General features: G+C 61.6%; 47 protein-coding genes and 3 pseudogenes (1 of these 50 running past the window's edge). 30 read left to right on the top strand and 20 right to left on the bottom strand.

Annotated features, from left to right (window positions below):
• Positions 1–60, top strand: the end of a protein-coding gene (locus HWY30_RS30575; RefSeq protein WP_090812171.1) for a hypothetical protein. 288 nt of this gene lie to the left of the window's left edge; the window shows 60 of its 348 coding nt (coding positions 289–348); its start codon lies beyond the left edge, outside the window; the stop codon is at positions 58–60.
• A gap of 58 nt (positions 61–118) precedes the next feature.
• Entirely contained in the window at positions 119–397 is a 279-nt protein-coding gene (locus tag HWY30_RS30570) for a hypothetical protein (protein WP_143037332.1), read from the top strand.
• Between the two features lie 1,196 nt (positions 398–1,593).
• On the opposite strand, the gene HWY30_RS30565 is transcribed toward HWY30_RS30570, so the two are convergent.
• Entirely contained in the window at positions 1,594–3,942 is a 2,349-nt protein-coding gene (locus HWY30_RS30565) for a hybrid sensor histidine kinase/response regulator (RefSeq protein WP_090812589.1), read from the bottom strand.
• A gap of 688 nt (positions 3,943–4,630) precedes the next feature.
• Here HWY30_RS30565 and HWY30_RS30560 point away from each other — a divergent pair.
• The 4 genes from HWY30_RS30560 to HWY30_RS30545 all read left to right on the top strand — a co-directional run bounded on the left by HWY30_RS30560 (position 4,631) and on the right by HWY30_RS30545 (position 8,750).
• The gene (locus tag HWY30_RS30560; RefSeq protein ID WP_090812173.1) at positions 4,631–5,782 is read left to right on the top strand and encodes an acyl-CoA dehydrogenase family protein; all 1,152 of its coding nucleotides are present in this window, start codon (positions 4,631–4,633) and stop codon (positions 5,780–5,782) included.
• An 8-nt stretch (positions 5,783–5,790) separates the two neighbouring features.
• Positions 5,791–7,365 carry an acyl CoA:acetate/3-ketoacid CoA transferase gene (locus HWY30_RS30555; protein WP_090812174.1) on the top strand — a complete coding sequence of 525 codons (1,575 nt, stop codon included), beginning with the start codon at positions 5,791–5,793 and terminating at the stop codon, positions 7,363–7,365.
• Positions 7,362–7,814 carry a MaoC family dehydratase gene (locus tag HWY30_RS30550; RefSeq protein ID WP_090812175.1) on the top strand — a complete coding sequence of 151 codons (453 nt, stop codon included), beginning with the start codon at positions 7,362–7,364 and terminating at the stop codon, positions 7,812–7,814. Before HWY30_RS30555 ends, HWY30_RS30550 begins: the two co-directional genes overlap by 4 nt.
• A 90-nt stretch (positions 7,815–7,904) precedes the next feature.
• On the top strand, positions 7,905–8,750 hold the full coding sequence (locus HWY30_RS30545; protein WP_208524334.1) for an ABC transporter substrate-binding protein: 846 nt from the start codon (positions 7,905–7,907) through the stop codon (positions 8,748–8,750).
• A gap of 48 nt (positions 8,751–8,798) precedes the next feature.
• Here the strand turns inward: HWY30_RS30545 and HWY30_RS30540 are convergent, their stop codons facing one another.
• The 6 genes from HWY30_RS30540 to HWY30_RS30515 all read right to left on the bottom strand — a co-directional run bounded on the left by HWY30_RS30540 (position 8,799) and on the right by HWY30_RS30515 (position 13,565).
• Complete coding sequence (locus HWY30_RS30540; RefSeq protein ID WP_090812590.1) at positions 8,799–9,119, bottom strand: DUF4286 family protein; 321 nt, start codon at positions 9,117–9,119, stop codon at positions 8,799–8,801.
• Between the two features lie 10 nt (positions 9,120–9,129).
• Positions 9,130–9,567, bottom strand: a complete 438-nt coding sequence (locus HWY30_RS30535) for a MaoC family dehydratase (RefSeq protein ID WP_090812177.1) — start codon at positions 9,565–9,567, stop codon at positions 9,130–9,132.
• A gap of 12 nt (positions 9,568–9,579) precedes the next feature.
• Positions 9,580–9,999 carry a MaoC/PaaZ C-terminal domain-containing protein gene (locus tag HWY30_RS30530; protein ID WP_090812178.1) on the bottom strand — a complete coding sequence of 140 codons (420 nt, stop codon included), beginning with the start codon at positions 9,997–9,999 and terminating at the stop codon, positions 9,580–9,582.
• A 22-nt stretch (positions 10,000–10,021) separates the two neighbouring features.
• Positions 10,022–11,185, bottom strand: a complete 1,164-nt coding sequence (locus HWY30_RS30525) for an acyl-CoA dehydrogenase family protein (protein ID WP_090812179.1) — start codon at positions 11,183–11,185, stop codon at positions 10,022–10,024.
• 13 nt (positions 11,186–11,198) lie between these two features.
• Positions 11,199–12,416: a CaiB/BaiF CoA transferase family protein gene (locus HWY30_RS30520; RefSeq protein ID WP_090812180.1), complete on the bottom strand. Its 1,218-nt coding sequence runs from the start codon at positions 12,414–12,416 to the stop codon at positions 11,199–11,201.
• Positions 12,417–12,599: 183 nt separating this feature from the next.
• The gene (locus HWY30_RS30515; RefSeq protein ID WP_167368828.1) at positions 12,600–13,565 is read right to left on the bottom strand and encodes a LysR family transcriptional regulator; all 966 of its coding nucleotides are present in this window, start codon (positions 13,563–13,565) and stop codon (positions 12,600–12,602) included.
• A 303-nt stretch (positions 13,566–13,868) separates the two neighbouring features.
• Here HWY30_RS30515 and HWY30_RS30510 point away from each other — a divergent pair, with 303 nt between their 5' ends.
• The 8 genes from HWY30_RS30510 to HWY30_RS30475 all read left to right on the top strand — a co-directional run bounded on the left by HWY30_RS30510 (position 13,869) and on the right by HWY30_RS30475 (position 19,698).
• Positions 13,869–14,717, top strand: coding sequence for an ABC transporter substrate-binding protein (locus HWY30_RS30510; protein ID WP_090812182.1), 849 nt, complete (start codon positions 13,869–13,871; stop codon positions 14,715–14,717).
• Positions 14,718–14,733: 16 nt separating this feature from the next.
• Positions 14,734–15,411, top strand: a complete 678-nt coding sequence (locus HWY30_RS30505; protein ID WP_090812183.1) for an amino acid ABC transporter permease — start codon at positions 14,734–14,736, stop codon at positions 15,409–15,411.
• Between the two features lie 24 nt (positions 15,412–15,435).
• A complete protein-coding gene (locus HWY30_RS30500; protein ID WP_090812184.1) occupies positions 15,436–16,371 on the top strand; it encodes a dihydrodipicolinate synthase family protein in 936 nt (311 codons plus the stop codon).
• A complete protein-coding gene (locus HWY30_RS30495; protein WP_090812185.1) occupies positions 16,368–17,159 on the top strand; it encodes an amino acid ABC transporter ATP-binding protein in 792 nt (263 codons plus the stop codon). Before HWY30_RS30500 ends, HWY30_RS30495 begins: the two co-directional genes overlap by 4 nt.
• Complete coding sequence (locus HWY30_RS30490; RefSeq protein WP_090812186.1) at positions 17,132–17,710, top strand: hypothetical protein; 579 nt, start codon at positions 17,132–17,134, stop codon at positions 17,708–17,710. Before HWY30_RS30495 ends, HWY30_RS30490 begins: the two co-directional genes overlap by 28 nt.
• Positions 17,711–17,737: 27 nt before the next feature.
• Entirely contained in the window at positions 17,738–18,133 is a 396-nt protein-coding gene (locus tag HWY30_RS30485) for a hypothetical protein (RefSeq protein ID WP_090812187.1), read from the top strand.
• A 225-nt stretch (positions 18,134–18,358) separates the two neighbouring features.
• Complete coding sequence (locus HWY30_RS30480) at positions 18,359–18,772, top strand: hypothetical protein (RefSeq protein WP_090812188.1); 414 nt, start codon at positions 18,359–18,361, stop codon at positions 18,770–18,772.
• A 674-nt stretch (positions 18,773–19,446) separates the two neighbouring features.
• A complete protein-coding gene (locus HWY30_RS30475) occupies positions 19,447–19,698 on the top strand; it encodes a hypothetical protein (RefSeq protein ID WP_090812189.1) in 252 nt (83 codons plus the stop codon).
• Positions 19,699–20,750: 1,052 nt separating this feature from the next.
• Here the strand turns inward: HWY30_RS30475 and HWY30_RS30470 are convergent.
• From HWY30_RS30470 to HWY30_RS30460, 3 genes are all read right to left on the bottom strand, one after another.
• Positions 20,751–22,040 (bottom strand): MFS transporter, encoded by a 1,290-nt coding sequence (locus tag HWY30_RS30470; protein WP_090812190.1) that lies wholly within the window; start codon positions 22,038–22,040, stop codon positions 20,751–20,753.
• 53 nt (positions 22,041–22,093) lie between these two features.
• On the bottom strand, positions 22,094–23,239 hold the full coding sequence (locus HWY30_RS30465; protein ID WP_090812191.1) for a mandelate racemase/muconate lactonizing enzyme family protein: 1,146 nt from the start codon (positions 23,237–23,239) through the stop codon (positions 22,094–22,096).
• Between the two features lie 936 nt (positions 23,240–24,175).
• A complete protein-coding gene (locus HWY30_RS30460; protein ID WP_208524333.1) occupies positions 24,176–24,487 on the bottom strand; it encodes a DUF3303 family protein in 312 nt (103 codons plus the stop codon).
• 146 nt (positions 24,488–24,633) lie between these two features.
• On the opposite strand from HWY30_RS30460, the gene HWY30_RS43115 reads away from it, so the two are divergent.
• A protein-coding gene (locus HWY30_RS43115) for an IS5 family transposase (RefSeq protein WP_425199412.1) occupies positions 24,634–25,610 on the top strand; the annotation gives its coding sequence in 2 pieces (ribosomal slippage) (positions 24,634–25,150 and positions 25,150–25,610; 978 coding nt in all).
• Between the two features lie 414 nt (positions 25,611–26,024).
• On the opposite strand, the gene HWY30_RS30450 is transcribed toward HWY30_RS43115, so the two are convergent.
• Positions 26,025–26,462: a VOC family protein gene (locus tag HWY30_RS30450; protein ID WP_176078972.1), complete on the bottom strand. Its 438-nt coding sequence runs from the start codon at positions 26,460–26,462 to the stop codon at positions 26,025–26,027.
• Between the two features lie 98 nt (positions 26,463–26,560).
• Positions 26,561–26,863 (bottom strand): dihydrofolate reductase family protein, encoded by a 303-nt coding sequence (locus tag HWY30_RS41120; protein WP_208524332.1) that lies wholly within the window; start codon positions 26,861–26,863, stop codon positions 26,561–26,563.
• A 590-nt stretch (positions 26,864–27,453) separates the two neighbouring features.
• Between HWY30_RS41120 and HWY30_RS30440 the strand changes: the two genes are divergently transcribed.
• Positions 27,454–28,167 carry an IS6 family transposase gene (locus HWY30_RS30440; protein WP_090812194.1) on the top strand — a complete coding sequence of 238 codons (714 nt, stop codon included), beginning with the start codon at positions 27,454–27,456 and terminating at the stop codon, positions 28,165–28,167.
• A gap of 79 nt (positions 28,168–28,246) precedes the next feature.
• Here the strand turns inward: HWY30_RS30440 and HWY30_RS30435 are convergent, their stop codons facing one another.
• On the bottom strand, positions 28,247–28,519 hold the full coding sequence (locus HWY30_RS30435) for a hypothetical protein (RefSeq protein ID WP_090812195.1): 273 nt from the start codon (positions 28,517–28,519) through the stop codon (positions 28,247–28,249).
• A 381-nt stretch (positions 28,520–28,900) separates the two neighbouring features.
• On the opposite strand from HWY30_RS30435, the gene HWY30_RS30430 reads away from it, so the two are divergent.
• From HWY30_RS30430 to HWY30_RS30415, 4 genes and pseudogenes are all read left to right on the top strand, one after another.
• Complete coding sequence (locus tag HWY30_RS30430; RefSeq protein ID WP_090812591.1) at positions 28,901–29,122, top strand: hypothetical protein; 222 nt, start codon at positions 28,901–28,903, stop codon at positions 29,120–29,122.
• A 378-nt stretch (positions 29,123–29,500) separates the two neighbouring features.
• Positions 29,501–29,793 (top strand): annotated as a pseudogene (locus HWY30_RS30425) (OB-fold nucleic acid binding domain-containing protein); the annotation flags it as partial.
• A 238-nt stretch (positions 29,794–30,031) separates the two neighbouring features.
• Entirely contained in the window at positions 30,032–31,153 is a 1,122-nt protein-coding gene (locus tag HWY30_RS30420; RefSeq protein WP_090812196.1) for a BamA/TamA family outer membrane protein, read from the top strand.
• A gap of 336 nt (positions 31,154–31,489) precedes the next feature.
• A complete protein-coding gene (locus HWY30_RS30415; protein WP_244145069.1) occupies positions 31,490–33,988 on the top strand; it encodes a mechanosensitive ion channel family protein in 2,499 nt (832 codons plus the stop codon).
• A gap of 173 nt (positions 33,989–34,161) precedes the next feature.
• On the opposite strand, the gene HWY30_RS30410 is transcribed toward HWY30_RS30415, so the two are convergent.
• From HWY30_RS30410 to HWY30_RS30395, 4 genes are all read right to left on the bottom strand, one after another.
• On the bottom strand, positions 34,162–34,302 hold the full coding sequence (locus HWY30_RS30410; protein WP_143037333.1) for a diguanylate cyclase: 141 nt from the start codon (positions 34,300–34,302) through the stop codon (positions 34,162–34,164).
• A 4-nt stretch (positions 34,303–34,306) separates the two neighbouring features.
• The gene (locus tag HWY30_RS30405) at positions 34,307–34,639 is read right to left on the bottom strand and encodes a GGDEF domain-containing protein (protein WP_090812198.1); all 333 of its coding nucleotides are present in this window, start codon (positions 34,637–34,639) and stop codon (positions 34,307–34,309) included.
• A 37-nt stretch (positions 34,640–34,676) separates the two neighbouring features.
• Positions 34,677–35,702, bottom strand: coding sequence for an IS630 family transposase (locus tag HWY30_RS30400; RefSeq protein WP_090812199.1), 1,026 nt, complete (start codon positions 35,700–35,702; stop codon positions 34,677–34,679).
• 381 nt (positions 35,703–36,083) lie between these two features.
• Positions 36,084–37,001, bottom strand: coding sequence for a LysR family transcriptional regulator (locus HWY30_RS30395; protein WP_090812200.1), 918 nt, complete (start codon positions 36,999–37,001; stop codon positions 36,084–36,086).
• A gap of 152 nt (positions 37,002–37,153) precedes the next feature.
• Between HWY30_RS30395 and HWY30_RS30390 the strand changes: the two genes are divergently transcribed.
• Together HWY30_RS30390 and HWY30_RS30385 are read left to right on the top strand one after the other, a co-directional pair.
• Positions 37,154–37,918 (top strand): SDR family NAD(P)-dependent oxidoreductase, encoded by a 765-nt coding sequence (locus HWY30_RS30390; protein ID WP_090812201.1) that lies wholly within the window; start codon positions 37,154–37,156, stop codon positions 37,916–37,918.
• 127 nt (positions 37,919–38,045) lie between these two features.
• The gene (locus HWY30_RS30385) at positions 38,046–38,318 is read left to right on the top strand and encodes a pirin family protein (protein WP_090812202.1); all 273 of its coding nucleotides are present in this window, start codon (positions 38,046–38,048) and stop codon (positions 38,316–38,318) included.
• A gap of 147 nt (positions 38,319–38,465) precedes the next feature.
• Here the strand turns inward: HWY30_RS30385 and HWY30_RS30380 are convergent, their stop codons facing one another.
• The gene (locus HWY30_RS30380) at positions 38,466–40,085 is read right to left on the bottom strand and encodes a methyl-accepting chemotaxis protein (protein ID WP_090812203.1); all 1,620 of its coding nucleotides are present in this window, start codon (positions 40,083–40,085) and stop codon (positions 38,466–38,468) included.
• A 323-nt stretch (positions 40,086–40,408) separates the two neighbouring features.
• On the opposite strand from HWY30_RS30380, the gene HWY30_RS30375 reads away from it, so the two are divergent.
• The 3 genes from HWY30_RS30375 to HWY30_RS30365 all read left to right on the top strand — a co-directional run bounded on the left by HWY30_RS30375 (position 40,409) and on the right by HWY30_RS30365 (position 43,086).
• Positions 40,409–40,783, top strand: a complete 375-nt coding sequence (locus HWY30_RS30375) for a hypothetical protein (RefSeq protein ID WP_090812592.1) — start codon at positions 40,409–40,411, stop codon at positions 40,781–40,783.
• 221 nt (positions 40,784–41,004) lie between these two features.
• Positions 41,005–41,403 carry a GFA family protein gene (locus tag HWY30_RS30370; protein ID WP_090812593.1) on the top strand — a complete coding sequence of 133 codons (399 nt, stop codon included), beginning with the start codon at positions 41,005–41,007 and terminating at the stop codon, positions 41,401–41,403.
• A gap of 246 nt (positions 41,404–41,649) precedes the next feature.
• Positions 41,650–43,086 carry an IS1182 family transposase gene (locus HWY30_RS30365; protein ID WP_090812204.1) on the top strand — a complete coding sequence of 479 codons (1,437 nt, stop codon included), beginning with the start codon at positions 41,650–41,652 and terminating at the stop codon, positions 43,084–43,086.
• 214 nt (positions 43,087–43,300) lie between these two features.
• On the opposite strand, the gene HWY30_RS30360 is transcribed toward HWY30_RS30365, so the two are convergent.
• Positions 43,301–43,492, bottom strand: coding sequence for a hypothetical protein (locus HWY30_RS30360; protein ID WP_090812205.1), 192 nt, complete (start codon positions 43,490–43,492; stop codon positions 43,301–43,303).
• A gap of 134 nt (positions 43,493–43,626) precedes the next feature.
• On the opposite strand from HWY30_RS30360, the gene HWY30_RS30355 reads away from it, so the two are divergent.
• Positions 43,627–45,447: an ABC transporter transmembrane domain-containing protein gene (locus HWY30_RS30355; protein WP_090812206.1), complete on the top strand. Its 1,821-nt coding sequence runs from the start codon at positions 43,627–43,629 to the stop codon at positions 45,445–45,447.
• Positions 45,448–45,771: 324 nt separating this feature from the next.
• Here the strand turns inward: HWY30_RS30355 and HWY30_RS30350 are convergent, their stop codons facing one another.
• The gene (locus tag HWY30_RS30350) at positions 45,772–51,195 is read right to left on the bottom strand and encodes an AAA family ATPase (protein WP_090812594.1); all 5,424 of its coding nucleotides are present in this window, start codon (positions 51,193–51,195) and stop codon (positions 45,772–45,774) included.
• Between the two features lie 744 nt (positions 51,196–51,939).
• Here HWY30_RS30350 and HWY30_RS41955 point away from each other — a divergent pair.
• The 4 genes and pseudogenes from HWY30_RS41955 to HWY30_RS30335 all read left to right on the top strand — a co-directional run.
• Positions 51,940–52,140, top strand: a pseudogene (locus HWY30_RS41955) (hypothetical protein); the annotation flags it as partial.
• Positions 52,141–52,401: 261 nt separating this feature from the next.
• Positions 52,402–56,025, top strand: coding sequence for an AAA family ATPase (locus HWY30_RS30345; RefSeq protein ID WP_090812207.1), 3,624 nt, complete (start codon positions 52,402–52,404; stop codon positions 56,023–56,025).
• Positions 56,026–56,081: 56 nt separating this feature from the next.
• Complete coding sequence (locus tag HWY30_RS30340) at positions 56,082–56,339, top strand: DUF4242 domain-containing protein (RefSeq protein WP_026226125.1); 258 nt, start codon at positions 56,082–56,084, stop codon at positions 56,337–56,339.
• Positions 56,340–57,150: 811 nt separating this feature from the next.
• Positions 57,151–57,671, top strand: a pseudogene (locus HWY30_RS30335) (sensor domain-containing diguanylate cyclase); the annotation flags it as partial.

The raw sequence follows: 57,671 nt of genomic DNA, 5'->3' as shown, positions 1-57,671 counted from the left end.
AACGCGGCCACCGCCTCGCGACCGCCCGCGCGCGATCCGCGTCAGACGTCGCTGTTCTGAAAGGGCGCCGAACTCGACGACCGTCATCGAATGGGGTGCCACGCAGGTGCGCGAGTTCATGAGCACGATCGAGGCCATGACGCAAAAAATCTACGGCGGGCTTCTGCGCGATGCCGCGCACGGTCGCGTGCCGCTGGCGGCGAGGCACGTCGACGATCAGACTGGGGACGCCGTCCGCAACTTGTCGGAAGACAATTGGTTGCCGGGATTCGACGCTAGTCGGGAGGATCACCCTGGCTCCACACTCCCCATGCGGATGACCCCTGTTTCAAGCTTCATCCTGTCTTCACGAAAAGAGGCTCTTTTGCCCGTCTGTTTGCGTAAAAGCGGGTTCTAGCATGAGCGTATTCTTTCACACGTCACGAAACAACAGGCGTGATCGGGGTAGCGAGGAGAAGAGCGCGGCCCCGCGGCTTCGATATTGCCGCGGGGAATGCGTCGACTATTCGCCCAGCCACGAAACCGAGCAACCTCGTTGGTGCACGGTAGCGGACCTTTCCATGCTTCATCGGTTACGCAAACAAACGCACCCGGGTAAGGGTGGCAAAGCCGGTGACGGAAGACCGCCGGATGGCCGTAACTCTTTGTCAGCAGCGTGTGCACGTCCTCTCACGGACGGTCCCCGGCAACAGGGGTGCGCACGCCGATTGACAACGGTTCTGGTCTCTCAGATCTCTCGAAGTGCGCGCCACCTCCCGGCTAGTCGGTCGAACAACAAGTAATCGAGGAGCGACCATCAACCAGATGTTAAGTCAGCACTGCAGATGATGCTACGGAGTCGCTGGCAAATTTCGATCCGGCGAGTGGCATCCAACGCGTTGGCGCCTCACTACCTCGCGCAGCGGAAGCTACGGTTCATTCGATACCCACGAGAGCGCACTGCGCTTTTCATTAGCCGTGTTGATCGCATTGATTGCAGCGGACGACGTTTCTATCCCATTCTGTGCGGTGTGCAGCTTATGACACCTGGCCAGGTGATGACATCGGCTTCGCAACGGATAGGCCAGCTCGCATCTACCTGGGGGACCAGTTCGGCCGGCAAGTGGACACGTCCGTTAGAAGCGCACTCCAGCGTGCTGCCGGTGTTGGATGCCGAGGGTCTGTCGCGCGTGGTCTCAGCTCTGCGGCAAGGCAAACGTTGGCGAACTGCATCCCGACGATGTAGCCGCATGGCGCGAGGCTGAGGATGAGTGTCCCGTTTCCGCGCGCTGTCGAGTCGCTATGATAAGGCGTCGGTGCCGAGGACACCGACGTCGTGTTGTCGGCCATTCCCGACATTCAGGTATCGCATCTGTCAGGCAGCTACGAGTCGCTTTGCCGACGTTCGCACTTCGGCGGCGGCCAGCGTCTGCTGCCACTGCAACCGAATGCGTACTTGCGACCCGGTCCGGTCACTCAGGACGAGTTTTCGTCCGTCGGGTTTCGGATCGATCTGAGACGGTCGCTAATGATGCAACCGCCTTTTATGCACGCAATGTCTTGGACAGGACGTTAATCTCGCGTGAATTGTCGGCAGTACATCGGTGAGCGTGTCTAAAGTTGGGAATTGTCTAGCACTCTGCCCAGTTCCTCCAGGGTATAGGGTTTGCGTAACGCCTTCCAGCGGAACGTCAGCGCCGGGACATCAGGCATCTCGTTGCCCGAGGCAAAGATAACGCGCAGCCCTGGCTGTAACTGAACCGCTGTTTCGGCGAGTTCGATTCCCGACATGCCAGGAATGGTGAGATCGGCGAGCATTACGTCGAACGCCTTGTCCCTGAGCCAACGCAGCGCCTCTTCCGGCGAGCCAGTCGCATCCGGAGCGTGTCCGAGCATTTTTACCAATTCGCTCGTGGCTTCCAGTAACGCAGGATCGTCGTCGACCAGAAGAACCCGGAGACATGTCGTGCCAGCATTTGCTGCTGACAGCGTTGCGTCCTGGTTTCCACGGGTCGCGCAGGTAGCGCCGAGTATCTGGCGGATCTTGTAGGCGAGCTGTTCCCGGCTGTATGGCTTGCTCAACAGTTCAACGCCCGGGTCCAGCCGTCCACCGTGAATAACCGCGTTCTGCGTATAGCCGGAAGTAAACAGCACCTTCAGACGCGGCAGAAGCTGCACCGCCTGCGCGGCCATGTCGGGACTGCGCAGGGACCCGGGCATCACGACGTCCGTAAAAAGCAGGTCAATATGGATGCCACTTCGAATCACGGTCAACGCCTGCTCTGCGCCGTCTGCCTTCAGCACGCTGTAGCCAAGCCCCGTCAGCGTATCGACAACGGTAGATTGCACTTTCAGATCGTCTTCCACTACGAGGATGGTCTCCGTTCCGCCCAGCAACCTGACGCTCGGTCTCGCAGGAGGCTCGATTGCCGTTTCGGTGGACCGCGGCAGGTAGATCTTGACGGTCGTGCCGTGCCCGACCTCGCTATAAATGCGGGTATGTCCGCCGCTCTGCTTGACGAAACCATAGGCCATGCTTAAACCCAGCCCGGTTCCCATCCCTTCAGGTTTCGTCGTGAAGAATGGGTCGAACGCCCGCTCAAGCACATCCGGCGGCATGCCAGTGCCAGTGTCGGTGATGGCTAGCATGACGTACTGGCCTACCGGCACATCGGGCAAGCCGGCAACATACTGATCGTCGAGCATCGCATTGGCCAGTTCCATGGTCAGCTTTCCGCCATCGGGCATCGCATCGCGCGCGTTGATTGCCAGATTGAGGATGACGTTCTCCAGCTGATGAATGTCCACGATCGTGTTCCATAGCCCGCCAGCAACGACCGTCTCCACCTCAATGGTCTCTCCAAGTGCGCGCCGCAACAGATCATCCATGCCCCGTATCGCGGGAGCCAGGTTGATCACAACCGGTCGCAAGGGCTGCCGACGTCCAAAGGCGAGCAGTTGGGACGCTAGTTTTGCGCCGCGCTCTACCGCGTCGATCGCCTTGTCGAGCCGCTCCCGGGTCCATCCGTCGCTGGCATGATGGTTCTCCAGCAGCTCCAGGTTACCGCGCAATACCTGCAATACATTGTTGAAATCGTGCGCGACGCCGCCCGTCAGCTTACCGATGGCTTCCATCTTTTGCGACTGGAACAATGCGGTCCTGGTCTCTTCGAGCACCCGGTTCGCTTCCATCCGTTCCGTGATGTCACGGGTGATCTTCGCAAATCCAGCAAGCGTTCCATCTTCGTCGCGGATTGCGTCGATCACGACATGCGCCCAGAAACGGCTGCCATCTTTCCTGACCCGCCATCCTTCCGCTTCAAATCGCCCTTCCCTTGCAGCAGCGGTCAGCCCGCGCTGCGGCAGTCCTGTCGCGGCGTCTTCCGGCGTGTAAAAGCGCGAAAAATGCGAACCGATGATTTCTTCTGCAGCGTAGCCCTTGATTCGCCGTGCGCCGGAGTTCCAGTTTGTGACGACACCTTCCGGCGACAGCATAAAGACTGCATAGTCAGTCACACCGTTAACCAGCATGCGGAAGCGTCGCTCGCTTTCCAGCACTGCGTCGTGTGCGGCCTTTTTCTCCGTGATATCGCGCACGATGTTCACATAACCGGCAAATTGCCCATCTTCCGTATGCAATGCGGTAATCACGTCGCTGGCCCAGAACGTTGTGCCATCCTTACGGATTCGCCACCCTTCGGTATCGCGGCGTCCTGTGCGTCGGGCGATTTCGAGGCCAGCCGCGGGCGCCCTTTGTTGTCGGTCATCCTCTCTGTAGAGGGTGTCCAGCATTTGGCCGATGATCTCGGCGGGCTGGTATCCGTGGATAGCTATGCCGCCGGGATTCCACGTCAGAATCCGGCCGTCCGCCGAAATCGCATAAATTGAATAGTCAGAGACAGATGCAACCCACTTGTCCGTCCAGTTCTGGATCGTATCGCCTGGTTGCTGTTTGTTCGACATATTGGACTCCCGGTTTGACAGACTTTGACAGCTGACATGGCCGACCAACATATTACCTCGTCATTCGATGCGATCAGGGTAGGCGGCCGGCACGCTCTTGTCGTTCCTGGCTCGACCGAACGATCAAGGTCTTTTACTGCGGCTCAAGCCGACGGCCAGCTCAACGTAGACGACGCTCCCGCAGGCGGGCGAGATCGGAGAATCGTGGCGAAGGGAAGAAAGCGTTGAAGATGCGTTGCCCGCCTCTGCTGCGATGGTCGGTTGACCGCAGCGAAACGGTAACCGGCCATTCGGCGGTTTCCCGCGGGTGTCTCGTTATGGCCGGTTTGACCCGTTCGACAATGACATCACAAAGCTGACGCTGGCGTTGACCGATGGGTTTGAACGGTGACTTACGGAGACGTCGGCGAGCGAGTACAGTCGGCCAATTCCAGCCGTTCGCGGTCACTGAGAAGTGTCGTTCAGACGACGGCGTTACCGCTAGCAGCGGCCCTTGGCAGTCCCACGGCGCGACGGATTGCAACGGAGGCGCCAGGAGACGAAACAAGTTCGGATTCGCATTATTTCAAGTCTATAAGAGCAGTGAATACTCAACGTCACGTTTGCGATAACCGTCGTTTTTTGCTCCACCCATACTGCTATCGAATGCTCGTCATCACGACGAGGTCGCAAAGCAACGACGGGACCCATGCAACTATTTCTTTCCGAAGAGCAGACTTCGCTGCGCGATACCACGCGCCGTTTCGCCGAGCGCGAAGTGCTGAAACGCGCCGCCGCGATCGATCGAGAAGACCGCTTCGATCGCACCTTGTATCGGCAAATGGCCGAACTCGGCCTGTTCGGCATCAGCCTGCCCGAAGCGGGCGGCGGCGCGGGTCTCGATACCGTGTCCGTCTGCATCGCAATGGAAGAGCTGGCGCGCTGCTCCGGCAGCATCGGCAACGCGTTCGCCATTCCCGTGGAAGCGGCGCTCTTCCTGTATCAGCACGGCAGCGAGGCTCAGAAGGAACGCATCGCGGGATTGCTTGACGGCAGCATCGTCGCGGCGACCGCCGTGTCGGAACCCGACCACGGTTCCGATGTCGCCAGTCTCAAGACGACCGCGCGTCGCACGGCGGACGGCTACGTGCTCAACGGGGTCAAGGCGTGGGTCACGCTCGGCGGCGCCGCGGATTTCGTCCTGGTGTTCGCGCGCACGCCGATCGAAAAAGGCCAGGACGGGCATCATGCGATCAGTTGCTTTCTCGTCGATATGAACCTGCCCGGCATCAGGCGCGGTAAGTCTGAGGAACTGCTCGGCATGCACGGTCTGGAAGACTGCCAGATCGCGTTCGATAACGTGAAGCTCGCAGCCGATGCGCTCGTCGGCGTAGAACATCGCGCGTTCAAAATGGCGATGGCGAACTTCAACTTCAGCCGCCTGCTGATGTCCGCGATGGCGCTCGGCATGGCGCAGGCCGCGTTCGAAGACGCGCAGGCGTACGCATCGACGCGGCGTCAGTTCGGCAGCCCGATCGCATCGTTTCAGGCGATCCAGTTCATGCTCGCCGATATGTCTACGGATATTGCGGCGTCGCGTCTCCTGATCCATCACGCGGCGCGCGTGCATGACGCGGGCTTGGCCATCGCGAAGGAAGCGGCGCACGCGAAGCTCTTCACCACCGACATGGCCATGCGCCACGTCTCCAACGCGCTGCAAATCCACGGCGGCAACGGCTACTCGCGCGAATATCGCGTCGAGCGTCTGTTCCGCGACGTGCGCCTCGCGCAGATTTTCGAAGGCACGAATCAGATCCAGCGCCTCATCATCGCGCGGCAGATCGAGAAAGAACGGACATAAGGCGCATTATGATCAAGTGCATAACGGCAAAGGAAGCCGCCGCGCTGATCCGCGACGGCGACATGCTGATGACGGGCGGCAACGGCGGATCGGGCGTGCCCGAAGCGATCTTCGAAGCGATCGAGGCGCGTCATCTGTCGGGCGACGGTCCGCGCGATCTCACGCTCTTTCATGTGACGGGCGTCGGCGCGGTGCACGAGAAAGGCTTGTGCCGGCTGGCGTATCCGGAGCTGGTCAGGCGCGTGATCGGCGGCAACTATGGCATGCAGATGCCGTTCATGCGGCTGATCCGCGCGAACCGCATCGAGGCGTACAACTTTCCGCAAGGCGTGATGGCGCAGATGTGCCGCGCGATGGCGGGCCGTCAGCCGGGTCTCGTGTCGCACGTCGGCCTGCGTACGTATGTCGATCCGCGCCAGGACGGTGGACGCATGAATGATTGCACGACGGAACCGCTCGTCGACCTGCTGCATGTCGCGGGCGGCGAGTATCTGTTCTATCGCGCGCCGGGCGTGCCGAATGTCGCGATCATTCGCGGCACCTCTGCGGATGAAGACGGCTACGTCAGCATGGAGCACGAAGCCACGACGCGCGAAGACCTGTCGATCGCGCAGGCGGTGCATAACGCGGGCGGCATCGTCATCTGTCAGGTGAAGCGCATCGTGCAGCGCGGCAGCGTCAATCCGCACATGATCAAGATCCCCGGCTTCCTGATTGATTACTTCGTCGTCGAGCCGGAGCAGCTGCAGACCTACACGACGCGTTACGACCCCGCGCGAAGTGGTGAGACGCGTCTGCCGGCATCGCGCATCGTGCCTGATGCACTAACCGCGCGACGCGTGATCGCGCGGCGTGCCGCCTTCGAGCTGCGGCTGAACGATGTCGTGAATCTCGGCGTCGGCGTCTCCGCGATGATCCCCAACGTCGCCGCCGAAGAAGGCATCTCCGACATGATGACGCTGACGGTCGAATCGGGTGTCGTCGGCGGAGTGCCGGGCCATACGCGTGAGTTCGGCACGGCGGTGAATCCGCGCATGATCCTTGACCAGGCCTATCAGTTCGATTTCTACGATGGCGGCGGCCTCACGTGCGCGTTCCTGTCGTTTGCACAGGTCGATGCGCGCGGCAATGTCAACGTCACACGCTTCGGCGAGCGCGCGGACGGCTCGGGCGGTTTCATCGACATCACGCAGAACAGCAAGCGGCTTGTGTTCAACGGCTCCCTGACGGGCGGCGAGCTTGATATCGACGTGAGCGATGGCGAGCTGCAAATTCGCCGCGACGGCGCCTTCGACAAGTTCTTGCCGCGCGTCGATCAGGTCAGCTTCTCCGGCGAACTCGCGCGCGAACGCGGCCAGCACGTCAAGTTCGTGACGGACCGCGCGGTCTTCGATCTCGAAGCGGACGGACTCGTGCTGAAGGAAATCGCGCCGGGTGCGCGGCTGAAGGAAGACGTGCTCGATCGCATCGCGTTCGATGTGCGCGTGAGCGAAGACCTCAAACGGATGGACGCACGCATCTTCCGTCCCGGCCCTATGAATCTGCGCGACACGCTGATCGCACGCGAGGCATCGCCACGATGAAAACCGATCTCTATTTCGAAGACGTCGTGATTGACGAAGTGATGACCAGCCCCGCGCGCACCATCACGCCCGACGATATCGCGGCGTTCTGCGCGCTGACCGAGGATTTTCACCCGCTGCACACGGACGCAGAGTATGCGAAAAGCCGCGGCTTCTCCGGGCTGATCGCGCACGGGCTTTATGGCCTTGCGTTGATGGAAGGGCTCAAGACATCGATGAAGCTCTACGAGAACACGTCGATCGCGTCGCTCGGCTGGGACGCGGTGCGCTTCAGGCAACCGGTACTCGCGGGCGACACGGTGCGCGTGAGCTTCAACGTCATCGACAAGCGGCTCAGTTCGAAGCCGGGGCGCGGCGTGCTGACCGAAGCCGTGCGGCTCCTCAATCAGTGCGATGAAGTCGTGATCGATGCACGGCACGCCGCGCTGGTTCTCTCGCGCCATGCGTAAGCACGCGCGCCCCGACGCCTTCTCCCGCGCGCGACACGAAGACACGCGCGGAATGACGCATTCAAACGATCGCAAACAGGGATACGAAAAATGATCAGGCAACTCTTACTAGGCACGGCCATGCTAGGCGTGCTTTCGTGTTCGATGAACACGGCGAACGCGGCATCGGCCGCCTGCACGCCGAAGCTCGCGGCGTCGCATCTCGTCGCCTCGGGCAAGTTTCAGATGGCGATCAATCCGACCTTGCCACCGCAGCAATACGTCGACGACAAAGGCCAGCTTCAGGGCCTGAACGTCGAACTCGGCCGCGCGATTGCGGAGAAGCTCTGTCTCGAACCGGTGTTCGTGCGCATGGACATGCCGCCGATGATTCCCGGCCTGCGCACCGGCCAGTTCGATGCGATTAACACCGGTCTGTTCTGGACCGAAGAGCGTTCCAAGATGCTGTACATGGTGCCATACGGACAACAGGCGCTAAGCATCTACACGCTGCCCGGCAGCACGTTCCAGCCAAAGAGTTTCGCGGACCTGTCGGGACATTCTGTGGGCGTGGAATTGTCGACGTATCAGGAGCGCAAGGCGCGCGAGGTCAACGCGAAGCTCGTCGCGGACGGCAAGAAGAGCATCGATTTCCGCACCTTCACGACCGTCACCGATACATCGGCGGCACTGCGCGCGCGTCAGCTCGAAGCGGGCATCAATATCGACGAGACGGCGACATCGCTCGCGGATCGCGGTATTGTGAAAATCTGGACCCATGGACTCGAAGGCACCGACATCACGTTCGCGATGCGCGACAAGGCGACCGCCGAAGCCGTCGCGCGGGCGCTTGCGGAACTCAAAAGCGATGGCACCTACGACAAGCTCTTCAGCAAGTTTCACATGACGCCCTTGAAGGCCGCGAGCTTCGGGATTCGCGGGCCGGGTCCGCAATAAAGCTGCATGAGTCAGGGCCGTTCTCGAAAGCGAACGGCCCTTTCTGCTTTAGATCGGCGCGAGACGCAGGCGCATGAAATTGCTCACGTGCGCTTCGAACTCCATGAAGCCCTTCACCGCGAGAAACTCGGGCGTTTCGTACGCCCAGTCGCCCGCGATCGTATAGACGGCGGCATAACGCGGACCATCGTCGATGGCGATGTAGCGCGCGCCCGTCAGCCAGCCGGGACAGCCGAGAATCGCCGGAAGATGCACGTCGACGTACCAGCGGTTGAACGCTTCGTCGTGCTCGGGCGCCACATCGATGCGCACGATATGAATGAACGGCCCGCTTGAATTCACGGGCAAACGGTCGGCGGAAAATTTCATCGAGTTCATCTCAAGCGGCGACGGGTTTCGGGCGCGGAAATTTCAGCGTCGCTTCGGCCTTCAGCACTTCGTTGCCTTCTTCGTTTGTGGCGCTCGCTTTCCAGACGGCGGTGCGCGTGTCGGGCTGCATTGCATCGATCCAGATGCGAAAGCGCAGCGTATCGCCGTAAAAGACCGGACCCGTGAACCAGAAGCGGTCTTCGATCGACACGCCCAGCGTGCCGACCAGTTCCGCCGTCAGCACGCTCGTGCAGATGCCCGCCACCAGAATGCCCGGCGCGAGCCGCTGGCCGAAGCGCGTCTTGCCCGCATAACCTTCGTCGACGTGAACCGGCCCGAAGTCGCCCGTCGCGGCGATGTACATGGCGCCATCGGCTTCGGTGATGGTCTTGCAGATGCTCACTTCGTCGCCGACGGAAAGCGAATCGAATGGCTTGATGTCGTACATGGCGCGCTCCGCTCAGACCAATGCAGCCGATGCCACCAGCGGCACCATGGTCGCGTGGCCGCGAATGGCGCGTGCGCCGCCGTCGAGCGTGCAGGTCACGTCGAAGCGGATCGCCTGCGGATCGGCTTCGGTGACGGTCGCGGACGCCTCGATCGTGCTGCCGACCGCAACGGGTGCATCGAAGCGCATGTCGAGCGCGCCGATGCGCCACGCCGGTCCCGCCAGCCGGTTCAATGCCGAGGTCGCGAGTGACAGCACGGCCAGTTCGAAGCTCAGCATGTTGGGAAAGCCTGCCGCGCGCGCGGCGGCGGCATCGACATGAAGCGGCGCGAGATTGCCGCTGATGCCGGTAAACATCGCCTGCTCCGCGACGGTCATGGTCTTGCGAAACGATAGGCTGGCGCCGCGTTCGGGAATGGTCTCGGTCTGCATGAAAAGGTCCTAAAATAATGGCTTAAAGCGTGAGGCCGCGCTTGATGACGCTGCGCGCGATGAGCATGCGATGAATCTCCGACGTGCCGTCGTAGATGCGCGTGACACGGCTGTCGCGATAGATGCGTTCGAGCGGCATTTCCTTCGTGTAGCCCATGCCGCCGAATACCTGAATGCCGCGATCCGCAACCCGTCCGATCATCTCCGATGCATAGAGCTTGACCATCGAAAGCTTGTCGCGCACGTCGTGGCCCTGATCGAGTTCCCACGCGGTGTTCATCACCATCATGCGGGTCGCGAAGATTTCAGTTGCGCTGTCGGCGATCATCTGCTGCACCATCTGGAAGTCGCCGATGGGCTGACCAAACTGCCTCCGCTCCGCAGCGTGATTGCGCATGAGTTCGAGCACGCGCTGCGCCATGCCGCACGCGCGCGCGCCGATATGCGCGAGACGGATCGACGACACGCTCTCCATGATGAGCTTGAACCCGCCGCCGATTTCGCCCAGCACGTTCGCGCGCGGAATGCGGCAGTTCTCGAACACGAGTTCGGCGTGACCATAGCCGCGATGCCCCATCATCGGCTGCTTGCCGGTGACTTCGAAGCCCGGCGTGCCCTTGTCCACGAGAAGCAGCGTGATGCCGCCGCGCGCGCGTTTCTCCTTGTCGGTGACGGCCATCACGATCACGTAATCGGCGATATCGCCGTCGCTGATGAAATGCTTGCGCCCGTCGATCACCCACTCGTCGCCGTCGAGCCGTGCGGTGGTGGAAATCGCCGCCGCGTCCGATCCCGCGCCGGGCTCGGTGATCGCCATCGCGCAGATCTTTTCGCCGCGCACCGTGGGCAGCAGATACTTGTCGCGCTGATCGCCCTGGCAGGCCATCAGCATCGGATACACCTGTCCGAAGATGCGGCGGATCAACGCGTCCGACGTCCTGCCCAACTCTTCCTCGACCAGGCACATATCGACGTTCGACAGACCGCCGCCGCCGACTTCGTCGGGCATGTTCATCGCGAAGAGGCCGAGTGTCTGCGCCTTGTGGCGCACGATGCGCAGCTTCTCGGGGGGCACGATCCCGGTCGCCTCGGTTTCGGCTTCGAGCGGCTGCACTTCGTTGGTCACGAACTTGCGCACCGTATCGACGAGTAACTGCGTTTCGGAGGGAATGGAGAAATCGATCATGACGTGCGTGCTTTTAGTGAGCGGTTGAAGAGGGCGTGTCGTCGACGGAACGCACGACGCCTTTCGCCTTGAAGGAGTCGATCTGTTCGCGCGTATAGCCGAGTTCGTCGAGGATTTCGTCGGTCTGCGCGCCTAGTGCCTGCGGCACGCGCGCGACGCCCGGCGCCTGTCCGTCGTAACGCGCGGGATGCATGACGAACGTGACCGCTTCGCCCGTCCCGCTCTCGGCGTTCTGGAACGTGCCGAGATGTTGAAGCTGCGGATCGGCCTGAAGGTCGTCATAGTCCTGAACGGGCGCGTGCCACACGTCGCTGTCGCGCAGGATGTCGAGCCATTCGGCAGTCGTCTTCTGCGCGATGCGGCGCGCAACCGCACGCGTGATCTCCTCTCGATGCGAGAAGCCCATGTCGTTCGTGAACGCATCCAGCGCGGGATCGTCGAGTACGCGTTTGAGCGCGTCGGGCGTTGCCATCGAAATGGCCATGTGACCGTCGGCGGTCGCGTGGATGCCGTACGCGCCCTGGCTGAACCAGCTCGCGAGTCCTTCCGCGCCGCGCGGCGAATCGCTGCGCGCGCCGTTGAGCCACGCGGTCAGCGATTCCGTTTGCAGATCGATCGCCGCCTGCAACAGACTCACTTCGACGAGACGCCCATCGCCCGTGCGTTCGCGGTTGAACAGCGCGGCGAGAATGCTCATCACATAGATCGTGGCCGCGTGTTGATCGACGATGACCGGGCCGACCGGCGTGGGTGGACCATCGGCGCGGCCAGTCCGCGCAGCCAGTCCCGACAGCGCCTGTAGCAGCAGATCCTGCCCAGGGCGTGCGGCATACGGACCCGAGCCGCCGTAGCCGCTCGCGCTCGCATAGATCACGCGCGGATTCGCGTCGCGCACTTGCTCGTAGCCCAGACCGAGCCGCGCCATCGCGCCGGGGCGGAAGTTCTCCATTACCACATCGGCGCGCGCGACGAGTTGACGCGCAAGCGCGCGTCCCGCTTCGCTTTTCATGTCGATGGACAGGCTGCGCTTGTTGCGTCCCGTCGTCAGGTGATTGACGCTTTGTCCGCCGACGAAGCGATTCGCGACCGCCCAATTGCGATGAAACGCGCCATCGATCGGCTCCACGGCGATGACGTCCGCTCCGAGATCGGCAAGCATCTGCGCGGCCATCGGTCCCGCATGAAAGTGATTGAAGCTGATGACGCGAACGCCGTCGAGAAGTTTGAGCATGGCTATTCCGAAGGAAATGAACCGTTGCATCGGAGTCCTTTGAGCAGGCATCCGATGCAACGATCGAGGTCACATTCAGAATAACAATCGAGAAACGTTCGCTGCGCGCGCGGCGCTATTAAATGGATGCGACCGACTATAAGCCGGTCTCATTGTCTTGATCTACGATGCTTCGCGTGGCCGCTAAGACGCTTCGCGCGTCCCTTGACGCACCGCGGTGAACGCGGCGGCCGCGCGTTGCGCCTTGACGGCCTCGCGCGCATGATCGACGAAGCTCTGCGTGAGACGCTGACGCGGGCGGTCCTTCGGCGTCAGCGCGCAAAGCGTGACGGGCATGCTCGTCTTCAGCGGACGCACGACGACGCTGCCGGGCGGCTGCGCGAGCGCCGACAGTTCATCGACGACGGCAACGCCCAGCCCTTCGCTGACGAGCCTGCACGCGATGTTGGCAAAGCGCACTTCGATCTCGGGCACGAAGTAGTCGCCCGCCGCCTCGAAGGCGCGCTCGACGATCAGCCCGAGCGGACTGCGCGCGGGCGGGCCGATCACCCGCCGGCCCTTGAGGTCGGATGGCGCGACGACATCGAGCATGTCGATGGCATCGCCGGGCGGCGCGGCGCACATCACCGAGAATTCGGCCAACAACTCGCTGACGAGGCTCGGGCGTGTGGGCGGCATCATCGAGAGGCCGACATCGGCCATGCCGGAGTCGAGGCTTTCGAGCAGCGCGTCCATGCGCATGGTTTCGAGGTGAATCTTCACGCGCGGATGATCGGCGCAAAAGCGCGCGAGCACTTTGGGCACGAGCCATTCGGACAGTTCCGCCGTGGCGAAAATGCGGATCACGCCCGCGCGGCCAGTACGCAAATCCCACGCTTTCTGCTGAATGGCCTGATGCACGAGGAAGAGCGGTTCGGCGTCGTCGAACAGCATCTTCGCTTCGGACGTGGGAATGAGCCGGTTGCTGATGCGATCGAACAGCGCGAAGCCCAGCTTGGCTTCGGCCAAGCGGATGGCGTTGCTGACGGCGGGCTGCGACATGCCCAGCTCGTCGGCGGCGCCCGTCGTGGTCCGGTAGCGCATCACGGCGCGCAAGACTTCAAGCTGACGCAGGTTGATCAAGACCCGCGCGGTGCCGCCCCTGTTCATGATCGTCCCGTTTCGTCTCGTCTCGTATGTTCGCCATCGTTCCGATCGTCCCGATCGTGTGAGTCCGCCGGGCGACGTCTCCATCTTAAGTCGCCATATTAATGCGCGCACGCGCGTAAAAAAAACGTTTCTGCGACGCCGCAAGCGGCCGTCGCGGAGCCTTCGCCGTATAACGCGCCGTTATAGTTGGCCATTTTTTTTCACTGGCGCGTCCCATTGCGGCCACCGTAATGTCTCGTTACCGGGAGCCGCATCGTGCTGCTTACGCCGTGTTCATCGTCGTTCCGTCATTTCGGAGGTTCCATGTTTACAAGCCGCCCGGCGAAGGTGCTCGCCGCCGTCACGACCCTCTGCGCGGCGTGGTTCGCCGCGACCGGATCCGCCCATGCATGCACTTCCACGATTCCCTCGGGGACGCTGGTGAACCCGGGACACATACTGCTCTCGACGAACCCGACGCTGCCGCCCTTGCAATTCGTCGATGGCGACGGCGAGCTGAAAGGCATGAACATCGAACTTGGCCGTGAGCTCGCCAGGCGTCTGTGCGTGCAGGTCGACTTCATGCGCATGGATTTCCCTGCGATGATTCCCGCGCTCAAGGCAGGCCGCTTCGATGGCATCAACACGGGCATGTTCTGGACCGAAGAGCGTTCGCGCACGATGTACACGGTGCCGTATGCGCTTTCGACCATCGATATCGTCGCGAATCCGGACAGCAAGCTTACGCTCAAGGATGCGAAGGACCTGCGCGGACTCGCGATCGGCGTCGAGGCGGATTCGTATCAGGAGCGCTGGCTGCGCGAGCGGTCGAAGGAAAGCGAGAAGGAGGGCGGCAAGCCCATCACCATTCGCGCGTTCGCGACGGCGAGCGAAGTGATCGCGGCATTGCGCGCCGGTCAGTTCGATGCCGCCGCGCTGCCGAGCTACGCGGCGGGCGCCATCGTCAAGCGCAAGCAGGCCCGCATGGCGCTGCCCGGCCTCGGGGATGCGCAGACCACGCTCGCGTTCCGCCAGCGCGCGGTGGCCGAAGCCGTCGCACATGCGCTCGACGACATGCGCGCCGACGGCAGCTACGCCCGTCTGCTCGACAGCTACGGCATGACCAAGCTGCCCGATGCGCACATCACGGTGCGCGGAACCGGACCGGCATGAGCGGGCTGACTGAGCGATGAACCTGTTCAACGTACACGACTTCTTCGGCTATCTCGTCAACGGCTTCCTTCTGCGCGGCGTGTTCGTCACGCTCGGGCTGACGGTGGCGACGGTGATCGGCGGCATGGTGCTCGGCATGCTGATCGCGATGCTGCGCATGTCGGCGAGCAAGCCTTTGATCGGCATTGCGCGCTTCTATATCTGGGTGTTTCGCGGCACGCCGTTGCTGATTCAGCTCGTGATCATCTATACGGGTTTGCCGCAGTTGGGCGTGCGACTGTCGGTGATCGAGTCGTCGCTGCTGGCGCTGATTCTTAATGAAGCGGCCTATCTCGCCGAGATTATCCGCAGCGGTTTCATGGGCGTTGCGCGCGGCCAGTACGAAGCGGCGCAGGCGCTCGGACTGCCGCGCTGGCTCGTGATGTGGAAAGTCACGCTGCCGCAGGCGTTCCGCCTGATGATCCCGTCGTTCGGCAATTCGGTGAACGGGTTGCTGAAATCGACATCGATCACCTCTGTCATTTCGATGGAAGAACTCATGCGCCGCAGCCAGATGCTGATGCAGGAGAAATTCGAAGTGCTCGAAGTGTTCGGCGCGGCGGCGATCTTCTATCTGCTGATGACGACCGGCTGGGGTTTGATTCAGCGCGGCCTCGAAAAGCATTTCGGCGCTGGCCATGAGACCAGCCGATGACACCGCACGCATGAGGACCCACAGATGACGAAGACGATGCATTCTCCCGGCGACGTGGTGGTCGCAACCGTGCTGCCGTTCCACGAGGACCAGTCGATCGACTGGAAGAGCTACGAGCGCGTGCTGCGCTACTGCGGCCTCGCCGACGGCATTTCCGCGGTGTTCGTGAACGGTCACGCGGGCGAAGGCGGCGCGCTCGACCGCAAGGAGCGCATCGACGTGCTGCGCTTCACACGCGAAATGCTCGGCGATGGGCGTCCGCTGGTCGCGGGCATCATCGCGACTTCGACGCGCGAGGCGATCGACGAAGCGCTCGCCGCCCGCAATGCCGGCGCGAGCATGCTGACCGTTTTCCCGCCCGCGACGTTCGTGAACGCGAGCACGGCAATGGTCGTCGCGTACGTTCGCGCAATTGGCGAGGCATCGGGGCTGCCGCTTGCGATCTTTCAGTATCCGCTGGCGTCGGGCTACGGCTATTCGACCGCGACGCTCGTCGAGCTGGCGCGTCTGCCGTTCGTCGTCGCGATCAAGGAAGGCAGCGATTCGATGCGCGCCTACGAAGAAACTCGCGCGGCGGTGAAGGCGGTGCGTGCCGACCTGAAGATACTCGCATCGAATTTCGACTGGTTTCTCGCACAGATTGCGGTGGGCAGCGACGGCATTCTGTCCGGACTCGCGAGTCTCGTGCCGCAGGACCTCGTCGCGTTGTGGCGCGCGGGCGAAGCCGAAGACCTCGCCGCGATGCGCCGCGCCGGCGAGCGCATGCTGCCACTCGTGCGCGCAATCTATGCCGCGCCGCGCAACGAAATGTATGCGCGCATCAAGGTCGCACTGGCGATGATGAACGTCATCGAATGCGAACGCGCGCGCGAGCCGTTTCTGCCCGTCTCGGCGGAGATGCGCGACGTCATTCGAAACGCGCTGGTGCAATCGGGCCTGATCAAAGGAGCAACGCCATGAGCGATGCCGTCATTCAACTCAACGACCACATGGTCGAATTCCGCGGCGTGCACACGTACTACGGCACGTATCACGCGTTGAACGACATCAACCTGCAAGTGGCACGCGGCGAGCGCATTGTGATTTGCGGGCCTTCCGGGTCGGGCAAATCGACGCTTATCCGCTGCATCAACCAGCTGGAGAAGCATCAGGAAGGCACCTTGATCGTCGATGGCATCGAACTCACGTCCGATACGCGCAACCTCGCTGCGATTCGGCGCGAAGTCGGCATGGTGTTTCAGCAGTTCAACCTGTTTCCGCACATGTCGGTGCTCGACAACCTGATTCTCGCGCCGATGTGGCTGCGCAAGCTCTCGAAGCACGATGCTACCGAACTCGCGATGCACTATCTGGGGCGTGTGAAGATTCCCGAGCACGCGCATAAGTATCCGGCGCAATTGTCGGGCGGCCAGCAGCAGCGCGTGGCCATTGCGCGGGCGCTGTGCATGAAGCCGCGCCTGATGCTGTTCGACGAGCCGACCTCCGCGCTCGATCCCGAGATGATCAAGGAAGTCCTCGACGTGATGGTGAGCCTTGCGCAGGACGGCATGACGATGATCTGCGTGACGCACGAGATGGCCTTCGCGCGCACGGTGGCGGATCGCATCGTGTTCATGGATCGCGGGCAAATTGCGGAGATCGCGCCGCCGGAGACGTTCTTTCATCGTCCGCAATGTGCTCGCGCGCAGAGTTTTCTTCAGCAAGTGGCCCGATCGCCGGAATGGGCCGAATCGGCGAAGGCGTGCTGATCGGCCGATGCGTGCGCGGCTTGCAGTTTCCGTTCGCCATCGAGGCGCACGTCATCGACCGCATGCATGCGCTCGCGTGCCGTCCCGGCGAAGCGCCGGTGCCGATGCCGATCCGCGGCATGCGCTACGTGCCCGCGCTGCGCCGCTTCGACTATCTGATGCAGCAGCGCACCGGCGCGCGTCAGGCGCTGTGCCGCATACTTCCCGCCGATGCCACCGCCGCGAGCATCGCGCAACTGCTCGCGCTCGAAGTGTTCGGGCGGCCGGATGCGGAATGGAATCGCGTGCAGGCAGCGCGGGCGCTGGACATCGATCCGCACGAACTGAGCGTGAAGCTGTTTCGCGAAGGCAGCGCGCTGACGGAGATCGTGCGCACGCAGCGTCTGATGCGCGCGTTCGTCGAGATCGCGGCGGGACGCATGTCCGCGCTTGCGTCGATGAATCACGCGGGCTTCGGTTCGGCCGCGCGTTTGCGTGCGTTCTTTCACGCGCGCTTCGGCTTTTGCGTCGATGCGCTCATCGTTACGCCGCGGCCTTCTCGCTCGCGGTGACATCCCTGAATCGGTATCGAACCCGCCATGCCTTATCTGGAAATTTTCGCGCGCCGCGAGCGTGCATCGAACGATGCGCGACTGAGCGCCTTCGTCAGCGAGGTGACGCGGTGCGTCTCATTGATCTTCGACGTAGATAGCACCGCAATCACGCTGTTTTTCTTACGGTTGGATGACGACGCCTATGCGCACGATGGTGCTCTCGCCACGGATCTGCCTCCTGGCGATGGTCGGGCTCAACGGGTGTTCGTCAAGGTGCATGCGTATGCGCGATCGGTCGAGCTGCGACGCGCGCTCGCGGCGGCCTTGACGCCGCTACTCGCAGCTTACTTCGATGTACCTCTGAAGCGGGTGGCCGTGTACTTCTTCGAGCGCAGCGCCGATGAAGTTGCGCACGGCGGCAAATTGTCCGCCGACAGCTGATCGCCCGGCCGAAGAAAGCGTACCACTTGCACTTCGTGAACGAACGCAGGCTGGTCAGCGCCGGCTAGCTCTGCGCCGTTCTGCATCAGCTGCAAAACCTTCGGCGACTACTGCGACATCACATGGACCAATCTGCCGCCGCCGCGTTGCCGATGACAGAAATTCCGTTCCGTTTGATGCGATAAGGGTCGACCGTCCAGCGCGCTCTTCGCGTAAGCGAACTGCTTGAAAGCTGGCTCGCCGAACGTGCAGCGGGTCATCGCGACGGCGAACATCGCGCGCGTGAGTGGCGGCGCACTCGCGGACTACAGGGTGGCCCTGGACGATGCGGTGCTCCGGCAGGTCGGCGAGCGGGCCACGGTGCGCGGCTATCCGAGATGGGCGGGCAGCGTATGGGATCTCGTTGCGCGCTGTGTTGCCGCTGCGCTGAACCCGGGACGCGAAGCATTACCGCCGCGACCCGCGTCACCGCAGGTGACGGTTCACGTGAATGGCGCAGGCTACCGTTACGTGCGTCTGGATGAGATTCCGGAGCCGGCCAGAACGTACTTCGACAGGAAACTGGCCGGTTCGGGCATTCCTGACCACGGCTGTGCTTTCGCGCACGACTGGTTCGACTTTCTCAACGGCCAGCGCTGATGCCAGAGCGGTGCGCCGTGCTTTGTAGCAAGTTGCAGCCTCGCACAACATGTCGATCAGATCGAACCAGCCGTCGCCGCACTCGAAACCCGACAGGGAGAAAACCGTTGGGACGGTATCCAGATCATCAGCGACTGTCGGGTTGACGTCGAAGATGAGCGGGTATTTTGCCCGCAGGATGCCTGACAGTTCCTCACGCACCGTTCTCTCGCTCCCATTCCTGTACCGCCATTGCAGCAACGGGATCGATTGTCCCATAGTGAAAGGCTCTCCGGAACCCGAGTGCGGTGCACGGTCAGTGATGAGTGATGGTGGCGTTCTGGAATGCGCTGTAAATTTTATAAGCGTCAAGCAGCACGGCCGCTCGGCCAACCTGCTTCTCGCCAGACACCCTATACGCCGGGCATCGGAGATTGCGACAATGGCGCTCCCTGGAGCATATTGCGGTTATCGACTCGAGTCTGTCATGGCCGCATTCAGATCGGCTGCTCCATCGGGAAGAAGGAATAAGGCCGGAGCACCTCGCGAACCTGTCTGGCCAACCGGGATCGCATGATGAACAGTGAAATGAGAGGCGGCTGTCAGTGACGCCGCGGACTGCATCCAGTATCTGCAGCGATTGGCCGCCGACAATCAGGGCATCGGCGAAACGCTCGCAAAAGGGACAGGGATTCATGAGTACCAGGAACCACATCAGGTATCAGGCGAAAGAGGGTGATCAGCCCGGCTGGGATCTCTACACCGAGATTCTTGAGCCGGACGACGTCGTGTATCTCGAGCTCGACGGTGTAGCCGCTGAAGTCACGATGCTCGGGAACATGGAGCGCGGCCCGGGCACGGTGCTGTTGCGCCTGCCGGTCGACACTGCGAAGCAGCTTGGTCTCGTGCCGCCGGACTGGGAAAACTCGGACTGGGGAAAAGGGTAGGTCATGCGCAAATACCGGGGCAGGACAGTGCGGTAGGTCGCGGCCTGCACATGCGACCGCTGCGGCCGGCGCATGACGCCGATGACGACCAGTGGAAGTGGTACAAAACGTGTCGCTCGACTGGCGTGGCGGCTTTGGCTCGATTTTCGGCGACAGCGCCCATATGAGCGTTGACGTTTGCCAGCAGTGCGCCCGCAATACGCCGGGGCCATGGCTGCGTGTCGATCCGCCGTCCGCACCGGATGGCTCAATCAAGCCCTGAAGGCTGTCGTGCCCGGACTCGAAGCGCCGATATCTGTCGACAGGATGAACCTCTGTGGTTTCCACGAGAGCGACTCCCGATGCGGGTCTGCGCGTCGCTCAGACTGCCGATCATGGCTCGGCGCATGTCGCGCCGCATCCCGAACTCACCGTAGACACACCGGGGCGGCTGGCTGCCTTCGGTTGAACAAGTTATCGCTATCGCTGAATGGGTCTTCTTGACCGCATTGCCGCCGGTCGCGCAGTTGGGAGTTCAAGCGCAGATAACAAGATGGTCCGATCGTTCATGACGGCGCCTCAGAGACAGCAGTTCGGCCTTTGCCGCCATTCGGGCGGGCTGGGTTCTACGTCGGCAATGTGAAGGATTGCCGACGGTCGCGGCGTCGAGCAGCTGGGCTGCAGATTCCGGCATCGCGAACTCACACTCCCGACCCTGAGCCGACGTCCACCGTCTCTCTACCCGAATGTCCGTTCATCAAGGGTTAAGCAGTCGATCGAATGTCAAGATCCACGGACGGAATTGGTCTGCTCGTAGGCGCAGCAGATGTTGCAGCGGACGAAGCTAACGTTCCGACAGCGGGTGCCGACAAGCGCCCTGGTGACGAACTGACGGCGAATGCCCAAGTGGATCTGTTCTTGTATTGGTTAAGAGCGGTATGACTGACTGGGCGTCTGTACGCGACAGGCATCTGCATCCGGCACGCCGGGGATTGCAGCTGATGCCGGCGGCTCCCTCGGCGATTTATTGTTGCGGCCACGTGCACCGCGGTTAGACGTGCGGCGAGCTACGTCTAGACCGGTGCGCCGCGCAAGCGTGCGACTTGCGTCTGCCGTACGCAGAGCCACAGCACGATCATTCCGACGCAACCGAGTGCACTCGCGAGCACGAACGCTGACGAGTAGCCTGCGCCATACTGAATCAGGAAACCGGTGATGCTGGGCGACAGCACGCCGGCCAAGTTCGCCAGTAAGTGAACAAAGCCGCCGGTCGCACCGATACGCTCGCTCGGCACGATATCCTGAAGTAGCGACCAGCACGCCTGCGGCGTCATGAAAGCGAAGAGGCTCGCAATCGCGATGAGGGTCACAGCGGGCACGAGCGAACTCACTCGCGAGACGAGCAGCACGCTGAGCGCCGCAACGCCAAGACCCAGCATGATGACGGTCTTCCGAGCAAACAGCACGTCGCCGGTTTTTTTGTAAAGACCGTCAGAGAGCATCCCGCCCAGCACGAAGCCTGCGGTAGCGGCTAGCCAGGGCAGAATGCCGACGATGCTCATGTGCTTAATGTCGAGATGCTGATAGTCCGTAAAGTAACTCGGCAGCCACGAGAGGAAGAAGTACAGTACGTAGTTGAAGGCGAAGAACGCGACGGCCACGCCAAGCACCGGCAGCGATACCAGGTAGTGCATGACGCCTCCCGCGTTCGATGCAGCGGTCTCACCGTCGACCTGCACGCTCGCCTGTCGATCGGCGAGAATATGCGCCACTTCCTGGCGCGAGACCGCCGGGTGGTCCTTCGGATGATCGCGGAAGCAACGCCACCACACCGCGATCCACGCAAAACCCATGATGGCAATGGCAATGAAGGAGATTCGCCAGCCAAACCGGAGAGCGACAAGACCGACGATGGGCGCGGCGATCGCGGCGCCGAGCGGCTGCCCCGCGTTTGTCAATCCGACGGCCCTCCCCGCCTCACTACGCGGAAACCAGTTCGATATCGACTTGTTCGTGGTGGTGCCCATCGGTCCTTCGGCCACGCCGAATGCGACGCGCGCTACCATCAAGCTCGCGAAGCTGCCGACGAAAGCCGTCGCGCCGCAAAAGACCGACCAGAAACCCGCCGCCAGCGCGAAGACCTTGCGCGGCCCGTACTTGTCCGCCGCCCATCCGCCGACGAAACAGAACACGCAGTAGCCGATAAAGAAGCTGCTGAACAGGATGCCCAGCTGTGCATCGTTGATATGCAGCTCTGCCTTGACGAGCGGCGCGACGATCGACAGCGCTGCTCGATCGAGATAGTTCAACATGCCCGCGAAAAACAATAAAGCAGCAACTGCCCAGCGGTACTGAAAACGCATATTTCCTCCGGCTACAGCTCGTTGTCTATTCAGAAAGTCCGCGACGCATACGGTTACGCGACCGTGGCCGTATCGACGGCATGTCGGTTCAGGACGTCCGTGTCCGGCTGGAAGCCCAAGCCAGGCACAGCCGGCAGCGTGAAAGATGGTCCGAAGTCGTGTTGCGGATAAAGGCGGGTGGACCACTGAAGCCACGGGACTTCGAGCGCGACATCCCCGGGCAGAGTCGCGACAATGTGCGCCGTCGCGAGCAGGCCGGCTCCATAGTAGAAACAATGCGGTATGACGCGGACTCCGTTGTCGGCCGCGAGCCGAATGACATCGCGCATTCCGCTGATGCCGCCGATCTTGGCGACGCTCGGCTGCGCGATGTCGATCGCGCGGTGCTCGAAATACTGCCGAAAGCCCGCCACGCCGGAGGCGTTCTCGCCCGCGGCGATCGGAACACCGGCGCTACGTACCTGGGCAAGCCCAGCGGCATCATCAGGTGGCCACACCGGCTCTTCAATCCAGCCGAGCCCAGTTGCCTTCAGCGCGCTCACCCGCTTCTTCGCCTCTTCCACCGACCAAGGACAATTGACGTCTACCATCAAAGCGACTTCGTCGGGCAATGCGCCGCGAGCGGCCTCGATTGCGGCGCGCTGCGTCTCGTGCAGCTTCATCGCCCTGAAGCCCGCCTGATGTGCGCGCCGCACCTGCAACGCCACTTCCTCGGGATCGTTGTCGTAGCAAACAAGGCTTGCATAAACATCGACGGTATCGCGCATAGCGCCAAGCAACCGGTGCAACGGCTTTCCTGCCGCCTGGGCGCAAAGATCCCACATCGCAATGTCGATCGCAGATAGCGCGTAGAGCATTGGTCCGGTGCGCCCAAAAGCGTGAAACGCCTGATGCGCCGCTTCGACGCGTCCCGCGAAACTATCGGGATTCCCGCCGATCTCCGCCCCGATGAAGAAGCGGGCGACCGGCCCTGCTAGCGCGGCAAAAGTCGCAGGATTGCAGAGATGTCCAAACGCCTCGCCCCAACCTACCGAGCCGTCATCGGCAATGACTTTGACGAGCAGCGTCTCCATTTTCTGTAACGTCCGCGACGCGGCGTTGTACGCATCGGCAGGTCCATCGGCCCTCTGTGGGGATGCCATGCGTCCCGCGCTGAACGGCATGGCCACTCTGATGACTTCGATACGGCTGATTCGCATGTCGTCGCCTCTAATGTTCGTTGCCCGCTTCCAATGCAAACCGCCGATGGCAACGTCAGTTATCATATGACATTGCGCCGCTTGCCACCTCCGGAGTTTCCCTTACATTACGCGCCAAAGCGCCTGCGATGTGAGGCACCGAGGCATCACGGGATTAGTAGGAGGAGGCACTGTGAAAGTAGCACGTCGTATGACAGTTACTTTCAAGGCGGTGAAAACGGGCGCGGGCATTTGCCAGTTCAAACCCGTCGCTGCGGCCTTGCGACAGGGACACTTTTTGTCACAGACGTTGACGTACGGCGAATGGGTCATCAGGAATCACTTAGCCATTCGGCACCTGGCGAGCCAACGTCTCCTGACGAGGCAGTCATGCCGTCTGAATGTCCTGCGCGAGCGAATGGCCAACGTGCCTTTCTGGCCGACTGCTGACTCATAAGCCTGCGTGTCGTCCAGTTGAAGCGTACTTCAGCCGGACGTCAGAGTCCGGCGGGGAACGCGTCAGATTAAGGGTATTTCCAACGTAAATTGACACCCTCGCTGCAAAGTCTCAGGACCAAATCTGACAGTTTCGCCGTTGACGTACGCAAACGTCCGAATCTTGACGGTACCCCGATTACGAAACGGCCGCCTTTGCCGATCGGCGCGGCTATGACGGCATCGGGCTATGACGGCATCGCCATGGTGCGGGGGATGGTGGAGCGCGGCCGGCAGATCCTCGGTCAGCTCGAGAAGCGCCTAGAACGCGCCAAGGAGGCCGTGCGTCTTCGCCATGAACCTCAACTACGACCCGACGTCGTGCCCGAGATCGTCGAGGCCGACTCGATCTTGCGCGGCGACCATCAGAAGCTGGCTCCTTTCCGGTGCTATGCCCGCTTATGGCTCGAGCGCGACTACGACGCGGCGGCCGGCAAGGGCGAGGTCATCGTCCAGGGGGACTCAGCCGTAGCGGCGGATCGTTTCCTGCACGCCCGCCAGACCTTTGCGCAGGTCATCGGCATTCATGACCGGCACGAGTTCGATCTTGGCGTTCAAACCAAAGAAGAGCCGCTCGGCGGTATCGGCAATCTGCGATGATTCCGCCATGTTCACGATGAAGAAGCCGCCCCGGTCGCCATTCTCGGCGTGGAAATAAGCGGCTTCGGGCTTCAGATCCTCGGTTAGCTGTTGGAAGACTTTTTCTAATTTGCCGGCGCGGATGGCGGAGTTGCCGGCATCAGCGGAAAACGAGAACTTCACCATAACACGCATGACTTACCTCCCTGACGGTTGCCGGGTCGCCCGGCGGCGGGCGACCTCGGTGGATCATTCTGAGCCTAAGGCAGCGCTGATTAAGTCCACCGATCCGGCACCTCAAGCATTATAGAGCTCGGATTGAACGAAGAAGGCGAAACAGGATGAAGCAGCAGACGCTGGCGATGGCAGCCGATCAAGGTGCGGGTTTCGAGACGCACCGCAAACGCACGCGGCGCGACGAGTTTCTCGACACGATGAATGCGATCGTGCCATGGGCGCAGTTGTGCGCGGTGATCGAGCCGCATTATCCGAAGCGGGGCAATGGCCGCCCGCCAATTGGTCTGGAGCGCATGCTGAGGATTCATTTCGTGCAGCACTGGTTCAATCTGGCCGACTTTGCTTGCGAAGAGGCGCTCTACGACAGCGCGAACCTGCGTCGCTTTGCCGGAATTGACCTGGGTTGTGAAGCCGTACCGGACGCGACGACGCTGCTCAAATTCCGGCGCCTGCTGGAGACGCACAAACTGGGCGAGCAATTGTTTGCCGAAGTCGGTCGGGTGCTGCAGGCCAGCGGCATGAAGCTCAAAAGCGGCACCATCGTGGACGCGACGATCATCGGCGCGCCGAGCTCGACGAAGAACGAGCAGAAGGCGCGCGACCCCGAGATGCATCAGACCGCAAGGGCAAGCAATGGTACTTCGGTGCCGAGCTGCACATCGGTGTGGACAGCCAGAGCGGCCTGGCGCACAGCGCGGTGCTCACGCCGGCCAACGTGCATGACAAACACCCGCTACCGCAATTGCTGCACGGGAACGAGCGGCGCGTCTACGGCGATAGCGCCTATGCGAGCCAGAAGGAACTGATCCGCAGCAAGGCGCCCAGGGCGCGCGACTTTACCAATCAGCGCACGCGCCGTGCGGGCGGCGAAGTTGGCGAGGTGCAGCGTAGCAAGAACCGCAACAAGTCGAAGATTCGCGCCCGGGTGGAACATGTCTTCGCGGTGGTGAAGCGACTGTGGGGATTTACGAAGGTGCGCTATCGCGGGCTCGCAAAGAACGCCAACCGGGCGTTCGTCGCGCTCGCGCTGGCGAACGTCTACCTCTCACGAAAGAAACTGATGGCACCGGTACGCCCATAGTGGGCGAAAGGCGGGCAAAGTGCCCGCCAAACAGGCCTGCGAGGGCCGAAAAGCAATGGCTTCGGCTCGGCCTCATCACTTGGCGACGTTCAAGTCGCTGACCCGTCGCCGACTTAGTGGCTTGTTCAGCTAAGCCCTAAGCTCACCCGCCCGCAACCTGGATCGGCGGCAACCCCAGGCGGGGGATTTCGATCGCGGGGCAGCGGTTCATCACCTAAACGGACTTTTCGTACGCTAAGCGCGCTACGCTGGGCGTCTCGAACGTCTCTGCGCGACCCAAACCGGCCAGTGGCGAGCGTCCGCTATCAGGTAGGCTGGCCACCAACGCCTGAATTAAGCGGCGTGCCGAAGGCACGTCCGCTTGAATGAATGAATTATTAGGCGCCAATGTGACCATGCTCATCAGGTAGTCGGCTACCGGAGTTCTTGGGCAAGCCCGATGAGAATTCCTTCGGCATCACGAATGTAGCAGAGACGGTAGATGTTTTCGTAATTGACGACTTCATCGACCACCGACGCACCGAGCTTTCTGAGCCGGGCGAGGGTGTCGTCGATGTCCTCGACGGTGAACATGACGCGGAGGTATCCCAACGAGTTAACTGGAGCTCTGCGGTGATCGGACGAAATGGCAGGTGAGTCGAAGCGCGAGAGCTCGAGGCGGCTGTGGCCGTCGGGGGTGCGCATCATTGCGACTTCAACGCGCTGACCATGCACTCCGGTGACGCGGCCGGCCCATTCGCCTTCAATGGGCATGCGGCCTTCGAGGGTAAGGCCAAGTTCGATAAAGAACTCAATGGCGGCATCGAGGTCGTTCACCACGATGCCGACGTTGTCCATCCGCTTGACTGCCACGATGTCTCCTTTGGCGCCTAATGCCTGAATTAAGCCGACCCGCGAAGTGGGTTCGGCGTTAATTAATTGTTAGCCCGCTTTTGCGAATGTGCCAATGGCTACCTTCTTGGCTCATACCGAATTGCCACCACCCCAGAGTCGAACTCCAGTCGGCTTACGAGCTTCAAGTCGACACGCTTCGATAGCCCCGCAAACAACGTCGGCCCGTGGCCTACTAGCCTGGGTTGCACTACGAACTCGTACTCATCGATCAATCCCAGCTCCGCCAACGCCAGCGGAAGCTTCACGCCTCCCACGAACAGCCCCTTGCCCGACTCCCGCTTGAGTTGCTGGACTGCCTTGCCCAGATCCCCGCGCACGAGTTCTGCGTTCCAATCGACCCGCTCCAGGGTGCTTGACACGACGTACTTCTTTGCCGCGTCGATCGTCCGGGCGAAGCTTCATCCAATCGGCCATCCAATCAGGCATCACTCCCGTCTGCGCCGGTGGCCGCCACGCCGCCTCCATCATTTCGTAGGTCAACCGGCCAAAGAGGAGGGCATCGGCCTGCGCGAGGTTCTCGGCCGCGTGATGATGCAAGTCTTCGTCCGCGATCACTTCACGATGATCGCAGCAACCGTCCAATGTGACGTTGATGGAATACCGAAGGGGTCGCATTACGTGCTCATGAAGCGGTCTAACTATTGAATATACGGACCCGTGGGTCCGGTTATACATCTTGCGCCACGTGCCACCATGGGTAGCGTAAGCCCCTGATTCCTGACCAACTTCGCCGCGCCCGGTCTGGCTATCACGAAGGAGTACAGCCGGACGCAGCGGACGCACGAATTTAGCTACCTTGGTGCTTTTCCCACCAACAGGAGTGACCGTCATGGGACGATGCCACCAAGAAAGCGTCCGTCAACGGCCGCTATCGAGCGACTCGTCCGCGCGGGCCAATGGCTGGTTGGGCGCTGTCAGGTTAGAGGACCTGCCGCGGTAAAATGAAGCAATGAAAAAGACGAAATCGCTTTATCACGGTCATCGGTTCCCCGCTGTCGTCATCAGCTGTGCTGTTCGCTGGTATTTCCGGTTCAGCCTGAGCCTGCGCGACATCGAGGAGTTGTTGCTCGAGCGTGGTGTCGTAGTCACATACGAAACGATCCGTTGCTGGTGCGACAAATTCGGCGCTGGATTTTCTCGGCGCGCCAGGGCGGTGCGGCGCAAGCCGGGCAGTACATGGCACCTCGACGAAATGTTCGTGACGCTGCAGGGGGAGCCGTATCTGTTGTGGCGTGCGGTCGACGAACATGGCGCCGAACTGGATGTGCTGGTGCAAAAGCGGCGCGACAAGGCTGCGGCAAAGCGCTTTTTCCTGCGGGTGCTGCGTTCGAACCCGGTGCCGCGCAGGATTGTTACGGACCAGTTGCGCAGTTACCGGGCAGCAAAGGCTGATATTCCCGAACTCGCTCAGGTGAAGCACGTATTCGTCAAAGCGGCTGCACGCGTGAACAATCGCGCCGAGAACAGCCATCAGCCGACCCGCAGGCGCGAACGGCACATGTGCGGCTTTCGCGATGCACGTCGCACCCAGGCATTTCTCTCATGCTTTGGCCCGATCCGGCAGCACTTCGCCTTGCCCAGACATCAGATGAACGCAGCGATGTCATCGCGCCATACTCAAGAAACGCCTCGCCGTCTGGCATGGTTGGACCGTGGATGCTGAAATCGAGCATGCTATCTGATCAGGATACCTACGTTTAGCCAAAAACATAGCCTGTGCTCGTCGAGTTGACAAAGCCGTCCTATTGGCCCACACCCTGATGTGCTGCCGCTATGGCAGCATCACGCTCTTTTTTGGCTGCTGCCTTTTTCTCATCGAAAACTTTTTGTGCAGCGGCTACGTGCTTGTTATAGACACGATTGGCTGCGGCCACCTGTTGATGCATCCTCACGATTTCGTCGGGATGCTCTGCAGCCGCCGGCGCACCGGTTGCGGAATTGTCTTGAGCCCAAACGGACGTGTTTGAAAGCACTGCAACGAAAATGGCCGAAGCGGTAACCACAAGAAATTTCATGATGAACTCCCGGGGATATTGCGGATATGTCGCCGTCCAAACGCCGACGGAGTTTTCACCCTACTCGGCCAGGCGGGTGAGACCAATGAGACCAAAGTCCGATAGCGGCCCCGGAACTCCGTATTCCCACCGCGCTGGAGCCCAGCCCCATTGAAACCATATGCGCAGCGAGCGGCGGACAACGCTCACGTCAAAGGCGATGCGCAGCCACTCTCGCGGCATGGTCCTTGCGCGACTGTGCAAACGCTTGGTTTCGGCAGATTGAGCCGTGACTTGTCAGCCGGCGGACTGGCAGCGGGCTAACCTGCCATTAGCGACAGTTCAGAAGCAACAGGCGTGGAATATCGGTGGCGGTGAAAGATGACGCAAAGGAGAAAATCGGTGCCGACAAGAACGATTAGCAAGGGCAAACACACCTACCGTATTGAACCGATCCGACTGGCTGAAGGAGGGTACACATTTGAGATCGTCCATATTGACCATACTGGAGACGCGATCAAAGAGGTGCGGCACGAACCGGGGATCGCTTACGCGACAGAAGAGGCCGCCATGGACAATGGACTTCATGTGGCGACAGAAATGGCTGAACAGCAGGACGACTGAACTCCGTAAGTTGTCGAGCCTGGCGGCCGGACGCCCGCCCGCCGCTCCACGGATGGAATTCAGGAATGCTTCCCCTCACCCTTGAAGTGACCGGGCCCTGCCGCTCGTTGAATACGATGTTCGGCTCGCCCGTATGCGTGGCCGCTCCCCATCCGGTAACGGACGACGACCAGCGTGCGAGCTGCTATGGCCGACTGGGGTCGCTTGCTGCCGATCGCAGCCTTCCGATCGCTGCAGATTGCATGAGGCAGTGACCGGCCATGAGCCGTCATTCGCACCCGCCGCGGTTCGGACATTCAGACGTCTGTTCCGGCGAGCAACCAGCCACTCGCCCAGCAACGCACGTGGAGATTGGGCATGGGCGGTTCATCGAAGCGGTACCGCAACAACCAGTTCGCGCGCGCGTGTGGCCTTGTCTGCGTGCGTCAGCGGCCGGGCACGGTCAATGGCGTGATGTTCATGACGCTGGAGGATGAAACCGGCCATGTGAGCGTGATCGTCTGGCCATCCGTGCTCGAGGCGCAGCGACGCGAGGTACGCGGCGAACCACTGCTTGCTGCGTACGGCGTCTGGCATCGCGAGGGTGAGTTCGCCATCTCGTGGCTCAGAAACTCATCGACGCTTCGTATCTGCTCGGTAAGTTGCCCACGGCGAGCCGCGACTCTCACTAAAGGGACGATCATGCTCGAAGCGTGGCACGATCCCGCGACTCCGCCGCCGCGTCCTTGAGTTGTCCTCGTGCATTCGGTAGCCTATAGATTCCGACACCCGTCCCGTTAGCCACGGTATCTCGCCACGCATCCTGGCATCGAACGTCGTGTTTGTGGCCTTAAAGCCAACGCTTACGAGATTACGAACATTTGTTAAGGCCCGGCATTGCATCGTGATCCTGCGTCGAAGCTAGCCCGTTTGACCGCTGCTATTGTTGTGGCAAGCACGGCCGTGGCCGTTGACGTGCACGCCGATGAGCAGCCGCTCAGCTTTTTCGATCCAGAAGATGGCCAACTGGACATGAGCGACTTCCTTCTCAAACACAAAGGCGCGTTACCAGTGCCGATCGTGATCACTGAGCCGGCCGTCGGTTATGGTCTTGGACTCGGACTGCTCTTCTTTTCAGGGCCGATTGCCGACGCCGCCACGGATACAACGGCCGATCATCCCGACCGCGTTCCTCCGAACGTCACCGCGCTGGGCGGTCTGTATACGGCAAACGGAACGTGGGCAGCGGCGGCCGCCCACTTTCACACCTGGGACGATGACCGGTACCGCTACCTCGGTGCGCTGGCAAAAGTCGATGCGCACCTGGACTACTTCGGCCTCTCGAGCCAGCCGAGGGCCTATACGCTGCAGGGCAACGCGTTGCTCCAGCAGTTTCTTGTGCGCATGGGCAACACCCGCTGGTATGGGGGCGTACGTTACGTTTTCTTCGATTCTTCCTCCACCTTCACGGGCGGGAGCGTTCCCGGTGAACTGGGCCATTTCCAGAAGGACCAGCGAATCGGCGCCGGAAGCCTTATCGTGGACCACGATTCGCGCGATAACATTTTTTATCCGGCCTCGGGCAGTTTTGCCGAGTTCGAGACACAATTCGCGCGCCCAGGGTTCGGGGGCACCGAGAATTACAACGTGTACGCTGCGCGGGGCTTCACGTGGATTCCACTCACGCATACGTTAATCCTTGGGCTACGGCTGGACACAAAGTTTTCGACCGGTGATATCCCGTTCTATGCGCAACCGTATGTTGATCTGCGTGGCGTCCAGAAGGGTCGATACCAGGACCGCAATGCGCTTGCGGCTGAAGCGGAGCTGCGCTGGGACGTGACGCCCAGGTGGTCGCTGCTGGGCTTCACTGGCGTGGGTAAGGCCTATGGACGGTTGCAGAGCTTTTCTCAGGCGCAGAACGTCCAAAGTGTCGGGGCGGGTTTCCGTTACCTGATCGCACGCAAGCTGGGCGTCTCGATCGGGATCGACGTCGCCCATAGCAAGGACCAGAACGCGTTTTATATTCAGGTTGGCAGCGCGTGGCGTTGATATTCGTGACACTCACGTTCGAAAGGGGCGCGAGTCTGCGCCTGCACACAAGCCGCAAGCGGACCGGCAGGGGCTCGGCTCGCCACCGCTCGTCGGTGGCGCGGTGAGACTTTCGCTGCCTACGCGCTGCGTCCTTCATTTGAGAGGGCCGAAGGGGCATGGAAGGGGCGGGGCTTCGTGGTGATGTAAGCTTTTACCCGTTATCCGCACAAAGTACAGTTCGGGCGCCTCAGGGCCTTTCGCAAAGCGTTAGCCGGACGACCCAGCTCTCACAGGGGTGACCTTTCGGAAGGGGGCTCCATGCACGCATGCATGCGGGGAGAATTCAGCCATGCCATGGTCTTCGTCAGACGGCGGGCTCGCCCCGGCGTGTGGCGCGCCATAGAGTGCGCCTGCTTTCGGCTGGCCGCGACCTGCTTCCTCGTTCTGGCGACGGTGGCCTTCAATCCGGCGACCGCCGCCTTGCCCGCCGGGCTGCAAAACCTAATCAACGGTGCGACGGGAGGTCCCGCGCCGCCAGCCTCGGCGGCGCAGGCTGCATCGGCACCAACGCCCGCAAGTCAGGCCGAACTTGCGCGTTCGCTGGACAGCCTGATCGGCACGCTCGAGAGCGATCCGAAACGCAAAGAATTGGTCGCCCAGTTGAAGGGACTGCGTGCAGGTACCCAAAGTGCATCACCCACGGTACCTACGGCGCCGGTGTCGTCCGGACAGGGCAACAGCGACCTGCTCGGCACGATTGCGTCAAGCATTGCGTCTGTCGAGACGGATCTGAGTGAGGGCCGCACCCCCTTGCACTACTGGGCGGCCCGTTCGAGCGCAGCGGCTAACGAGTTGTGGACCATTCTTGGTGGCGGGAGCCGGGAGCCGTTCGGCCAGGTCCTGCTTGGCCTGATCGCGACGCTTGCGGGCTGGGGCGCGTGCGCTGGCCTGTTGGTCTATCTGCGCCGGCGCGTCAGTGCACGATATGGCTGGAAGGCCGCGCTCGAACCGAATCCAACGTCGTTCGAACTATTGAGCTTCGCATTTTGGCGTACGGCGCCATGGGTCATTGCATTCGTGGCGGTGGCGCTGTTCATGCGGGGAATGCCCGACGCGCTCGGCAGCACGCTGGGGCTTGTGATCGTCTATGCCATAGTCGCGGGCTTGCTTTTCTCGGCGATCTGCCTAATCGTCTTCTCGGCGTTTAACACGGCACACCGGCGTGTCGCCGTTCACCAACTGCTCGCGCAAAGTCGTTGGCCGCTTTTCGCGATCGGTGCGTGTGGTGCGCTCGGTGACGCGACGGCCAATCCGGTCGTCACAGGCCTGCTCGGCGTGAATCTCGCCGGGCTCGTGTCCGCATCGGCAAACGTGGCGGCGGCGGTCCTGATCGGTTATTTCGCACTCGCTTACCGGCGGCCCGTCACGCATCTGATACGCAATCGCCCGTATAAACGAAGGCGTGATCACAAACTCGCAACGGAAGCGCTCGATATCCTCGCATCGCTATGGCACATCCCGATCCTTTTAATCGCGATTGCCTCGGTCGTGGCGATCATCGATGCGCGCGGTTCGGAAGAGAACGTATTACAGCCGTCGCTGCTCAGTGCGCTGTTACTCGTGCTCACGCTGTTCGTGTCAGCGCTGCTCATGCACGTGACGCGTAGAAGGGACACGCGCGCACACCGCCGCGCGCCGCACCTGATGCGACTGTTGCGCTTCGCGATCACGCTGCTCACTCTCCTGATGTGGCTCGCGTTCATTAAATTCGAACTGGACCTGTGGAGCGGCCCGATCGCTCGAATGATCAAGCACAGTGCGATGACACCCAGTTTCAAGCATGCGCTCGTAACAGTCATCGCGACGGTCTTCGGCGCCTGGTTCATATGGATACTGTGCGATACCGCGATTCTCAACGCGCTGGGCCCGAGCAGTTCGCGTAGCAAGGCACTCGATCCCGGTGTGCGCGCACGCACGATGTTGCCGCTCGTGCGCAACGCGGTTTTCACGACGGTGGCGACCCTCGCCGCGATCGTCGCGGCCGCCACGCTAGGCGTCAATCTGACGCCTCTCCTGGCCGGTGCGGGCGTAATCGGTCTTGCGGTCGGCTTCGGTGCGAAGGCGCTTGTCACCGACCTGATCACGGGGCTCTTCATCATTGTCGAGGAGACGATCTCGGCCGGCGACTGGATTGAGATTGACGGCAGTCATTCCGGCATCGTCATGGACCTGACGATCCGCACGGTTCGCTTACGTGACGGACAAGGCGCGGTTCACACTATCCCCTTCTCGCAGATCAAGATCGTGAAGAACCTGTCGCGCGATTTCGCCAATGCGGTATTCGAGGTGCGGGTGCCGTTCACCGTTGATCTCGACGAAGTGTCGCGCATGATTGTGCAAGTGGGCGCCGATCTGCAGGCAGATTATCGTCTGCGCAACGAAATACTCGCGCCTGTTGAAGTGTGGGGGCTCGACCGCTTTGAATCGAACTGGATGGTGGTGAAAGGGCAGATCAAGACGCGGCCGCTGCAACAGTGGAGCGTGGCGCGGGCGTTTAACGCACGGCTTAAGCGCAAGATGGACGAGGCGGGCATTGAGATGCCGGTACCGCACATGCGGCTTCACACCCCGCCGAGCGGACCCAACGCACGGTCGCAGCCTGACGATGGTGGCGAGGACGAGCGCGAACAGGCGATCGATGGGAACAGTGAGCCCCGACGCAGGCCGGCTGCCACCACCACGCCATTGGAACTGGGCGTGCTCAAAGAGCCGCCCGCGAGGCGGCCAACTGAGGATCAGAAAGGCTCAAAATCCTCGCCCAACTCCCCCGGAACCGATACTGACCGTCTCTGATCGCTTCAGTCGTCAGGACTTCTTTTGCGCGAATTTCCGCAAGCCTGAGCGAACGGCAGGCGGCTGGGTCGCTACCGCTTTTATCGGTGCCCAGCCGGACAAGCTGGCGGTGCGCATCGAGCGGCAATTGCGCGATCTGCGGCGCCGGGGGCCTGGGCATACGGCAATCCGGATTAGGCGAACACGACCGTATTTCTGCCCGCTTGCTTTGCGTCGTCGATCGCCGCGTCGGCGCGCTCGATGACCGATGCCAGCGGCTCTGCCTTGGTATTGGTGGCCACGCCCGTTGACAGCGTGACTCCATGCCGTTCCATCGTCTCAGCGGCGGTGCGTATGCGCTCCGCAAACGCGCATTCCGTCCTCCGGTTTCGTATGGGGGAGAAGCACAACGAATTCGTCACCGCCCCACCGGCACGCAAGATCCCATCCACGGACGCTGCCTCTGATCGCGGCGGCAACCCGTTGAAGGACAAGCTCCGCGGTGCAGTGCCCGAGCGTGCCGTTCACGCTTTTGAACCTGTCGCAATCGATGACCAGCAGTCTGTTGAGCCACCCATCCTGGAAGCGGCCGTACTCGGATTCAAAGGCGGCGCGGCGCATGAGTCCGGTGAGCTTGTCATTGCGGGCGTCTTCATACAGGACGTCAACCATGCTGTTACTAAGCCGAAACAAAGTAACCGGACATGGGTCAAGCCGCGTAGCGGACTGACGGATGTTGAAACATGGATCGGACCAAGGCTGGAATCTTCTGCAACGAGCGCAGAACCGCTCGAACTCGCTGCTTGAGATGCCCGGGACCTTTGATGGCAAGCTTGCCGATCCTGTGATGTTTGAGATAACCCCATACCAGCTCGTCCGGGTTCAGGTCTGGCGAGTAAGCAGGAAGCAAGAACAGACAAAGGCGCCCATTCGATTCCGCGGCAAGCTGCCGGATCGCTTTGCAACGATGTACCGGATGACCATCGGCAATCAGGAAGACAGGCGCATCGGCGGTGAGCATCAGCCGTTTGACGAAGTCGACGTACACGGAGATCTTGAAGCTGCCTTCGAAACACATGAATCGAAGTTGGCCACGCGGGCTGATCGCGGAGATCAGGTTCATCTTGAAGCGCGCGCCAGTGACTTCGACTACCGGGTTTTGACCGACCGGTGCCCAGGTCGTGCCGCTGTGATAGTCCGATCGCACCGTCGATTCGTCGACGAAGAAGATCTGTGCCCCGCAGCGTTTGGCCTGCCCGGCAATGGCCGGGTATTCGTCGCGCATCCACGACTCGACCAGTTCAGGGTCGCGTTGGTACGCACGCGCAAGCGGACGCTGGGGTGAAAGCCCGAGCTTGCGCAGCAGTCGACCGACCGACACCTCGGAGAGCCTGACGTTGAAATGTTCGCGAATCAACTCCCGCACCATGTCTCGCGTCCACAATGCAAACTCGAACTTCATCTGGATGGGGTTCTTCGTTGTGACCGTCTGATAGACGAAGCGGATAGCCTCGGACGACAGCTTCATCGGTCGACCAGGGATTGCCTTGGCTCGCAACGCCTCGATCCCCCCTTCGCGCCATGCCGCCAGCCACTCGTAAATACGCGCCCTCGAGAATCCGAGCGTGCGGATCACGTCCTCCGGCGACTCGCCAGCTTCGACGCGCTTGACCGCCCGGATACGGATCTCTTCAAGCGTTGCATGTGAAAGCTGCCGGCCGTCGTCCTCGCGCATCCCGCCTCTCCCTAAGCCCTTTAAAGCTTAGACCATGGCGTCGATTTATGTTCGCTTATTTATGCACCGGTTAGTAAGTGCATTCAGCGAGAAAGCGTTGGACGCATCGGTCGCGTGCTGCCGGTCGTAGTTGTGCAAGACCAAAGCAATTCTGCCAATCGATGAGGCGGGACCCGGCCATAAGTGATCAATCGACGCGAGATTTCGGCAGGCCGCTTCGATCCGCAAAGCGGCCTTCGCGAGAGAAGGCGATGGCGCCTCCTATCGCTTCGAGTCCCTTCGCGCGGCCTTCCATCCCGGAGCAAGTATCTGATATCTATCATTGCATAATTGCGATGACAGTCATTCACTCGGACAGCCGGCGTCGACGGCGCTCGCGCATTACCGTGGCCATCGCCACGAGGGATCGGAGAGGTGTTGCGCGAAGTAATCGGACAGCGCGCTTACTTTCGCGGGCCGCGCTCGCGCAGACGGCGTGACGAAATAGAGGCCGCCCTTCGTGAGTGACCAGTCGGTGAGAATCGCTTCGAGGCGGCCATCGGCGAGATATTCGCCGGCGATGAACTCGGGCAATTCGGCGATTGCGAGGCCGTCGAGTAATGTGGGCAACAGCGCATCGGAGTTGGTCACGCGCAGCGGACCGGTCGGCATGACCGACTCTTCGTCACCGGCGTCGTTCGTGAAGCGCCACACATCGCTGCGCGCGCGATACGCGTATGACAGACACGGCCGGTCCATAAGTTCGCGTGGATGCGTGGGCCGCCCCTCGCGCTTCAGATAGTCCGGCGACGCAACCACGTATTGCGTCACCGCGCATAGCCGCCGCGCCACCAGCGACGAATTCGGCAGCGCCGCGATGCGAAGCGCCGCGTCGAAGCCATTGGCGACCAGATCGACCGAGGCATCCGACAGATGCAGATCGATCGACACCTCGGAATACGCGCGAAAGAAGCCCGGCAGCAGCGGCGCGACCCAGCGCAGGCCAAACGACATCGGCACGGCGAGGCGCACCAGCCCGCGCGGCTGCACTGACATTTCGCGAGCGGCGCTCTCCGCTTCCTCAGCCTGACGATAGATCTCGCCGGCTTTCTCGCAGATCGTCTGGCCGAACTCCGTGAGAGACAGCTGGCGCGAGGTGCGGTTGAAAAGCCGCGCGCCCAGCCGGTCTTCCAGGCGGGCAACGCCCCGCGACACCGTCGCCACCGACACCCCCATCGCGCGCGCCGCGGCCGCGAACGATCCTTCCTCCGCCACCTTGGCAAACATCGCTAGTCCTTCGAAATCGGGCAGCCTGGCCATATCTCCCATCTTTTCAATTTTGCAACGTTGGTTTGCGATTCATTCTATTTCGAAAAGATAAGCGCGTCGATATTCTCCTTACATCGCAGCACGCAACACGAAACGCCGCGACCCAACCATGTCATCCAACTACTGATCGAAGGAGCAACACCATGGCACGCAAACTCGACAACAAGATCGCACTCGTCACCGGCGCAACCAGCGGCATTGGTCTTGCGACCGCGCAACGCTTCGCCGCCGAAGGCGCGCATGTGTACATCACCGGCCGCCGTCAGGCCGAACTCGACGCCGCCGTGAAGGGGATTCGCGCAGCAGGCCACAATGCGACGGCCGTACGCGTCGACTCGACTAAGCTCGGCGAACTCGATGCGCTGTATGCGCAGATCAAGGAGGAGCAGGGCCGTCTGGACGTGCTGTTCGCGAACGCCGGCGGCGGTTCGATGCTGGCACTCGGCAACATCACGGAAGAACACTACGACGACACATTCAGCCGCAACGTGAAGGGTGTGCTGTTCACCGTGCAAAAGGCGCTGCCGCTGCTCGCTGAAGGCGCATCGGTGATTCTCACCGGCTCGACGGCAGGTAGCGCGGGCACGGCCGCATTCAGCGTGTATTCGGCTTCGAAGGCGGCAGTACGCTCCTTTGCACGCAGCTGGATTCTGGACCTGAAGGACCGCCGCATCCGCGTCAACACCATCAGCCCTGGCGCGACGCGCACGCCAGGCCTGCTCGACCTGGCAGGCCCGGACGCGTCGCAACGGCAAGGCCTCGCCGATTACCTTGCTGCCCAGATTCCAATGGCGCGCCTCGGTGAGCCTGAAGAAATCGCGAGTGCAGCGTTGTTCCTCGCATCGGACGACGCGAGTTTCGTGAACGGCGTCGAACTGTTCGTCGACGGTGGCCAGCAGCAGATTTGAACGTGCATTGAGCGCGCGTCAGGCGCGTGGACGCGGTCTTCGATGACCGCATCCACGCGTTGGAACGGAAGCAACATCATGGTTCAGGCGATGAGTGCTGGCGCATCCGTAAATCATGCCGAGCGCAATGAGGAAAGCGCGCCGTTGCAGCTGTATCAGATCTGGCTGCGTCGGCGGGCGCTTACCGCTCAACGCCGACGCGCGTGTTTGCATCGCGGCGCTGCGGGACGGCGTCACCGTGCATCACAGGTTGCTGTCGCGGCATAAGGCCTATCTCGTCACCGATCACGGCCGGATCGACGTGGAAGATGGAGTGGCCGTCAGCGGCGAGCCATCCGTCTCGATACGCGCACGGGATGACACCGATGTCCTGTTGGTCGAACTTTTGCGGAAGCGCTGACGGGCTTGCATGACCGCTTTGAAAAGGGAAGCCGACTTCCGTACTGCTGGATCGAATGGCTGAACCGGGTCGCAAGGTGACGGTCCAAAAAAACGCGCAGACGTGCCATGAAACGCGAGGTTCGCCGCGAGATTGCGGTGCGCGTCCTTACGCGAACACTGCGCGGTGCTGCGCCGAAGCCGGCGCGAGCTGTGCACCACCGTTAGCGTCAGCGTCGCCCACCTGAAACGCCGCGGCCGCGCGTTGCAGACTCATCGCCTGCTCCTTCAGCGACTGTGCCGCGGCCGCCGCCTGCTCGACGAGCGCCGCGTTCTGCTGCGTCATGCTGTCCATCTGCGTGACCGCGAGATTCACCTGGTCGATGCCGGCGCTCTGTTCCGCCGCGGCCGCAGCGATTTCCTGCACGACACCGGTCACACGCATGATCGCGTCGCGCGCTTCGTCAATCGTCGAGCCGGTGTTTTCGACCAGCGTTGCACCACTGCCGACGCTGCCCACCGCATGACTGATCAGCTCGCGAATTTCCTTCGCCGCGGTCGCGCTACGCTGCGCGAGGCTGCGCACCTCGCTCGCGACGACTGCGAAGCCGCGGCCTTGCTCGCCCGCGCGTGCTGCCTCAACCGCAGCATTCAGCGCGAGGATGTTGGTCTGGAATGCGATGCCCTCGATCGTCGCGATGATCTCGACCATGCGACCCGATTCGTTCGAGACCCCCTTCATCGCCGCGACGGCCTGCGTGACCATGTCGCCGCCGCGGTTCGCGATTTTCGCGGCGCCGGCCGCAAGCTCGCTGGCAGTGCGCGCGTTGTCTGCAGTCTGGCGGACCATCGCCGTCATCTGCTCCATGCTCGACGCCGTTTCCTGCAACGACGCCGCCTGGCTCTCGGTGCGCGACGACAGGTCCGCGTTGCCGTTCGCGATCTCGTTCGCGCCGCACGCGACGTTGTCGGACGCATGCTTGATCTGGCAGATGGTATCCGTCAACGCGTCGCGCATCCGCTGCATTACGTGTAGGAGGCTCGACGTGTCGCCGTTGCGCGTGCGGATCGCCACTGTCAGGTCGCCCGATGCGATCGCGTCCGCCACGTTCGCCGCGTAGGCCGGATCGCCGCCGACCATGCGCGCGATGCTGCGGTTCGTCACCGCGACGAGCGTCACGAGGACCGCGGACACGGCCACGAAGATCGCGCCGACCAGCCACAACGACGCCATGAACGCAGCGTCGATGTCGTCAACATAGGCGCCGGTTGCGATGATCCAATCCCACGGCGCATAGCGCACCACGTAGCCGATCTTGCCGACCGCCTGTGTCGACGCCGCGCCTGAATGCGGGAACACGTAGTCGACGAAGCCGCCGTCCGGCGCCTGTGCGGTCGACGCGAACGTCACGTAATGGTGACGGCCGTCGGCATCGGCGCTGCCCGCGAGATCCTTGCTTTCGAGTGCCGGCTTGATCGGATGCATTACCATCTGCGGCTTCGAATTGATCACGAGGAAGTAGCCGTCTTCGCCGTAGCGGACGCCGCGCAGGCGTTCGAGTGCCTCCTTGCGGGCATCCGCCTCCGGCAACGCGCCGCTTTGCGCCAGCGCCGCATACTCCGTCACGATGCTGAGTCCGACGTGCGCGATGTTCGTGAGGTCGTGCTTACGTTCTTCGATGCGCGTCTCGCGCGACTGCCACGCCGCCGATACGGAGACAGCGAGCAACGCGACGAGGCTGATGATCAACGGCAGCCAAAGCTTCTGCGTAAAACTGAGCTTGTGCATCCTGAGTCCTCGTGCAAATGAATGGAAACCGCGCAGGGCTGCCGTGCGAAGTGGCATGTGTATGGGCGCGCCGTGTGGCGCCGGCGGACTGTCCGGCGGCCATCCGGTGGTTCCTGCTCGAGTTATCGGCGGATACGAGCGAAAGTTTCATCCCGTGAAACCCTCGGTTACCACCTTGCCAAGGCGTATCGGAGGGCCCTTGTGCGTCGGCTCCCACGGAGCGTCATCAGGCACCAGCCGGCCAGAAGCGGGCACTCGACCGAGGCTGCCAGATCGCTGACGATGCTGCTTTGCAGACTAACTGCGAGTTCGGGGACATAGATATGGGATACGACGTCCACATCACCCGCAAGGAAAATTGGTTTGACGAAAGCGGACTCAAAATTGGTATCGACGAGTGGAAGGCACTCGTTCAGTCCGACCCAGATATGCGTCTCGACGGTTATGCGAGTGCGATCGTTGGCGACGCCAACGTCCTGCGGATAGATAGCGAGGGATTGGCCGTCTGGACAGCCCATGCCGGAACCGCTGTAAGTGGGAACATGGCATGGTTTGATTTCCGGCAAGGCAATGTAGTAGTCAAGAATCCTGACGTCGCGATTCTCGGCAAGATGTGGCAGTTAGCACGGAAGCTCGAAGCAAAGGTACAAGGCGACGAGTGTGAAGTCTACGGCGCAGATGGCCGCGTTATTGGTTAGTTAGTCGTCACCGCTCGGCCAGGAACGGCCATTCGAACTGGTAGCCGAAAGCGGTCAGTCGCCGTTACACTCGGAAAGGAAACAGCCGACCGAGGCGCTATCCCCTAGTTCGAGCGCCACCTGCGCTATCGACCCTGCGAGATCTTCAGCCCGGACCTCTACAATTGGCGGGCGCATACGATCGTTGCGCTGCGGGCGACTGTCACGCCACGGAGGGAGCAATGCTCAAAGGTCGCTGTTTTTGCGGAGAAGTCCGTTATGAAGTGTTGGATACACCCTTCAACTCCACAGTTTGTCACTGCGCAGACTGTCGCCGCGCATCTGCGGCCCCGTTCGTCGCCTGGTTTAGCGTCAAGCGATCCGAGTTTCGGTTCGTCCATGGCGAACCAAGGAGCTTCGCATGCAGTAAAGCGGTTTTGCGAACTTTCTGCCCGGACTGTGGCACGCAATTGACCTATCAACACGACGATTTCCCCGACGAGATTGACATTACGACATGCAGTCTCGACGTGCCGGACCTGGTTCCTCCTGAGCATCACACTTGGACATCGAGCAAGTTACCGTGGGTTCATGTACCTGACGCCCTGCCGAAACACGAGGGCAGCTACTCCAAGGGCTGAATTCAAATGGCAGGGCTGCACCTTTGTGATGGTTACCGAAACGAGTTGCGCGCGGCCCGGGCCGCCACCTAGTGGTTGGCTCATGCTCAGACACACAAGGCTCGCAGGAAGACGGTTCTTCGTGGCTTTTATCCTCGAACGTTGAACGGCCGCTTTCGGCAATGGGTAACGTCAGCTCTGGGTCGAGGCTGTGTGGAAACACGTTGATCGCCTATGGTTAGTCAACACGTTTTCCAATGGTGGCCCATGAAGCGATACATCGAAAGCGCGGCGCGAGAGCAAGTCGCGTTGCTGCCTGAGTCTCTCGACGATTACGTCGACGCCGAGAACCCTGTCCGCGTGATTGACGTCTTTGTCGACGAGCTTGATCTGGCGAGTCTTGGCTTCGAACGTGCTGCACCAGCTTTAACCGGTCGACCTGCATATCACCCATCGACCTTGCTTAAGCTGTACATCTATGGGTACCTGAACCGGCTTCAATCGAGTCGTCGTCTTGAGCGCGAAACACAGCGCAATCTTGAACTGATCTGGCTGACGGGCCAGTTGACGCCGGACTTCAAAACCATCGCTGACTTCCGCAAAGACAACGGCAACGCGATCCGCAAAGTCTGCCGGGAGTTTGTGATGCTTTGCCGGCAACTGAAGCTGTTCTCAGATGCCACCGTTGCCATCGATGGAAGCAAGTTCAAAGCGGTCAACAACCGCGACAAGAACTTCACGGACCACAAGCTCAAGGCTCGCATGGAACAACTCGAGCAAAGTATCGGCCGTTACATGGATAAACTGGATCGGGCCGATCGTGAGCCAGCGAGCCTACCGGAGGGACGCGTCCCGCACCTGAAAGAAAAGATATTTAAGATCAAGGCGCAGATGCAGAAACGCGGCGAGATCGAAACGCGCATGCGTGCAGCTCCAGACGGCCAGATCTCGCTAACTGATCCGGATGCGCGCTCAATGGCAACCAGCGGTCGTGGCACAGGAATGGTCGGCTATAACGTGCAGACCGCTGGAGATCTCAAGAACCACATGATCGTTGCGCATGAGGTCGTCAATGTCGGCCACGATCGTTCCCAGCTAGCCGCGATGGCCAAACTGGCGCGAGATGCGATTGGTGAAAATCAGCTAACCGCATTTGCTGATCGTGGTTACTACAAGAGTGAGGAAATTCTGCGATGCGAGCAGGACGGAATCAAGACGCTGGTCCCGAAGCCGCTGACCTCAAACAGCAAGGCCGAGGGTCGCTTTGATAAACGGGACTTCGTCTATATCGAATCCGACGACGCGTATCGTTGCCCGGCGGGAGAGCGGGCCATTTGGCGCTTCACGACCGTTGAGGCCGGCCTGACGATCCATAAATACTGGCCGTCAGCGTGTCCGAAATGCCAACTGAAACCGCAGTGCACGCCGAGTCCGTACCGAAGAGTCACGCGGTGGGAACATGAGAACGTACTTGAAGAAATGCAGCGCCGACTCGATCAGACGCCGGACGCCGCGAGGCTGAGACGACAGACGGTCGAGCATCCGTTCGGAACGCTCAAGTTCTGGATGGGCTCTGTGCACTTTCTGACAAAGACGCTGTCACGTGTTCGAACCGAGATGAGCCTTCACGTATTAGCCTACAACCTCAAGCGAGCGATGAATATCCTGGGTACGAAGGCATTGATGGAGGCGATGAGGGCGTGAGAACGCCCATCGCCGCGCTACCAATTGAAAAGCTGCGAAGTTCTTTCCTTCGATCGCGTTTTACCCCAACTTCTCGCTGCTACCCGCGGAACGTTTTCACACAGCCTCGGTCGGGTCGTGCCGCTCGCAGACACGCTATGACCGGCCCGGCTCGGCGATTAACGTTTGCTCCCGACTCGGCAATCGCGACCGGCGCATTTCGTATCAAGCCATCTTAGCGACGGCCACTGCGGGCCCACACGTAGCGTACCCAACGTTGCCATCGACCCTGTTGCGCAGCGGTAGTATTACGCTTTACCTGCTCTTCGCGGTCGCGCTCGACGCTCTTCTGTACCTGTTCGTGGATCTGGCGCAACGTCAAGCCACCGGGTCCTTTCAGTTCGTCCGAATCGGATTTGTCTGTCATGGCAATGGCTCATTCCTGAGAAGATCGATTTGATCTTGATACATATGGGGAGTCGCGGCAAGCACGCGACCGCTGCCTTCGAATCTGTAGGACTGGCACAATCGAGATGAACTTCTACCCGCTCGGGAATCCTCATGCCAGACGCTGTCCCGCCTTCGCCGCCTTCGCGGACTATAGGCCCCCTGTTTGCCCTGTTTCCCTTCATGCGCCCGTATGCCGGGCGCTGGGCGCTCGCGTTCCTGGCGCTGGTGACGTCGGCGGGCGCCACACTGGCGTTGCCGGTGGCGTTCAAATACCTGATTGACCGTGGCTTTGCTGCGGGTGACCGTACGCATATCGATCGCTATTTCCTCGCGTTATTCGCCGTTTCGCTGGTACTGGCCGGCGCCACGGCACTGCGCTTCTACCTCGTGTCGTGGCTGGGCGAGCGGGTCACGGCCGATTTGCGAAGTGCGGTCTACGACCACGTGCTGGAGATGAGCCCGCAGTTCTTCGAAACCACGCAGACCGGAGAGGTGCTGTCGCGGCTCACCACCGACACCACCTTGATTCAGACGGTGGTGGGCACCAGCCTGTCGCTGGGGTTACGCAACTTCTTCCTGCTTACCGGTGGCGTGGCGATGCTGGCAGTGACCAGCCCTGTGCTGTCAGGCTACATCATCGCCACGCTGGCGGTGGTGGTCGCTCCCATCGTTGTCTTCGGTCGGCGCGTGCGCCGCCTCTCGCGCGCCAGCCAGGACAAGGTAGCGAACGCGAGCGCGCTGGCGGGCGAGGTCCTCAATGCCATGCCGACCGTCCAGTCGTACACGCAGGAGTCCTTTGAGGCGCGGCGGTTTGCCGGCGCGGTGGAGGTGGCCTTTGAGACCGCGCTCAAGCGCATTCGGGCGCGTGCCTGGTTGACCGCCGTGGTTATCGTGCTGGTATTCGCCGCCGTCGTGTTCGTCCTCTGGCTTGGGGCGCAGGCTGTGCTAGCCGGGCGGATGACGGCTGGCCAGTTGTCCCAGTTCATCCTCTATGCGGTGTTCACCGCCGGGGCCGTGGGCGCTGTCGCCGAAGTGTGGGGCGATCTGCAGCGGGCTGCCGGCGCTACCGAACGTTTATTGCAACTGCTGGCGGCACGCTCGCCGGTGGCGCAGGCCGAGGCCACGGTCACGCTGCCGGCGCGCGGGGACGGCATCCGCTTCGACAATGTTAGCTTTTCGTATCCGTCCCGCCCCGGCATCGCTGCACTCGCCGGGCTCTCGCTCGACGTCCGCGCGGGCGAACATGTCGCGCTGGTTGGACCGTCCGGCGCCGGCAAAACCACGCTGTTCCAACTGCTGCTGCGCTTTTACGACCCACAGGCCGGCAGCATTCTGATCAACGGTGTCCCGACGCGGCAGGTGCCGCTCGTCGAGTTGCGCAGGGGAATTGGGGTAGTGCTGCAGGAATCGGTGATCTTTTCGGGCAGCGTGCTCGACAACATCCGCTACGGCGCGCCCGACGCCACACTCCCGCAAGTGCAGCGGGCTGCCGAAATGGCCGCTGCGGACGGCTTTATCGAAGCACTGCCGCAAGGCTACGACACGTTTCTAGGCGAGCGCGGAGTACGGCTGTCTGGCGGACAGCGCCAACGCATTGCGATCGCCCGCGCGATCCTGAAGAATCCGCCCATCCTGCTGCTGGACGAGGCCACCAGCGCACTCGACGCTGCCAGCGAACGCCTCGTCCAAAAGGCGCTGGACAATGCCGCGCAGAACCGCACCACGCTGGTCATCGCGCACCGCCTCGCGACCGTACAGCAAGCGGATAGCATCGTCGTGCTGGAGCAAGGCCGCATCGTCGCGCAGGGCCGCCACGCCGACTTGCTTTTGAGTTCGCCGCTTTATGCCCAGCTTGCCGCCCTGCAGTTTGGCGAGCAGGTTGCGCATACGGGACAGCGCGACGCTGAGTGCGATCGGGTCGACTCGGCGTGAAGACACGATCCAGGTCGGCACGGGCAACCGCAGGGCTCCCAACGGATCGACATGACGCGGTAGCGTAACGCAATAAGCGGCCAACTGCGGCCGCTCGCTCGAGCTCTCATACGGACGTTCAAACGTCGGCTCGGCCTCGACACCGGACCTTCATATGCAGAGCATGTCCGTCGCGTATCTCGCGGCAAGATTCATTGCGTGGTGCGGTATCAACGAGGTAACCCAAACCCAGGAGCCGGATTGGTCGCAACGGTTCATTTCATAACCGCACACCCCGTGGGCGCTTTTTTGTAGCCCCCTCGGGAGCCTTTTCGTTCTGGGCGGCTACGTTGGCACACCCTTATGAACGGGAAGACATACCTTGATCGTGGTGCCGTTTCCCGGTGAACTGACAAGATCGATTTGACCACCCAGCATCAGCACGCGCTCCTTCATCCCCGCCAGCCCGAACGATCTTTTTCTGGTCGCCAGAGGATCGAATCCTTTTCCGTCATCCCGTACTTCCAGCAGACAGGCATCGGGCGTTCGCTCGAGCGTGATGGTCACCTGCATGGCCGCAGCGTGACGGGCAACGTTGGTCAGCGCCTCCTGGGCGACGCGAAACAGCACGATAGCGCGGTCCTCGCCCAGCACGAGAGTCTCGTCCTGCAAGCGGAGGCGACACACCGTGCACGGATTGCGGTTGAATTCGGCAGCGAGCCACTCGAGCGCAGCCACAATGCCCGCGTCTAGTGCTGCAGGGCGTAGCGACGCGATGACGCCCCGGACCACCTGCATGGTGGTGTCTACCAGGGCGGTCAATGCCCGGGCCTGTTCGACGAGCTCAGAGTGACCGTCGCCAAGCTGCATAGCTAGTACCGATGCTCCCATACGAAGCGCGGTGAGGTGTTGTCCCAGTTCGTCGTGCATTTCCCGCGCAATGTGCTTGCGCTCTTCCTCCCGAGCCGTCTCTCGATGGGAAGTGAGTTCCCGCAGCATCTCGTAGGACTCGTGCAAGCGGTGCTCCGCTTCCTTGCGGTCCGTCAGATCGAGCACGAAAGCGACACCCTCGTTTCCGCCCTCCTCGAACGTGGCGACGCCGATCAGCACGGGCACGCGACTGCCGTCTTTCCGGACGTACTCCTTTTCGAACGGTTCCAGGCGCCCAGTCACTTTCTGTTGTGGTATCCATTGACTCAGGTCACGGGCTAGCCATTCCGGTGGCGTGAGGTCCATCCAGCGTAGCCGGCCCGCCATGAGGTCCTCGCGGTCGTAACCCACGATGCGCAGAAACGCGTCGTTGGCCTCGATGATTTTGCCATCGAGATCGTAGATCATGATCCCGATGATGTTGGCCTCTACAAGGCGCCGGATTTTGGCTTCGCGTTGTTCGAGGTCGCGGTACAAGCGGGTATTCTCAAGCGAAGTCGCCGCCTGAGAAGCGAGGAGCCGGAGCACCGTAATCCGGGCCGGCGCGAACACCCGCGTGGTCAGATTGTTTTCGAGGTAAAGCGCGCCTATGAGCCTGGCCTGATTCATCAGGGGCAGGCAGAGAACGGAACGAGCCCTCCGCTGACCGATGTAGGGGTCCCCGGCAAACGATGGCTCGAGCGCGGCATCGTCAAGAACGAGGCTCTCCCGGGTGCGCAGGACGTGATAGAGGACCGACTCCGGCAACACTGCGGTGCTCACTGGTACGTCGCACAGTTCCACATGAGTCGAGTCGACGCGGGTCGTGGCTTCTGCGGCAATGTGCTGCTCACCGCAGCGTGGCAGAATCAACAGGCCGCGCTCGGCGCCGGCCTGTTCAATCGCCGTGCGCATGAGCGTATCGATCAGCTTTTCAAGAACGATCTCACCCGAGACGGCCTGCGACACCTTGATCACGGTCGCGAGGTCGAGGCGGTCGACCGGTGTCCCGATCGTGCCCGTCCCGCTGGGCGCGGACGCTTCCGTCCCAAGGTGCGGATACTTCTCGTCGAGTTGCCGCACCTTCCCTTCGGCGCCCCATCGCTGGTAGCCGTAGCGGGCGTCCTGCCGATACAGGCGGGCAATCTTCTCAAGACCCCGCGCCGCATAAAAGCGGGACGCGAGTTCATTGGCGAGTGCCTCATTGTGAACAAAGCCGTTTGCCTGGGCCGAGCGGATGGCCTTCTCGTAGAGCAGCTCGGCATCGAGCCCGCGGCCCTCCAGGCGAGCGATTTCAGCACCGACCAGCGCAGCACGGTTCTCAAAGTTCTCCGGGCAATTCTTCGCCCAGACCTGCAGTTGCCTGTGATGCGCACGCAGCGCCTCCAGGTGCTGCGGCCGCTCACCCGCCGGTTCACAGTCGCACGAGGCGGCATGCGTCAGCGCGCCGTAAAAGTGATATTCGGCTTCCTCACTGAAAGAAACTGAGGTCCAGAGCAACCGTTGCGCCTTCGATGCGGCGTCCAAAGCCGCCGCATAGTCGCCAGCGATACAGCGTGCCTGCAATTTCCGGATCCAGTACCAACATGCAGCGATCGCCAGGGCCGGGTTGCTGGACAAATGGTCTTCGGTGCGAAGCTCATTGAGCTGTCCGTCGTCAAAGCAACCGAATTTCAGCGTCAGGCCGCGGAGCATCCGGATCAGCGCGAGTTGCGCAGTGATGATGTCAATGACAAGGCCGAACCGCGCCTTCCCGGCGAAAGCAAGGCCATGTTCGGCTTCGCCTTGCACTTCTGGCAGCGGCTCGCCGGCGAAGAGCAGGTCCGAGTTGAGGTTGTTGCACGCGTAGGCCCCGTACGTGAGGTCCCCGATCCGGTTCGCCGCTTCGAACGCGCGGCGCAGCAGGTCAGGGCAGGCTCGCACGTGTTTCTTCCAGCGCACCACGAAAATCGAGAAGGCAAGATATGTCCTCGCCTCGAAGCGCCCGTGTCGTTCGACGAGTTCGTAGCCGAGCTGGCCGAATCGAAATCCAGCCTCGTAGTCGCCGAAACGCGGTCCGGCGATCCTCGCGAGCAGGGCATACGGGACGCATGAAGCATCGCAATGGCCCCGCTCAAGGCTGAGACTGACGGCCTTGCAGATCGTCAGGCAAGCCAGGTTCTCATCCGTAAACAAGGCCGGCGTCCAGAGTTTAGTCAGAACATCGACGGTCGCGAGGGAAGCCGGGTTCTCCATCAGGGGCCCACCGATAAGTTCCTCGATTGTCCGGCTCCCAAGCCGTGACCAGATGCGCTCATATTCGCGTCGCACCTCGTCATCTTGCGGATGGGGCGACCACTCGATACCGACATGGCGGAGGTAGTCGAGACACACAGCGACCGCGCGCGCGCTTTGATCGAGCGTCGTGTAGACATCCATTTGCAGGCACGCGACGGTAGCTTGTTCGACCGTGGTCGTGGCGCGCTTTGACAGCCCAGCTAATCGCTCCTCTGCAACCGATAACTGGCTGGTCAAAAACTCGCATTCGTCCCGGTTCAGCTCCAGCGCAAAGATCAACTCATGCCTGCGCTCCCAGCAATCGTCGTTCAATAGTTCCGCACCGATGATGAGATAGGTGAGCGCCGAGGCGTAGGCTGTCGACCCCTTGGCGCGCTGGCCCGCGATCAGGTTGAGCCCGGCCAGTTGCTCCCGTTCCTCTTGTGCGGTAATCAGCTCGGCGCCCCGATTTAGCTGACCCACGATCTCGAAGATCGCCTCGTCCCGTTTCCCGGGGGGCGTCTGCGCGGCGAGCAGCCGTCCAATCCGCAGATGGACCTCGGCGCGCAGTGCTTGCGGGATCAGCGAATAGGCGGCCTCCTGCACCCGGTCGTGGATGAATTTGTACGAGCCCTCCGCCCGCTCAAGAAGTTCCTGACGCATCGCCTCCCACAGCGCCGCGTGGACATGCGCCTCTGAGATGCCGAGAACGATCGACAGCGATGCGATCTCCGCGACGTTCCCCAGGCAGGCGAGCTGCTGTAACGCCTGCTGCGTTTCAGCCGGCAGGCGGGTCAGCTTGCCGACCATCAGATCGACCACATTGTCGGTGTAACCCTTCGCATGGATGCGATCGAGATCCCAGGACCAGCACCCAGCGTCATGATCGAAAGCGAGTAAATCCTCTTCGGCTAGCGCGTGCAGAAACTGAATCACGAAGAACGGGTTGCCGGCGGTCTTCTCCTGCACGAGCTGCGCCAGGCGGGCGGCGCGTCCCGGCTCGCCGTGAAGGGCCTCCGCAATCAACAGCTCTATGTGCTCACGGGCGAGCGGCGCAAGCCTGATGCCCTCGATCTTCGCGCCGGCGTCCTTAATCGCTTCAATTTTGCGCATCAGCGGATGCGCGGCATCGACCTCGTTGTCGCGATAGGCGCCGATCAGCATCAGGTGTTGCAGATCCGACCGGGTCAGGAGATCCTCCAGCAGGTCGAGCGTCGCCGCGTCGAGCCACTGCAGATCGTCGAGAAACAGTGCCAGCGGATGCACCGGCCGGGCAAAGACGCCGATGAAGCGCCGGAACACGAGCTGGAAACGGCTTTGCGCCTGCTGCGGCTCAAGTTCCAGGACCGGCGGCGGGTCCCCGATGATGAGCTTCAGTTCGGGGATGAGGTCGGTCATGAGCCGTGCATTCGGGCCCAGCGCCTCCAGCAATGCGCCGCGCCAGCTCGCCAGCTCGGTCTCGCGCTTGCCGAGAAGCGGCTGCACCAGGCCTTGAAAAGCCTGCACCAGCGTCGAATAGGGAATGTCGCGCTTGTACTGGTCGAACTTGCCAGAGGCGAATAACCCCCGCGATGGCACCAGCACCTTGTGCAGTTCGTTGACGACCGAGGATTTGCCGATGCCCGAATACCCGGAGACCAGCACCAGTTCTGGCGTGCCGCTCCTGACCACGCGGTCGAACGCGGCGACCAGGGTATCGACCTCGCGCTGCCGCCCGTACAGTTTCTCGGGGATCAGCAGCCGGTCGGGCGTGTCGTGTTCGCCCAGTGGGAACGCATCGATGAGGTGCTTACGCTCCCACCCGGCCAGGCAGCGCTGCAGGTCGCGCTCAACACCGGAGGCAGTCTGGTAGCGCTCTTCGGCGGTCTTGGCGAGCAACTTCATGACGATCTGGGAGACCGGAGCAGGGACCGTCTCCAGGCGCTCGCGTGGCGGCACCGGCTTTCGGGCGATATGGCAGTGCACCCATTCCATGGGGTCTGCGGCCGTAAACGGCAGCGTGCCAGTGAGCATCTGATAGAGCGTGACGCCGAACGAATAGAGGTCGCTGCGGGAGTCGACTGAGCGGTTCATCCGTCCGGTCTGCTCGGGTGCCATGTAGGCGAGGGTGCCTGCGATGGTTTCGGGCGGCGCGAGCGCCTGTCGCTCGCGCGGCAGCCGCGAGGCGATGCCAAAGCCGGTGAACCGCGCCTGTCCATCCGCGCAGTTCACGAGGATATTGGCGGGCTTGAGGTTCTTATGGACGAGGCCGCGCTGGTGGAGTTTGCCCAGCGCCGCGGCGATGCCGACGGCAAGGCGCAAGACACTGCCCACCTCCATGGGCGCGCCAAGCAGCCGCGCGAGCGGCTCACCGCCCGGATCGTCGAGCACCAGCAGAGTCCGGCCGCCTTCGCGCACCAGGTCCCGCGGCCGCACCGCCCACGCGCCGTCGAGGTCGTCCTTCAGTCCGAATTCGTGCGCGAGGCGAGCGAGGCTGGCGGGTGGCGGATGTTCGGCAGCGGGCCGCGCGATCAGTACGTTGTCGTCGCCGCCATCGCCCTGGCGCCGCCCTCGACAGAAGACGCACTCGCCATCGTCCCACAAGATCTGGAGGCTGTTACCCATCGGCGCCGCAACCATAGGTAGGGTTCATCTGCCGCACGCTGCCGTCAGGCTCCTGCCGGTCATGCGGTTAAGAAGGGGACGCCATCATTCGTCTGCCCCAACTGCGCCGGGTGCGCTGAAAAGACGGCATCGCCACGGCCAGCAACGCGTACAGCAGAAAGCTGTCTCGTCAGGATACACCTCGACGACCGCGGCGCCATTGGGATTCGGTCGGAGTGCCGGCGGTGAAGCCCTGCACACGCTACTCGGACTGTACCGTCCAAATGGGATGACCAGGCGCCATCGACGTGGCTTCGCCGAAAGGATACGCGCATGAAGCCTGATGAAAAGGCGGAGGGTCACAGACACGGGCGCCTGTTTGGAGCGAACTTCCGCGGCACGGTCTTGGCCGACCTCGGCCAACGATCCGCGACCGTAAGCAAGGCCCGAGAGCGTACCGGGAGTCGCGGCACGGATGACCGTTGTGCTCGCGAAGCTGCCGTTAGCTTGACCAGGTGTCCGACGGCAGAAATGGGTCGTGTGCTGTCGATCGTTGGCTGGCGAGGTTGAACCTGCATATGCAAGTTGCATGGGTCGGCACCCGGCCAACTACGGCCGTTCGGCCACGCCCGCAGGCGGACATTCGAACGCCGGCTCCGCCCCAAACAGCGGACCTTCACCGCCTACGCTGGCTCGTAGCGTTGTCGGCCATCAAGGTCATTCGGATCTCGGCGAGTACGACCTACCGCGAATGGCCGGTCTAGAACACATGCAAAGCGACGCACGAAGGCATCACTGACCTACCGACGTAGAAAGAGTCTGCGAGCCGTTCAATTGCTGCTTGGCCAAACCCGCGTCGAACGCACCGTTGGACATCTGGGTAAATCGACCATGCACTGGAAACGTTCGAACAGGCCAATGTATGACGTACAAAGTAGCGATCGGCTGGGGAGGTCCCTGGCCTAGGGCCAGCTTCGGACGCGGGCCTGCACGTCAAGACGGGCATTAGAACCTCGGCTTCGCGCCGATCGTGTGAGGAGCCCCGCATCGATACTCGCAAGGTCGCCACGTGGCGCATGTTCGATGCTCTTACTTAAGTGATACCGCCGCACGCGCCTAACGTTCCCGTCGCCTAATCAGGCAATCGTTGGAATGCGCGCGAAGTGCATGGACAAGTAGCGTTACCTCGCCGATCATAGTCTTGGACGGTATGCCAGAGATCCAGCGATGACCGACGACATGACAACGTGGCTGGTGCAGATTGGCCTCGGTGGACACGCTGCGAAGTTCGCCTCGGAAGGGATCGATTGGGATGTGCTCGGCGACCTTTCCGATGACGAGTTGAAGGAGCTTGGCCTGACGCTCGGTGACCGAAAGCGGCTGGCGAAAGGGCTCACTGCACTAACCGACGCCCACGCGCGATCGCTCGGATACGCGAAGGAACGAGGAGAGCGGCCTTCGGTGTCTACGTCCGCAGCCGTCGAGGCCGAGAGACGGCAGCTCACCGTGATGTTCGTCGACCTGATTGATTCGACGGGGCTCGCGGAGCGATTCGATCCCGAGGACATGCGGCGCCTGCTAGGTTTCTATCATCAAGCCTGCGCAAGCGCGATCGAAGCTCATGAAGGTCACATCGCGCTTTACCTCGGTGACGGGCTGCTCGTTTATTTCGGCTATCCAAACGCGCACGAAGACGATGCCGTGCGCGCAGTACTTTCCGCTCTCGCCGTCGTCGCGGCGCTTCGCGAGGCCAACGATCGCATCGAAATTGAGCACGGCGTACGCCTGCAGTTGCGTATCGGTATCGAGACGGGACTTGTCGTCGTCGGGGCAATTGGCGCTGGAGCCACGCTCGATCACCAGGCGATCGTCGGAGAGGCCCCAATCGTCGCCGCAAGGCTGCAGTCGCTCGCCCCGCCCGACGCAATCGTCGTGGGCCCGGCCATTCAACGCTTGATCGAAGGTTCGTTCCTGCTCGAAAATCTCGGGTGGCAAGAACTGAAAGGGATTTCGGGTCCGGTTCAGGTCCAGCGCGTGCTGGCACAAACGGATGCGATCGACCGCTTTGGAGTCAGGGCGGGCCATCGCATGACGCCGCTGATCGGACGGGCCGCGGAACTCGAAATGATCCGGCAGCGCTGGAAGCAGAGCGTTGACGGCGAGATGCGCTGCGTGCTGTTGATCGGCGAGCCGGGAATCGGAAAATCCCGCGTGTTGCGAGCATTCGACGATAGCATCAGTGGAGACACCCATGCGGTCATTTCGCTCCAATGTTCCGCGTACCATCGCAACAGCCCTTTTTGGCCGGTATTACGCTGGATACGGCGCGTCTTTGGCCTGGCACCCGACGCGCACGGCGCTTCGGATCCCGAACGGCTTGAGGCTGGAATCGCAAGCCTTGGAGTCGATGTCGACGAAGCGGTTCTCGTACTCACAACGTTGCTGGAAATTCCAGCTACTGTGCGCCATCCTGCGATCGACACCTCATCGCCTTCATTTAAACGACGGACGCTGGACGTGCTCGTCGCCATCATCGAAAGCTCGACGCGCATTCAGCCGGTGCTCGTCGTTGTAGAGGACGCGCACTGGATCGATCCGTCTTCGCAGGAGTTCGTTCGGCTGCTGCTCGAGCGACTGGCGGCCGCCCCGCTGTTTGTACTGCTCACGGCGCGGCCCGATTTCGAACCAGGATGGACTTACCCTCATCAGGTAAAGGTCAATCTCGATCGGCTTTCTCGCCGTGATTGCATCGCGATGATCGAACGGCTGACCGATGGAAAGCGGCTTCCGGATCTCGTACTCGATCAGATCGTCTCCAAAACGGACGGCGTGCCGCTTTTCGTCGAAGAGCTTACGAAGACCGTCCTGCAGGGCGATTTGTTGCAGGATGCTGGCATCAGCTACGAGTTGAAAGGAAGGCTGCAGACAATTGCGATTCCGGACACGCTGCAGGGCTCGTTGCTATCGCAGCTCGACCGGCTGGAGCCAACCGTCAAGGAAACAGCCCAGATCGCGGCCACAGTGGGGCGGGAGTTCGGCAGAAAGCTGCTTGGCCTGATTGCCTCGAAGCCAGAGGACGAACTGCAGGAAACGCTTGACCGCCTGGTCGCAGCCGAAATTATCGTTCCCTCTTCCGGTACGCCAGCGGAGAGAGACGTGTATCTGTTCCGGCACGCGCTGATCCAGGAGATCGCGTACCAATCCCTGTTGCTTGCGCGTCGCCGCCAATACCATGGGCTGATCGCCGCCGCCCTGGAGGACAATTATCCGGAAGTCGCGGAGCGGCAACCCGAACTGATTGCTCAGAATTTCACTGGAGCCGACCTGCCGGATCGTGCAATCGCCTACTGGCAGCGTGCGGGAGAACGGGCGCTTTCGGGCGCGGCCTATGAGGAGGCTATCGCTCACGCGCGGCATGGGCTTGAACTGATAAACCGCTGTTCCTACCGTGATCAGGACCGGGCAGCCCACATGGTGCGTCTGCTGCTGACAAGAGGCGGAGCGGAGCTCAGATTGGCCCGCCGCGAGGCGATAGAGTCCTTCCGGCAGGCGGCACAAATTGCACGCGAGCAGAACCTCCCGTCGTTTCTTGTGCAGGCGGCGTTGGGGTTTGACACCGCCGAGACGTTCCTCGAAGGCTCCGGCAAAGCCTCGCTCTCCTTGCTCGAAGAGGCGCTCGCCTTGATCGGCACCGAAGAGTCGGTCGAACGCTGTCGGCTGTTGAGTCGACTGGTCCGCACCGTTCACATGACCGGTGCACGTGAACAAGCTGACGAACTGGTTTTGGAGGCTGTTGCTCTAGCCAGACGCCTGAACGACCTGCCGAGCTTATTCGACGCATTGGTGTGCGACATGATGCATATCGGGGCCCGCCCTTTGCCTGCGGACAAGTTCGCGGAGCGTGAAGGCGTGTTGCAGGAGTTGAGACAGATTGCAGAAGCTCTCGGTGACGCACACACCATAGGTCACGCATGCGCTCGATGTCTCGCCGGCTACCTGGAGATCGGCGAGGTGGAGCGCTTCGAGAGCGCGCTCGAAAGGTATCGGCAGATTGCCACCAGTGGGCAGCATTTCGTCGACAAATGGTGTGTGACGGGTGCGCAGGCGATGCGGGCCATACTCGTCGGGGACTTCGCCGTGGCGGAGCACAAGGCGCGAGAGTCGTTGCAGATGGCGCAGACCGTCGACGCGACACTGGCAACGGGCGTCTACGGCATGCAGATGTTCACGATACGCCGCGAGCAAGGCCGGCTTGCCGAGGTAGCGCCGCTCTTCAAGCGGTTCGTCGACGAGCATTCCGAAAACGCTGCGTGGCGGCCCGGGCTCATGTTGATCTGCAGCGATCTCGGCTTCGAATCACAGGCCCGCGACAATCTCGATCGGCTCGCGGAATCGGAATCCAGCATCCCCATCGACAGTAAGCGGCTCGTTACGTTGACGTATCTGGCGGAAGTTGCTGCGCGACTCCGGGACATTGAGCATGCCGAACAGGTTTATGAACTTCTCCTGCCGTTCAGGGATCAGGTCGTCACCGTTCCTGTTTTTACGCTGTGCTGCGGATCTGCGGCACGGTATCTCGGCATGCTCGCCGGCGCTCTGGGCGAATGGTCCGCCGCCGAAGAGCATTTCGAATACGCGCTGCGCATGGATGAGCGCTTGCGAGCGTCGCCCTGGCTGGCGCATAGCCGGCACGAATTCGCGCTCATGCTGGCAGCACGCAATCGCATCGAAGATAGAGCACGAGCGCAAGACCTGCTCGCCACGGCGGCCACCGCAGCCAACGAACTGAAGATGTTCGCTCTCGTAGAGCGCATCGGTGGCGCTCGGACAAGCACAGGGCACAGAAACTAGCACACGGCTGCATGTTTCGAAGCGCAGCGATGCAGCCACTACTCAAGGAGGACCCCATGCCACGTTTTATGATTGAACGAAACTTTGCGGAACAGCTGGAGGTCACCGGCGAAAGTGCGGGTGCCGTGAAACGGATCAACGACGAGGAGGGCGTCGAGTGGCTCTTTTCGTTTCTCAGCGCGGACAAGAAGAAGACTTATTGCCTATATGAGGCGCCCAACGCCGAAGCCATCCGCGCTGCGGCACGTCGGGCGAACCTGCCGGCCGATGTGATCATTGAGGTGAGCGACTTGCGGCCAGAAATGTTCAGTTAGAGGGCTAGGCGCGAATAGCACCGGTGTGTCGCGAGGACGATGCAACGACAGGAGCGCCGCCCGCGTCATCGGGCAACAGCAACAACGCTGGACCGAGTGACCCGATCCATAACAAGACAGCCCTGACAATTTGCCTTAATGCCCGAAACCGCCGAGTTGAGCCCTCGCGGACCAGGCACCGAAGGGCGGAAAAGGCCTGGGACACGGCCGCGGTTAAGGAGGCGCGGATGGCCGTTGTACGTTTGGAAGCCGCCACTGATAAGGAGCTTCCTCCGGTGGCCGATCTGGGTCGCAAGTACTCGTTCGCTTTCCGTGGGACGAGTCATTCGCGACCACCGACCTGTGAATGACAGGAAAGCGCCCCATACCCGTCTGACCAGCACCGATCCTCGAATGACGGCATTGGCCGATGAAGGACCGTCCGTCTTTCACAATCGAACGTCCGGAAGCAGAGGCGGATTCAACGTCCGAATGGTCGCCCCCTTGGCCGCGGAAGCGAAAAAATTCGCATATTGACTGCTGGCCTGCCAAAGGCGCTCGCCATGACAAAGTCCTGGCACCATTGTACGACTGCCCAAAAAGGCACCCTCCTTCGAAATGTTCGCACCGTGTTGTCGCTTTTCTAGCACCGTTATGGGGCGTTTTAAGCAAAGACTAAAGAAGTTCTTCAACCGGTCGATAGCTTGATCAGGGGCTCTTCCCGCCGTGGGACCTGAACCAGAGGTCCGACGTTCCCTGCACGGAGAAACTCAGTGAAACGCCTGGCTTGCCGCACGTGGGACGAAAACTTTGCGACAGAGCGACCACGCCCATGAAACGCAACCTGTTCTTCCGGTTTCTCGGACGTCTCCGCGTCGGCCGAAAGCTGCTGCTGATTTATCTGCTCGACTTGAGCGCAGTCCTTTACATCAGCGGCATCCTGATCCGCGAAAAGTACATCGCAATTGACTTCTCCGACAAGGAGCTGATCGGGAATGCCTACGTCGCGGCCGTGCATGACGCGCTTATCGACTTCGCACTCGCGGGGGCTGGGCAGCCGCAGACTGCGGTCCAATTGAAGAGCACTGCTAGCAGACTCGACGACGCAGAGCGCCGCTTTGGCGCGAACATGCAAAGCGCAGTTATTAACGAACGGGTCCGCGATGCACTCGAAGCAAGTTCGGCGCCGCATGCGAGCGCATCGACGGTGGACCTCGGCCTCGACGCGACGCGCGCACTGGTGACACGGGTCGGTAACCAGTCGAACCTGATTCTGGATCCGGACCTGGACAGCTACTATTCAATGTCACTGTCGATTCTGCGCTACCCGGAGCTGCTCGGCGACGTCAACCG

The organism is Paraburkholderia tuberum STM678 (assembly GCF_902833905.1).
Lineage (GTDB): Bacteria > Pseudomonadota > Gammaproteobacteria > Burkholderiales > Burkholderiaceae > Paraburkholderia > Paraburkholderia tuberum.
The sequence above is the reverse complement of the archived record's forward strand: the minus strand, read 5'-3'. Positions and strand labels throughout refer to the sequence as shown.

Bases quoted from the DNA above. Each gene is read 5' to 3' on its own strand.
- HWY30_RS30390 (WP_090812201.1), top strand. From the start codon at position 37,154: ATGGCACGCAAACTCGACAACAAGATCGCACTCGTCACCGGCGCAACC.
- HWY30_RS30375 (WP_090812592.1), top strand. From the start codon at position 40,409: ATGGGATACGACGTCCACATCACCCGCAAGGAAAATTGGTTTGACGAA.
- HWY30_RS30525 (WP_090812179.1), bottom strand. From the start codon at position 11,185: ATGATCGATTTCTCCATTCCCTCCGAAACGCAGTTACTCGTCGATACG.
- HWY30_RS30505 (WP_090812183.1), top strand. From the start codon at position 14,734: ATGAACCTGTTCAACGTACACGACTTCTTCGGCTATCTCGTCAACGGC.
- HWY30_RS30355 (WP_090812206.1), top strand. From the start codon at position 43,627: ATGCCAGACGCTGTCCCGCCTTCGCCGCCTTCGCGGACTATAGGCCCC.
- HWY30_RS30540 (WP_090812590.1), bottom strand. From the start codon at position 9,119: ATGAAATTTTCCGCCGACCGTTTGCCCGTGAATTCAAGCGGGCCGTTC.
- HWY30_RS30370 (WP_090812593.1), top strand. From the start codon at position 41,005: ATGCTCAAAGGTCGCTGTTTTTGCGGAGAAGTCCGTTATGAAGTGTTG.
- HWY30_RS30460 (WP_208524333.1), bottom strand. From the start codon at position 24,487: ATGCGTGTTATGGTGAAGTTCTCGTTTTCCGCTGATGCCGGCAACTCC.
- HWY30_RS30440 (WP_090812194.1), top strand. From the start codon at position 27,454: ATGAAAAAGACGAAATCGCTTTATCACGGTCATCGGTTCCCCGCTGTC.
- HWY30_RS30395 (WP_090812200.1), bottom strand. From the start codon at position 37,001: ATGGCCAGGCTGCCCGATTTCGAAGGACTAGCGATGTTTGCCAAGGTG.
- HWY30_RS30545 (WP_208524334.1), top strand. From the start codon at position 7,905: ATGATCAGGCAACTCTTACTAGGCACGGCCATGCTAGGCGTGCTTTCG.
- HWY30_RS30560 (WP_090812173.1), top strand. From the start codon at position 4,631: ATGCAACTATTTCTTTCCGAAGAGCAGACTTCGCTGCGCGATACCACG.
- HWY30_RS30345 (WP_090812207.1), top strand. From the start codon at position 52,402: ATGACCGACGACATGACAACGTGGCTGGTGCAGATTGGCCTCGGTGGA.
- HWY30_RS30415 (WP_244145069.1), top strand. From the start codon at position 31,490: ATGGTCTTCGTCAGACGGCGGGCTCGCCCCGGCGTGTGGCGCGCCATA.
- HWY30_RS30510 (WP_090812182.1), top strand. From the start codon at position 13,869: ATGTTTACAAGCCGCCCGGCGAAGGTGCTCGCCGCCGTCACGACCCTC.
- HWY30_RS30475 (WP_090812189.1), top strand. From the start codon at position 19,447: ATGAGTACCAGGAACCACATCAGGTATCAGGCGAAAGAGGGTGATCAG.
- HWY30_RS30515 (WP_167368828.1), bottom strand. From the start codon at position 13,565: ATGAACAGGGGCGGCACCGCGCGGGTCTTGATCAACCTGCGTCAGCTT.
- HWY30_RS30470 (WP_090812190.1), bottom strand. From the start codon at position 22,040: ATGCGTTTTCAGTACCGCTGGGCAGTTGCTGCTTTATTGTTTTTCGCG.
- HWY30_RS30365 (WP_090812204.1), top strand. From the start codon at position 41,650: ATGAAGCGATACATCGAAAGCGCGGCGCGAGAGCAAGTCGCGTTGCTG.
- HWY30_RS30380 (WP_090812203.1), bottom strand. From the start codon at position 40,085: ATGCACAAGCTCAGTTTTACGCAGAAGCTTTGGCTGCCGTTGATCATC.
- HWY30_RS30555 (WP_090812174.1), top strand. From the start codon at position 5,791: ATGATCAAGTGCATAACGGCAAAGGAAGCCGCCGCGCTGATCCGCGAC.
- HWY30_RS30530 (WP_090812178.1), bottom strand. From the start codon at position 9,999: ATGCAGACCGAGACCATTCCCGAACGCGGCGCCAGCCTATCGTTTCGC.
- HWY30_RS30350 (WP_090812594.1), bottom strand. From the start codon at position 51,195: ATGGGTAACAGCCTCCAGATCTTGTGGGACGATGGCGAGTGCGTCTTC.
- HWY30_RS30550 (WP_090812175.1), top strand. From the start codon at position 7,362: ATGAAAACCGATCTCTATTTCGAAGACGTCGTGATTGACGAAGTGATG.
- HWY30_RS30360 (WP_090812205.1), bottom strand. From the start codon at position 43,492: ATGACAGACAAATCCGATTCGGACGAACTGAAAGGACCCGGTGGCTTG.
- HWY30_RS30485 (WP_090812187.1), top strand. From the start codon at position 17,738: ATGCCTTATCTGGAAATTTTCGCGCGCCGCGAGCGTGCATCGAACGAT.
- HWY30_RS30385 (WP_090812202.1), top strand. From the start codon at position 38,046: ATGAGGAAAGCGCGCCGTTGCAGCTGTATCAGATCTGGCTGCGTCGGC.
- HWY30_RS30500 (WP_090812184.1), top strand. From the start codon at position 15,436: ATGACGAAGACGATGCATTCTCCCGGCGACGTGGTGGTCGCAACCGTG.
- HWY30_RS30495 (WP_090812185.1), top strand. From the start codon at position 16,368: ATGAGCGATGCCGTCATTCAACTCAACGACCACATGGTCGAATTCCGC.
- HWY30_RS30520 (WP_090812180.1), bottom strand. From the start codon at position 12,416: ATGCTCAAACTTCTCGACGGCGTTCGCGTCATCAGCTTCAATCACTTT.
- HWY30_RS30565 (WP_090812589.1), bottom strand. From the start codon at position 3,942: ATGTCGAACAAACAGCAACCAGGCGATACGATCCAGAACTGGACGGAC.
- HWY30_RS30535 (WP_090812177.1), bottom strand. From the start codon at position 9,567: ATGTACGACATCAAGCCATTCGATTCGCTTTCCGTCGGCGACGAAGTG.
- HWY30_RS30570 (WP_143037332.1), top strand. From the start codon at position 119: ATGAGCACGATCGAGGCCATGACGCAAAAAATCTACGGCGGGCTTCTG.
- HWY30_RS30435 (WP_090812195.1), bottom strand. From the start codon at position 28,519: ATGAAATTTCTTGTGGTTACCGCTTCGGCCATTTTCGTTGCAGTGCTT.
- HWY30_RS30410 (WP_143037333.1), bottom strand. From the start codon at position 34,302: ATGGAACGGCATGGAGTCACGCTGTCAACGGGCGTGGCCACCAATACC.
- HWY30_RS30405 (WP_090812198.1), bottom strand. From the start codon at position 34,639: ATGGTTGACGTCCTGTATGAAGACGCCCGCAATGACAAGCTCACCGGA.
- HWY30_RS30400 (WP_090812199.1), bottom strand. From the start codon at position 35,702: ATGCGCGAGGACGACGGCCGGCAGCTTTCACATGCAACGCTTGAAGAG.
- HWY30_RS30490 (WP_090812186.1), top strand. From the start codon at position 17,132: ATGGGCCGAATCGGCGAAGGCGTGCTGATCGGCCGATGCGTGCGCGGC.
- HWY30_RS30340 (WP_026226125.1), top strand. From the start codon at position 56,082: ATGCCACGTTTTATGATTGAACGAAACTTTGCGGAACAGCTGGAGGTC.
- HWY30_RS30465 (WP_090812191.1), bottom strand. From the start codon at position 23,239: ATGCGAATCAGCCGTATCGAAGTCATCAGAGTGGCCATGCCGTTCAGC.